The organism is Enterobacteriaceae endosymbiont of Donacia proxima, from assembly GCF_012569285.1.
GTDB lineage: Bacteria > Pseudomonadota > Gammaproteobacteria > Enterobacterales > Enterobacteriaceae.
This window is the reverse complement of sequence record NZ_CP046198.1, coordinates 351,755-398,530: the sequence shown is the minus strand read 5'-3', so window position 1 is coordinate 398,530 and position 46,776 is coordinate 351,755. Positions and strand designations below refer to the sequence as shown.

General features: G+C 20.1%; 39 protein-coding genes, 1 tRNA gene, 1 rRNA gene and 1 other RNA gene. 31 read left to right on the top strand and 11 right to left on the bottom strand.

Annotation, left to right across the window (positions count from 1 at the left end; translation table 11 throughout):
• Window positions 1-225 precede the first annotated feature (225 nt).
• Complete coding sequence (smpB, locus tag GJT97_RS01930; protein WP_169767802.1) at window positions 226-681, top strand: SsrA-binding protein SmpB; 456 nt, start codon at window positions 226-228, stop codon at window positions 679-681.
• 10 nt (window positions 682-691) lie between these two features.
• Window positions 692-1,042: a transfer-messenger RNA gene (gene ssrA / locus GJT97_RS01925) on the top strand.
• A gap of 45 nt (window positions 1,043-1,087) precedes the next feature.
• Here the strand turns inward: ssrA and GJT97_RS01920 are convergent.
• The 5 genes from GJT97_RS01920 to GJT97_RS01900 form a co-directional block, all read right to left on the bottom strand.
• Window positions 1,088-2,890: a GTP-binding protein gene (locus GJT97_RS01920; RefSeq protein ID WP_169767801.1), complete on the bottom strand. Its 1,803-nt coding sequence runs from the start codon at window positions 2,888-2,890 to the stop codon at window positions 1,088-1,090.
• 246 nt (window positions 2,891-3,136) lie between these two features.
• The gene (locus GJT97_RS01915) at window positions 3,137-4,006 is read right to left on the bottom strand and encodes a 5'-3' exonuclease (RefSeq protein WP_169767800.1); all 870 of its coding nucleotides are present in this window, start codon (window positions 4,004-4,006) and stop codon (window positions 3,137-3,139) included.
• Window positions 4,007-4,050: 44 nt separating this feature from the next.
• Window positions 4,051-4,731, bottom strand: a complete 681-nt coding sequence (locus tag GJT97_RS01910; protein ID WP_169767799.1) for a thioredoxin domain-containing protein — start codon at window positions 4,729-4,731, stop codon at window positions 4,051-4,053.
• 140 nt (window positions 4,732-4,871) lie between these two features.
• Window positions 4,872-5,639 carry an RluA family pseudouridine synthase gene (locus tag GJT97_RS01905; protein ID WP_281352046.1) on the bottom strand — a complete coding sequence of 256 codons (768 nt, stop codon included), beginning with the start codon at window positions 5,637-5,639 and terminating at the stop codon, window positions 4,872-4,874.
• 8 nt (window positions 5,640-5,647) lie between these two features.
• Window positions 5,648-5,827, bottom strand: a complete 180-nt coding sequence (locus tag GJT97_RS01900; protein WP_169767798.1) for a S4 domain-containing protein — start codon at window positions 5,825-5,827, stop codon at window positions 5,648-5,650.
• Between the two features lie 73 nt (window positions 5,828-5,900).
• On the opposite strand from GJT97_RS01900, the gene bamD reads away from it, so the two are divergent.
• Complete coding sequence (gene bamD / locus GJT97_RS01895) at window positions 5,901-6,614, top strand: outer membrane protein assembly factor BamD (protein ID WP_169767797.1); 714 nt, start codon at window positions 5,901-5,903, stop codon at window positions 6,612-6,614.
• 68 nt (window positions 6,615-6,682) lie between these two features.
• Here bamD and tyrA read toward each other — a convergent pair whose 3' ends face one another.
• Together tyrA and GJT97_RS01885 are read right to left on the bottom strand one after the other, a co-directional pair.
• Complete coding sequence (gene tyrA, locus GJT97_RS01890) at window positions 6,683-7,756, bottom strand: bifunctional chorismate mutase/prephenate dehydrogenase (protein ID WP_169767796.1); 1,074 nt, start codon at window positions 7,754-7,756, stop codon at window positions 6,683-6,685.
• Window positions 7,757-7,774: 18 nt separating this feature from the next.
• Window positions 7,775-8,851, bottom strand: a complete 1,077-nt coding sequence (locus tag GJT97_RS01885) for a 3-deoxy-7-phosphoheptulonate synthase (RefSeq protein WP_169767795.1) — start codon at window positions 8,849-8,851, stop codon at window positions 7,775-7,777.
• A gap of 197 nt (window positions 8,852-9,048) precedes the next feature.
• On the opposite strand from GJT97_RS01885, the gene parC reads away from it, so the two are divergent.
• The 17 genes from parC (at window position 9,049) to GJT97_RS01800 (ending at window position 31,204) form a co-directional block, all read left to right on the top strand.
• A complete protein-coding gene (parC, locus tag GJT97_RS01880) occupies window positions 9,049-11,301 on the top strand; it encodes a DNA topoisomerase IV subunit A (protein WP_169767794.1) in 2,253 nt (750 codons plus the stop codon).
• Window positions 11,302-11,546: 245 nt separating this feature from the next.
• Window positions 11,547-14,000, top strand: a complete 2,454-nt coding sequence (thrA, locus tag GJT97_RS01875; protein WP_169767793.1) for a bifunctional aspartate kinase/homoserine dehydrogenase I — start codon at window positions 11,547-11,549, stop codon at window positions 13,998-14,000.
• 21 nt (window positions 14,001-14,021) lie between these two features.
• Window positions 14,022-14,963 (top strand): homoserine kinase, encoded by a 942-nt coding sequence (gene thrB, locus GJT97_RS01870; protein WP_169767792.1) that lies wholly within the window; start codon window positions 14,022-14,024, stop codon window positions 14,961-14,963.
• Window positions 14,960-16,267, top strand: coding sequence for a threonine synthase (gene thrC, locus GJT97_RS01865; protein ID WP_169767791.1), 1,308 nt, complete (start codon window positions 14,960-14,962; stop codon window positions 16,265-16,267). The genes thrB and thrC overlap by 4 nt, the downstream gene beginning before the upstream one ends.
• A gap of 34 nt (window positions 16,268-16,301) precedes the next feature.
• Complete coding sequence (gene ndhC / locus GJT97_RS01860) at window positions 16,302-16,685, top strand: NADH-quinone oxidoreductase subunit A (protein ID WP_169767790.1); 384 nt, start codon at window positions 16,302-16,304, stop codon at window positions 16,683-16,685.
• A gap of 32 nt (window positions 16,686-16,717) precedes the next feature.
• Complete coding sequence (locus GJT97_RS01855; protein WP_169767789.1) at window positions 16,718-17,380, top strand: NuoB/complex I 20 kDa subunit family protein; 663 nt, start codon at window positions 16,718-16,720, stop codon at window positions 17,378-17,380.
• 19 nt (window positions 17,381-17,399) lie between these two features.
• The gene (gene nuoC, locus GJT97_RS01850) at window positions 17,400-19,226 is read left to right on the top strand and encodes an NADH-quinone oxidoreductase subunit C/D (RefSeq protein ID WP_169767788.1); all 1,827 of its coding nucleotides are present in this window, start codon (window positions 17,400-17,402) and stop codon (window positions 19,224-19,226) included.
• A gap of 9 nt (window positions 19,227-19,235) precedes the next feature.
• Window positions 19,236-19,754: an NADH-quinone oxidoreductase subunit NuoE gene (gene nuoE, locus GJT97_RS01845; protein WP_246208921.1), complete on the top strand. Its 519-nt coding sequence runs from the start codon at window positions 19,236-19,238 to the stop codon at window positions 19,752-19,754.
• Window positions 19,729-21,009: an NADH-quinone oxidoreductase subunit NuoF gene (gene nuoF / locus GJT97_RS01840; RefSeq protein ID WP_169767787.1), complete on the top strand. Its 1,281-nt coding sequence runs from the start codon at window positions 19,729-19,731 to the stop codon at window positions 21,007-21,009. Before nuoE ends, nuoF begins: the two co-directional genes overlap by 26 nt.
• A gap of 91 nt (window positions 21,010-21,100) precedes the next feature.
• A complete protein-coding gene (gene nuoG, locus GJT97_RS01835) occupies window positions 21,101-23,833 on the top strand; it encodes an NADH-quinone oxidoreductase subunit NuoG (RefSeq protein WP_169767786.1) in 2,733 nt (910 codons plus the stop codon).
• Window positions 23,830-24,804, top strand: coding sequence for an NADH-quinone oxidoreductase subunit NuoH (nuoH, locus tag GJT97_RS01830; RefSeq protein ID WP_246208920.1), 975 nt, complete (start codon window positions 23,830-23,832; stop codon window positions 24,802-24,804). The genes nuoG and nuoH overlap by 4 nt, the downstream gene beginning before the upstream one ends.
• Window positions 24,805-24,823: 19 nt before the next feature.
• Entirely contained in the window at window positions 24,824-25,366 is a 543-nt protein-coding gene (gene nuoI, locus GJT97_RS01825) for an NADH-quinone oxidoreductase subunit NuoI (RefSeq protein ID WP_169767785.1), read from the top strand.
• Between the two features lie 23 nt (window positions 25,367-25,389).
• Window positions 25,390-25,896 (top strand): NADH-quinone oxidoreductase subunit J, encoded by a 507-nt coding sequence (locus GJT97_RS01820; RefSeq protein ID WP_169767784.1) that lies wholly within the window; start codon window positions 25,390-25,392, stop codon window positions 25,894-25,896.
• A gap of 27 nt (window positions 25,897-25,923) precedes the next feature.
• Window positions 25,924-26,226, top strand: coding sequence for an NADH-quinone oxidoreductase subunit NuoK (gene nuoK, locus GJT97_RS01815; RefSeq protein WP_169767783.1), 303 nt, complete (start codon window positions 25,924-25,926; stop codon window positions 26,224-26,226).
• Complete coding sequence (gene nuoL / locus GJT97_RS01810) at window positions 26,223-28,106, top strand: NADH-quinone oxidoreductase subunit L (RefSeq protein ID WP_169767782.1); 1,884 nt, start codon at window positions 26,223-26,225, stop codon at window positions 28,104-28,106. Before nuoK ends, nuoL begins: the two co-directional genes overlap by 4 nt.
• Window positions 28,107-28,156: 50 nt before the next feature.
• Window positions 28,157-29,674 (top strand): NADH-quinone oxidoreductase subunit M, encoded by a 1,518-nt coding sequence (gene nuoM / locus GJT97_RS01805; protein WP_169767781.1) that lies wholly within the window; start codon window positions 28,157-28,159, stop codon window positions 29,672-29,674.
• 51 nt (window positions 29,675-29,725) lie between these two features.
• Window positions 29,726-31,204 carry an NADH-quinone oxidoreductase subunit N gene (locus GJT97_RS01800; RefSeq protein ID WP_169767780.1) on the top strand — a complete coding sequence of 493 codons (1,479 nt, stop codon included), beginning with the start codon at window positions 29,726-29,728 and terminating at the stop codon, window positions 31,202-31,204.
• Between the two features lie 2 nt (window positions 31,205-31,206).
• Here GJT97_RS01800 and GJT97_RS01795 read toward each other — a convergent pair whose 3' ends face one another.
• Window positions 31,207-31,782, bottom strand: coding sequence for a DedA family protein (locus GJT97_RS01795; RefSeq protein WP_169767779.1), 576 nt, complete (start codon window positions 31,780-31,782; stop codon window positions 31,207-31,209).
• A gap of 49 nt (window positions 31,783-31,831) precedes the next feature.
• A tRNA-Ser gene (locus GJT97_RS01790) sits at window positions 31,832-31,916 on the bottom strand.
• A 55-nt stretch (window positions 31,917-31,971) separates the two neighbouring features.
• Here GJT97_RS01790 and sbcB point away from each other — a divergent pair.
• On the top strand, window positions 31,972-33,387 hold the full coding sequence (sbcB, locus tag GJT97_RS01785; RefSeq protein WP_169767778.1) for an exodeoxyribonuclease I: 1,416 nt from the start codon (window positions 31,972-31,974) through the stop codon (window positions 33,385-33,387).
• 4 nt (window positions 33,388-33,391) lie between these two features.
• Here the strand turns inward: sbcB and ribA are convergent, their stop codons facing one another.
• Window positions 33,392-33,988 (bottom strand): GTP cyclohydrolase II, encoded by a 597-nt coding sequence (gene ribA / locus GJT97_RS01780; protein ID WP_169767777.1) that lies wholly within the window; start codon window positions 33,986-33,988, stop codon window positions 33,392-33,394.
• A gap of 152 nt (window positions 33,989-34,140) precedes the next feature.
• Here ribA and murJ point away from each other — a divergent pair, with 152 nt between their 5' ends.
• The 8 genes from murJ to pykF all read left to right on the top strand — a co-directional run bounded on the left by murJ (window position 34,141) and on the right by pykF (window position 42,900).
• A complete protein-coding gene (gene murJ / locus GJT97_RS01775) occupies window positions 34,141-35,688 on the top strand; it encodes a murein biosynthesis integral membrane protein MurJ (protein ID WP_169767776.1) in 1,548 nt (515 codons plus the stop codon).
• A gap of 168 nt (window positions 35,689-35,856) precedes the next feature.
• A complete protein-coding gene (locus GJT97_RS01770) occupies window positions 35,857-36,231 on the top strand; it encodes a HesB/IscA family protein (RefSeq protein WP_169767775.1) in 375 nt (124 codons plus the stop codon).
• A 16-nt stretch (window positions 36,232-36,247) separates the two neighbouring features.
• Window positions 36,248-37,684, top strand: coding sequence for a Fe-S cluster assembly protein SufB (sufB, locus tag GJT97_RS01765; protein ID WP_169767860.1), 1,437 nt, complete (start codon window positions 36,248-36,250; stop codon window positions 37,682-37,684).
• Window positions 37,685-37,717: 33 nt separating this feature from the next.
• A complete protein-coding gene (sufC, locus tag GJT97_RS01760) occupies window positions 37,718-38,461 on the top strand; it encodes a Fe-S cluster assembly ATPase SufC (RefSeq protein WP_169767774.1) in 744 nt (247 codons plus the stop codon).
• The gene (locus tag GJT97_RS01755) at window positions 38,451-39,728 is read left to right on the top strand and encodes a SufD family Fe-S cluster assembly protein (protein ID WP_169767773.1); all 1,278 of its coding nucleotides are present in this window, start codon (window positions 38,451-38,453) and stop codon (window positions 39,726-39,728) included. The genes sufC and GJT97_RS01755 overlap by 11 nt, the downstream gene beginning before the upstream one ends.
• The gene (locus GJT97_RS01750; RefSeq protein ID WP_169767772.1) at window positions 39,718-40,950 is read left to right on the top strand and encodes a SufS family cysteine desulfurase; all 1,233 of its coding nucleotides are present in this window, start codon (window positions 39,718-39,720) and stop codon (window positions 40,948-40,950) included. Before GJT97_RS01755 ends, GJT97_RS01750 begins: the two co-directional genes overlap by 11 nt.
• A 6-nt stretch (window positions 40,951-40,956) precedes the next feature.
• Window positions 40,957-41,382 (top strand): SufE family protein, encoded by a 426-nt coding sequence (locus GJT97_RS01745; RefSeq protein WP_169767771.1) that lies wholly within the window; start codon window positions 40,957-40,959, stop codon window positions 41,380-41,382.
• 108 nt (window positions 41,383-41,490) lie between these two features.
• On the top strand, window positions 41,491-42,900 hold the full coding sequence (pykF, locus tag GJT97_RS01740; protein WP_169767770.1) for a pyruvate kinase PykF: 1,410 nt from the start codon (window positions 41,491-41,493) through the stop codon (window positions 42,898-42,900).
• Window positions 42,901-42,937: 37 nt separating this feature from the next.
• Here the strand turns inward: pykF and GJT97_RS01735 are convergent, their stop codons facing one another.
• On the bottom strand, window positions 42,938-44,098 hold the full coding sequence (locus tag GJT97_RS01735) for a cysteine desulfurase family protein (RefSeq protein ID WP_169767769.1): 1,161 nt from the start codon (window positions 44,096-44,098) through the stop codon (window positions 42,938-42,940).
• 127 nt (window positions 44,099-44,225) lie between these two features.
• Here GJT97_RS01735 and murI point away from each other — a divergent pair, with 127 nt between their 5' ends.
• Both murI and GJT97_RS01725 read left to right on the top strand, forming a co-directional pair.
• The gene (gene murI / locus GJT97_RS01730) at window positions 44,226-45,038 is read left to right on the top strand and encodes a glutamate racemase (protein ID WP_169767768.1); all 813 of its coding nucleotides are present in this window, start codon (window positions 44,226-44,228) and stop codon (window positions 45,036-45,038) included.
• Window positions 45,039-45,231: 193 nt separating this feature from the next.
• Window positions 45,232-46,776 (top strand): 16S ribosomal RNA (locus GJT97_RS01725).

Sequence of the window (46,776 nt, the reverse complement as noted above, 5' to 3'; positions counted from 1 at the left end):
ATTTTTTTTTTCTTTTATATTATTTTTCATATTCTATCCTTATAATTTTTTTTTTTAATTGTTAAAAATTATTTGTTATAAGATAATAAATTTTATTTTGTACAAAAATAAAATTTTTGCAAGATATTTAATCTTATTAAATTAATTATATTTTTTAAATATTGTTTTTTATAAATATATTAGTTATAATAATTAGAATATTTATATAATAAATTTTTTTTTATAATGGAAAAAAAATTTTTTATTTTTAATAAAAAAGTATATTATAATTTCTTTATTAAAGAAAGAATTAATGCAGGACTTATTTTAAAAGGTTGGGAAGTAAAATCTTTAAGATTAAATAAAGCAACTATTGTAAATAGTTATGTAACTATTTTAAATAGAAAAATTTATATATGCAATCTAAATATTAGTCCATTAAAAACAGTATGTAATTATGTTAAATGTAATTCTAAAAGAATGAAACAATTATTATTAAAAAAAAAAGAAATAGAATTTCTACAAAATTATATAAATAATAAGGGTTTTACCATTGTAGTACTTGGTTTATTTTGGAAAAAATCATGGTGTAAAATAAACCTGGCTATCGTAAAAGGTAAAAAAAAACATGATAAAAGAAATATTTTAAAAAAAAAAATATGGAATATTAAAAAAATACGTTTATTAAAAAAAAGTATTTAAATGTTAAAATGGGGCTGATTAGGATTTGACAGAATTATAAAACTCGAAGAGCATGTCAAGGTACGGTAGGCCTTGTAAAAAAACCGTTTAAATATAATTGCAGAAAATCAAAACTACGCTTTAGCAGCATAAAAAACTGTATAGGCTCTGTTACTTATTATTTTCTCTTTAGTAAAAAGTAAACAGTCATATATAAAGAGATCGTATATAATTTGTCTGAAATTATATATTAAAGTATTGAGACTAGATAATATAAACTTTGTTTTATCAGTTTATATTATTAAAATATGAGATAAAACTAAACATGTAGTGCTAAAAGTGTAATAATTTTGGACGGGGGTTCGAATCCCCCCAGCTCCAAGTAAAATTTTTACTATATGTTGTTTATATTTTTTATATGGTAAATTTAGTTAGATTTTTTTTTAATTCGTATTGATTTAGGTGTAATTTCTATCAATTCATCATATTGAATAAAATCTATTGCTTCTTCTAAGGATATTTTTTTTATAGGAATTAAATTTATAGGATTATCACTACCGGATGCTCTCATATTAGTAAGTTTTTTATTAATTAAACAATTTACAAAAAGGTCATTTGATTTATTATGTATTCCTATTATTTGTCCTTTATAAATTTTATCTCCAGGTTTAATTAATAACTTACCTCTTGATTGTAAATTATATAAAGAAAATGCGACAGCATAACCTTCTTTATTTGAGATTAAAACACCATTATTTCTTTTGTGTATTATATCATATTTATTTACATCATAATGACTAAAAAAAGAATTTATTATTCCATTTCCTGATGTTATATTTATAAATTCATTACGTAAACCGATTAAAGCTCTACTTGAAATAATTGCTTCAATTTTAATTCTATTATTAAAATTATTTAAAATAATATTATTTATTATAGCTTTTTTTTTATTTAATAATTGAATTATATTACCTTTTTTATTTTGCATAAGGTCTAAAATTAATACTTCAAATGGTTCTTTCCGTTTACCATTAATGATTTTAGTTAAAATTTGTGGTTTTGATACTAATAATTCAAATCCTTCTTTTCTCATATTTTCTATAACCATAGCAAGATGTAATTCTCCTCTTCCAAAAACCATAAAAGTATTATTATTTTCAGTTTTTTCTATATGTAAAGCCATATCATATAAACAAACTTTATTAATTTTATGAAATATTTTATGAGATGTTAAATGTTTCCCTTCCATACCTGCAAATGGAGAATCATTAACTTGGAATAACATACTAATTTTTGGTTTTTCTATTTTTAATTTGGGAAGAGATTTATAATTATTTATATCACAAATTGTATCAGAAATATTAATGTTTTCGAATCCTGTTCCTGCAATACCTATAATATCACCAGCTTGAGCATTATTTGCATAAACATGTTTTAATCCTATATTAAATATTATATATAAAACTTTCATTTTTTTAATTTGATTATTTTTATCTATAAAAATTAAATTTTGATTTATTGTAATTTTACCTCTTTTTATTAAACCAATACAAATATTACCAATATAATTATTAAATTCTATTTGAGATATTTGCATTTGAAATGGTTTATTAATATCACATTTAGGAGATGGAACATAATCAATAATAGTTTTATATATAATATCCATATTATTATACATTTTATTTATATTATTTCCTGACATTCCTTTAAGAGCAGATGTATATATTATAGGAAAATTAAGTTGATCATCAGAAGCATTTAAATCTATAAATAAATCAAATATTTGATCGATAACCCAATCTGTTCTAATAAATTTTCTATCTACTTTATTTATTATTACAATCGGTTTAAATTTATATAAAAAAGCTTTTGATGTAACAAACCTTGTTTGTGGCATAGGTCCTTCAATAGCATCTACTAATAATAATACAGAATCTACCATTGATAAAATACGTTCTACTTCTGCACTAAAATCTGCATGTCCTGGAGTATCAATAATATTAATTTTATAATTTTTCCAAAAGATAGATGTATTTTTTGAAAAAATAGTTATACCTTTTTCTTTTTCTAATTCATTAGAATCCATTAATCTGTTAGTATTATTTTTATTTTGTAATAAATTTTTAACATTTTTAAAACTATCAGATTCTTGTAATAATTTATCTATTAACGTTGTTTTTCCATGATCTATATGTGCTACAATAGCTATATTACGTATTTTTTTCATAAAATCCTGATAAAATAATAGTACTTAAAATTAATTAAAATTTTTTTAATTTATAAAAATAATTTTTGTTATTTATTAATATTATTATTTTATTTTCAATAATCTTAATTATATTTTTATTAATATAAAGATATCATATATTATTATAAAATAATATTTATCAATATTATGTATTTAAAATATAAAAATAAATGTTAATTTTTTTTTAATTTTTATAGAAAAAAATAATATTATAAACTTAATAATTTAATTAATATAATTACTATTAATTAAATTATTAAATTCATATAATTTAAATAAATATTTTAAATTATTTATTTCTGGTTTAATTTCAAAATTTAAATATTCTTGATTTAAAATAATATTAGTTTCAATTTTTGTTAATTTATGATATAAAAATACTAACTCTTTATATTTTATTAATTTTTTTTTTATATTTATTCCACCTCTAAAATTAATATTATTAATATTATTTATATTTTGATAAATTTTTGTTAAATCACCTAATTTATTAATTAGTTTTTGACTTATTTTTTTTCCTATTCCTGGAACCCCAGGAATATTATCTATAGAATCACCACTTAATGCTAATAAATCGCTAATGAATTTTGGGTATACTCCATATTTATGATATATTTCTTTCGGTCCAGAAATAGAGTAATTAATTGGATTTACTATTTTAATATTTTTTGTAACTAATTGTGTTATATCTTTATCTATACTAAAAATAAAAATAAAATAATTTTTTTTTTCTGCATATATTGCTAAAGTACCAATTATATCATCTGCTTCTACATTTTTTATAGATATAACATTATATCCCATAGCCTGTATAATTTTATACAAAGGTTTAATTTGTATAACTAAATTATTAGGCATATTAATCCTAGTTAATTTATATTTACTAAAAATTTTTCTTCTGAAAGAATTTCCTTTAGTATCAAATATAATTAAAAAATAACTATTAATATTCATTTTTATGATTTTGTTAAACATTTTAATAAAACCATACATTGCTCCAGTAGGATATCCTTTACTATTAGTTAAATAAGGTAAAGCATAATATGCACGGTATAAATAAAATGTTCCGTCTATTAAAATTATTTTTTTTTTCATATATATTTATATATACTAAATTAAATCTTTTTTTTAAAAAAAATTTATTTTTTTAAAAGTTTTAATACTAAATTTATATAATGCGAATAAAGATTATCTCCATAATTATTATATAATGAAGATAAATTAATTACATATTTATTATTAATATAAATATCTGGAACTAAATTTATATCAAGTTTTTCAACTAAATCATATTCTTTTTCAAATAATGTTTTTGCTATATTACTATTCCACGCTGCATCAAATGTATTACTAGTTATACCTGTAATTTTTATAAAAAGTTTTTTTATAGATTTATAATCATGAATTGTTTCAGTATTATGAATACCATCGAAAATAGGACCTATAATTTTATTTTCTACATTTAACATTTTAGCAACCACCCATGTATAACCTAATAAGGTAGCAAATCCATTTTCTTGACCCATTTTACTATAATGAATTCTTATAATTTTAACATTTTTGGGAATTTTATTTTTAAAAATTTTTTTATCAATATTTCTATAAAATTCGTAACAATGAGGACATAAAAATGAAAAAAATTCAATTATAACTGGTTTATTACCAAATGCTTTTTTATATAATAACTGACTTTCTTTTGTTAATTTTTCGTAAAAAAGCTCTCTTGATGGGTTTCTGTATGCAAAACATCTATTAGATGTAAATAATAATAAAAATAGCATACTAAAAAATAGTACACATTTTTTTTTTGTATTTATCATAGTTTTATCACTCTTAATTAAAATATAAGATTAATATAATTTAATATCTATTAAATATAGATATTTAAGTTAAACTATTTTTAAAAAAATTTTTAATTTTATATTAAAACTTTTAATGATAAAATATCAAAAGTTTTAGATTAAATATTAACATTTTTTAAAAAATTAATCAAATTATTTATATCATTTGGTAAAATCGTATTCAGTTTTATTTTTATTTTATAAAATGGATGCATAAATTTAATACAATATGCATGTAAAGCTTGTCTTTGAATTATTTTATTAATTTTTGTTTCATAAAATTTACTAATATTAATATTATTGATATAATTTTTATAAATTTGATCACCAACAATACTATGTTTAATATATGATAGATGAACTCTAATTTGATGAGTTCTACCTGTTTCTAATTTAATTTTTAAATGAGTATAATTTTTAAAAATATTTTTTATAAAAATTTTAGTTATTGCTGATTTACCTAATGGGTGTATTTTCATAAAAATATTATTTTTTTTATATATACGTTTTATTGGAAAATTTATAATATTATTATTTTTAATAATTCCATTAACAATTGTTTCATATTTTCTTACTATATTATGTTTTTTTAATTCTTGTTTTAAAAAAAAATAACAATAAATATTTTTTGCTATTATCATTAAGCCAGTAGTATTCTTATCTAATCTATGTATAATTCCTGCTCTAGGTATATCTCTTGCATGTGGATAATAATATAATATTGCATTAAATATAGTATTATTTATATTTTTATTACCAGGATGTACAACAATATTAGATGTTTTATTAATAACTAAAACATATTGATCTTCATAAATTATATTTAAAGGTATATTTTGTGCTTTCCATATTATTTTTTTATTTAAAATAAAAGTATTAATTTGAATTATATCTCCTAAAAAAATTTTTTTTTAGGTATATTAATAATATTATGATTAACTTGAACTTTATTACAAATTATTAATTTTTTTATTTGTGTTCTAGAAAATTGTAATATTTTTTCTTTAAGAAAAGAATCTAACCTTTTTTTATTATTTAATAAACAAACTTTAAAAGTTAAATTAATATTTTTCATTTTATTTAAGATTTTGAAATTATAGATTATATTAAATATATAATATTTTAATAAATTAAAAAATAAAAATTATATGAATAAAAAAATATTTTTAATTAACATAATTATGTTTATATTACTAATTACAATTAATTGCCAATATAATACATATATACATAAACAAAAACATTTTAATATTTCTTTAAAATATGATTATCTTAATGCTATAAGATTTTTATCTGAAAAAAAATATGATCAAGCTTTATTAGAATTTAATAATTTATATATCAATTATCCTCGTAATATATATACTGAAAAGATTTTAGTTTTTTTAATTTATCTTAATTATGTAGAACATAATTTTTTAATTGTTTTAGAATTAATAGATGAATTTGTACAATTATATGATAATTCTGCATTTATGAGTTATATTCTCTATATTAAAATAATGGCAGAAATATCTTTAGATACTAATAATCAAATACAAAACTTATTTAAAATTAATAGAAGTGATTGTAATCCATTTTATACTCAATTAGCTATTAATGATGCAAAAATATTTTTTAAAAAATATCCAAATAGTATTTATATTCATCTTTTAAAAAAAAGATTAATGTATATGAAAAAACGTATTAAAAATTTTGATTTAAATATTATTAAATTTCTTTATCAAAAAAAAAAATATATATCAGTAATTAATAGATGTTTAATATTTTTAAAAAATAATTCATGTAATGATATTAATACTTATTTAATAAAAAAAATTTTAAATGATTCTTTAGATAAATTAAATATCAGTCATATTTAATGTTATGTAAAAAAACTTAATATTATTATAATATTAAGTTTTTTTACATTTTTACTATAATTTATAATTTAATTGTTTATATTATTTATTAATAAATTTTGTATATTTTTAAATATATTTTTTATTTTATTTATTTTATTGTTTTTAATTAAAAAAAATAAGTTATTTATAGAATTTAAATATTTTTTAATACTTTCTTTATTATTTTTAAATTTTAAAATAAGATTTGTATATAATTGTGGATCATAAATAAAAAAATTTTTAAAAATAAAAAAATTTAAGTCATATATAGGTTTTGATAAAATAAATATTTCATTTAATGAAATTTTATTATTAAATAATAAAGTAGTATATGTTAATACAAAAAAATACTTTAATGATTCTATAAAAAATATATATTGGTCATGTTTTATAATATCAATATTATTAATCTTTATCCCCCAAATTTCTATTTGTTTTAAAAACCATAAATAAAATTCTTTATTACGTCCATGACAATACATTATAAATTCTTTTAAAAAAATTTTTTTTTTTATATTAAATAATGGATATAAACCTAGAACAGGTCCTTTATATATTGGAAGTATTATTTCAAAAGAAATTTGTTTAATAGGAGATAAATCAACTAAAATACAGTTTTTAGGTAAAATTAATAATTTTTTAATAATTTTTCTTAAGAAAGGAATAGATACATTAATAATAATCATGCCTATATTCATAAATATAGAATGAATATTATTCAAATCTAAATTTTTTTCTTTTACATAATGTATATTATATCCTGTTAATATTAACATTTTTTTAAAAAAAGAACCTATTTTATTATTACTAATAATAAGTATTGTAGACAGATAAGGTTGTAAATTTTTAAATATTTTATTTTTTTCATGTAGATATGATTCATTAATTATACGAGATAATATATCTTCTATGAAATCAGGAGATATTCCTATTTGTTCTGCTTCTTTTCTCCTTAATTCAATAATTTTTTTTTCCCTTTCAGGAAAATAAATAGGTAATCCATTTTTATATTTTATTAATCCAATTTGTTTTACTAAATTTAACCTTTTTTTTAAAAGATTTAATAAATCTATATCTAGAATATCAATTTGATTACGTAATAAATCTATTTTATTTAGCATATTGTTTTAAATTTATATTTAAGAAATATTTTTTTTTTTTAAAAAACGTATTTTAAGTATTAAATCTAATTCATTATTTATTTGTAATAAAACTTTTTCTGTAGATTTAAAATCTAAACATCCATCTGTAATTGAAACTCCATATTTTAATTTTTTATTATTTTTAATATCTAAAATTTGATTTCCTTGATTAATATAACTTTCTATCATTATTCCTATAATAGATATATTTCCTTCTTTAATTTGGGAAATTATGGATTTAATAACTAAAATTTGTTTTGTATAATCTTTATTAGAATTACCATGACTGCAATCAATCATTATATTAGATTTTAATCCAATATTTAATAAAATTTTTTCACATTCTAATATATTATGTTTATAATAATTAGGTTTTTTACCTCCTCTTAAAATAAGATGACAATTTTTATTACCTGTAGTACTTACTATATATGATTTTCCATTTTGATCTAAACTTATAAAATGATGTTTTATGGCTGATGCTTGAATCGCATTAATAGCTACATTAATATTACCATTTGTATTGTTTTTAAATCCGGCAGGAATATTAATTAAAGAAACTATTTCTCTATGAATTTGAGATTCTACCGTGCGAGCTCCAATTGCTACCCAACTTAATAAATCATCTATATAATGGAATGTATTAGGATCTAATATTTCAGTTGCTAATGATATATTTTTTATAGCTAATTTTATTAATAATTTACGTGCTAAGTATAATCCTTTATTTATATCAAAAGTATGATTCATGTATGGATCATTAATTAATCCTTTCCATCCTAAAATTGTTCTAGGTTTTTCAAAATATACTCGCATAATAAGAAATATATTTTTTTTTAATTTTAAAGATAAATTTTTTAATAAATTACCATATTCTATAGCTTCATCAAAATTATGTATCGAACATGGTCCACAAACAATTAAAATTCTAGGATCTTTACCATTAATAATATTTGATATAATTTTACGTGATATTAATATATTATTTTTAATATCTTGGGATATTGATAATTTTTTTTTTAATTCTTTTGGAGTAATTAAAGTATTTTTATTATCAAAATTATTTTTTTGCATAATAAAATTATCCATATATAAAAATTTTATTGCATAAAAATAACATATTTATTCTATAAAATTCAATAAAATTGTTATTTAATTTTTAAAATATAAATTAAAAATAAAAATAATTTTTTTATAATTAAAATATTATAAATATTAATTTATAATCAAAAATTTTTTTTTATACAAATATTTTTCTTAGGAAATATTAAATGAATAAATTATTAAAAAAAAATATAATAGAATCTATACAATTAGATAAATTCGCAGAAAATGCATATTTAAATTATTCTATTTATGTAATTTCTGATAGAGCATTACCACATATTGGAGATGGATTAAAACCAGTTCAAAGAAGAATTATATATGCTATGTCTGAATTAGGATTAAAATCTTCATCTAAATATAAAAAATCTGCTAGAACTATTGGTGATGTAATAGGTAAATATCATCCTCATGGAGATATAGCATGTTATGAAGCAATGGTTTTAATGGCACAAACTTTTTCTTATAGATACCCATTAATAGAAGGGCAAGGTAATTGGGGTGCACAAGATGATCCAAAATCATTTGCAGCAATGAGATATACGGAATCTCGTTTGTCTAAATATTCTAATATTTTATTAAATGAAATAGAAAAAGGTACTGTTGATTTTATTCCTAATTTCGATGGTACATTATTAGAACCTAAAATATTACCTGCTTGTTTACCTAATATTATTTTAAATGGATCAACAGGAATAGCCGTCGGTATGGCAACAGATATACCACCACATAATATTCAAGAAATATCTCATGCAATAATTAAACTTATTGATAATCCTCAAATTTCATTAAATGAACTTCTAAAGATAATACAAGGTCCAGATTTTCCAACAAAAAGCGAAATTATAACATCTAAAGATGAAATATATAAAATATATGAAAAAGGAAAAGGTTCAATTAAATTAAGAGCAATATGGAAAATTAAAGATAATTCAATAATTATAACATCTTTACCTTACCAAATTTCAGGAATACGTATTATTGAACAAATTAATACACAAATAAGAAATAAAAAATTACCGATGATTGAAGACATTAGAGATGAATCTGATTATGAAAATCCTACACGAATAGTTATTATTATTCGTAATAATTTTAATCATTTAAAAATTGAACAAATTATGTTACATTTATTTTTTATTACTGATCTAGAAAAAAGTTATCGTATTAATTTAAATATGATCGGTTTAAATAATAAACCAGCTGTAAAAAATTTAATAGAAATATTATCAGAATGGATTCTATTTAGAAAAATAATAATAAAAAAACGTTTACATTTTTATTTAGAAAAAATAATTAAAAAATTACATATTATAAAAGGACTATTAATTGTATATTTAAATTTAGAAAAATTTATTAAAATTATTCGTTTAAATCCAGATCCTAAACCTATTTTTAGAAAAGAATTTAATTTAACTAATTTACAAATAGAAACTTTACTTAATTTTAAATTACGTTCTATTTCATTTATAGAAGAAAAAAATTTAATAGATAAAAAAAAAAAATTAGAAATAGAATATAAAAATATTATACAAATATTATCTTCAGAAAAAAAAATTAATATGTTATTAAAACAAGAAATATTATTCTCATCTAAAAATTATAATAATAATCGTCGTTCAATTCTAAAAAAAAGAGAAGAAGCAAAATTATTAAATGAATCAGAATTAATTTTAAGTGATCCTATTACAATTATTTTATCTAAAATGGGATGGATTAGGTGTGCAAAAGGACATGCTATAGATCCTCTAAACCTTAATTATAAATCTGGAGATTCATTTTTACTTTCTGTAAAAGGAAAAAAAAATCAAACTATAGTAATTTTAGACTCTATTGGACGTAGTTATAGTATCGATACAATTTCATTGCCTGCGGCAAGAAGTCAAGGAGAACCTTTAAATGCTAAATTAAATATTTCTAAAGGATCTGTAATTAAAAGTTTGTTAATGGAATCTAATAATAAAGAAATTATTTTATCTTCTAGTTTTGGTTATGGTTTTATATGTCAATTTCATGATTTAATTGCATGTAATAGAAATGGAAAATTATCTATTATTCTATCTAAAAATGCAGAAATATTATCACCTTTAGTTATTAAAAATAAAAATACTAAAATATTAGCTATATCTTTGTTAAATAGATTTTTATTATTTTCAATAAATGAAATTTCTAAATTATCTAAAGGAAAGGGAAGTAGATTAATCTTTATTAATAAAAAAGATTTTATTCAAAATAAAGATAAATTAAAATGGATATTTTGTATTAATAAAAATTCTATAGTTTATATAAAAACTGATACAAAACAGTTTATATTAAATTATGAAGAAATTAAAAAATTTTATTCATTAAAAGGTAAAAAAGGTTTTTTTTATAAAAATATAAAGAATATTAAAGATATTTTTATTAAAAATAATAATTAAAATTATTTATTAATATATAATTTTATATAAATTTATTTTTTAAAAATTTTATATTTTAAAACAAATAATTAATATAATTAATTTATTTATTTAAATATAAATAAATTATAAATTATGATTTATATAAAATAAATAAATTAAATATTTTAATAATGATTATATTAATATATATTTATTTTATAAAAATTATAAATATCTAATTATTTATGTTTTTATATTTTAAAAATTTATATAGGTTTAACAATATGAAAGTATTAAAATTTGGTGGAACTTCATTAAAAAATGCAAAAAAATTTTTATTAGTAGCAAATATAATTAATAATTATTTAAAAAAAGAAAAAATAGCTGTTGTTTTATCTGCTCCTGCAACTATTACAAATATTCTAGAATTACTAATAAAAAAAAATTTAGAAAAAAAAAATTATAAAGAAGATTTTATATATATTAAAAATTTTTTTGTTAATTTAATTAATAATTTAAAAAAAAAAGTTAATGATATAGATATTTTTCTTTTATCTAATAAAATAAATGAAATATTATCTAAAATAAAAAATTTATTAAAAGGTATTGAATTAATAAATTATTGTCCAGATATAATTAAGGCAAAAATTTTATCACAAGGTGAAAAATTTTCCATATTTTTATTAGAATCTTTATTAAAAATAAAAAAATATAAAATATATATTATTAGTCCTAAAAAATACTTATTAGCTTATGGCAATTATTTAGAATCGACAGTAAATATTACTATAACTTCTAAAAATCTTAAAAAAATAAATTTATCTAATATTGATTTAATATTAATGCCTGGATTTTTTGCTGTTAATAAAAATAAAGAAACTGTTTTATTAGGTAGAAATGGTTCAGATTACTCTGCTGCAGTATTAGCTGTTTGTTTTAAAGCAAGTTGTTGTGAAATTTGGACTGATGTAAATGGTATTTACACTGCGGATCCTAATATTGTATCTAATACACAATTATTAAAATTTATTAGTTATCAAGAAGCAATAAATTTATCATATTTTGGAGCTAAAGTAATCCATTATAAAACATTATTGCCTATGTTTAAAAAAAATATACCTTGTGTTATTAAAAACATAATGAATTCTAAATTTAATGGAACTATAATTAAGAATTTTGATATAACTAAACATTTATTACCAAAAATAAAAAGTATTACTGAATTAAAAAATATATCAATGTTAAATATTTTTGGTAATAAAAATAAATATATAAAAAATATTATATCAAAAATATTATTTTTTATATTTGAATCTAAAATATCTGTTTATTTTATAACTCAATCTTCTGAAGATTGTAATATTAATTTATTTTTACTAGATAAAGATTTAAATAATTTAAAAAATTTATTAGAAGAAAAATTCTATTTAGAATTTAAATATAATCTAATTAAATCTATACAAATTATTCAAAATTTATCATTAATTACTTTGATTATTAATCAAGTTAATTATTCTAAAAATATAATTTCCAATTTTTTAAAAATATTTAAAATAACTAAAACAAGTATTTTCGGTATATCACAAAATATTTTTCAAAATCATATTACTGTCGCTATAAAAAAATACTATGTAAAAGATATCATTAAAATATCACATGAAATTTTATTTCATAAAAAAAAAATATTAGAAATTTTTATTATAGGTACTGGAGGTATTGGAAGTACTTTATTACAACAAATAAATAAAAATATAAATAATTTTAAAAAAAAAAATATTTTTTTAAAAATTTGTAGTATTTTAAATACAAAATATTCATTAATAAATTTTAATGGAATTAATATAAAAAATTGGCGAAAAGAAATAAAAGATAGTCCTTTCTATAATAATCAGATAGAATATTTATTACAAAATATTAAGAAATATAAATTAATTAATCCAGTTATCATTGATTGTACTTCTTCACAAAAAATTGCTGATAAATACATTGATTTTTTTAATTATGGTTTTAATATAATAGCTGTTAATAAAAAAGCAAATTCTTCCAGTATAGAATACTATAATCAAATACGTTTAACAGCAAGTAAATTAAATTTAAAATTTTTTTATGAAACAAATGTTGGTGCAGGTTTGCCAGTTATTAATACATTAAAAAATTTGTTACAAACAGGTAATAAAATCAATAAATTCATTGGAATTTTATCTGGTTCACTATCATTTATTTTTGGTAAATTAGAAGAAGGAATTCTTTTATCTAAATCAATAATAATGGCACAAAAAATGGGTTTTACAGAACCAGATCCTCGTATAGACCTTACAGGTATAGATGTAGCTAGGAAATTACTTATATTAGCTAGAGAAATCGGTTTTAATATAGAACTAAAAGATATTATTATTGAATCTGTTATATCTAATGAATTAAATAAAAATTCTTCTATTAAAGAATTTTTTAATTCTTTATCAGATATAGATAATATCTATGTTAAAAAAATTCAAATTGCGAAACAAAATAATAAAGTCTTACGTTATATAGGAAGTATAGATGAAAAAGGTATATGTAAAGTAAAAGTTATTCAAATTGATAATAATCATCCATTTTTTAATATAAAAAATGGAGAAAATTCTTTTGCTTTTTATACTAATTATTATCAACCTTATCCATTAGTATTAAGAGGATATGGAGCTGGTAATAATGTTACTGCCGCAGGAGTATTAACTGATTTATTACATATTATTTAATAAAATAAGGAATTATTATTTATGATAAAAATTTATTCTCCTGCTTCTATTGGTAATATTAATGTAGGTTTTGATACATTAGGAATAGCATTATCTAGAATTGATGGAGGAATTTTAGGAGATTTCATAACTATTTCGCATTCTAAAAAATTTGAATTAATAAATAAAGGTTTATTTTTTAATGATTTGCCCAAAAACAATTATGAAAATATTATTTTTAATTGTTGGATAAAATTTTGTGATAAAATTGGGAAAAAAGTTCCCTTAAAAATAATTTTAGAAAAAAATGTTCCTATATCATCAGGATTAGGTTCAAGCGCATGTTCTATAGTTGCTTGTTTAAAAGCAATAAATTTATTTTTCAATAATCCATTAAATAATTTAACTTTATTAAAATTAATGGGAGAATTAGAAGGATTTTTATCAGGTAAAATACATTACGATAATATCGTACCATGTTTATTAGGAGGTATGAAATTAATACTAATTATAAATAAAAATAACTTAATTATTCAAAATTTACCAATTTTTCAAAATTGGTTTTGGGTAATTGCATATCCTGGAATAAAACTATCTACATTTTATTCTAAAAAAATTTTACCAAAATTATATAAAAAAGAAATTTTCATTAAGCAAAATCAATATTTAGCAGGATTTATTAATGCTATCTATACAAAACAAGAATTATTAGCTGCAAAATTAATGAAAGATTTTATAGCTGAACCATATCGGAAACCATTTATACCTAATTTTGAAAAAATGGCTTATAAAGCAAAAAAATTAGGAGCTTTAAGCTGTGGTATTTCAGGATCTGGACCTACTATATTTAGTATTTTTAATAATTTAAATATTGCATATAATATGGTTAATTGGTTACAAAAAAATTTTTTAAAAAATAAAACAGGTTTTGTTCATATATGTAAGATAAACAATCTAGGCACTAAAATTATGGAGACCAAATGAAATTTTATAATCTTAATGATCATAAAGAAAATAAAAATTTTAGTCAAGCTTTACAACAAGGATTAGGTATAAAACAAGGTTTATTTTTTCCTAAGTATTTGCCTAAATTAAATAATAACACTATTGAAAATATATTAAATTTTAATTTTATAGATAGAAGTAGTTATATACTTTCACTTTTTTTAGAAGAAGAAATAAAATTAAATATTTTAAAAAAAAAAATAAAAGAAGGATTCAATTTTCCCTTAATATTAAATTTTTTGAATAAAAATCTTGCTTGTTTAGAATTATTTCATGGCCCTACTTTAGCTTTTAAAGATTTTGGTGTTCGTTTTATGGCACAAATGTTAAAATTTTTTAATAAAAAAAAACAAAATAAAATTATTATTTTAACTGCTACTTCTGGAGATACAGGTGCTGCTGTTGCTCATGCATTTTATAAAATTAAAAATATTGAAATAGTAATATTATATCCCTATAAAAAAATTTCTATTTTACAAGAAAAATTATTTTGTACATTAGGAAATAATATAAAAACTATTGCTATTAAAGGTAATTTTGATGATTGTCAAAAACTTATTAAAAAATCTTTTGATGATCAAGAATTAAAACAAAATTTAAATTTAAATTCCGCTAACTCAATTAATATCAGTAGATTACTTGCACAAATATGTTATTATTTTGAAGCATTTAGTCAAATACCTTTAGATCAAAGAAAAAAAAAAATAATTATATCTGTTCCAAGTGGAAACTTTGGAAATTTAACTGCTGGTTTAATGTCTAAAGTAATGGGTTTACCAATATACAAATTTATAGCTGCGACTAATATAAATGATACAATTCCAAAATATTTAAATACAGGATATTGGAATCCCCAAAAAACTGTATCTACATTATCTAATGCTATGGATGTTAGTATCCCTAATAATTGGCCTAGAATTAAAGAAATTTTTAAAAATAAAAACTTTAATTTAAATTTATTAGAATCTAAATCTATAACAGATCTAGAAACAACACAAATAATAATAGATGTATTTAATAAATATAAATACATTTTAGAACCACATACAGCTGTAAGTTTTTGTGCATTAAAAAAATTTATTCCAGAAAAAAATACTTTTAATATATTTTTTGGTACTGCTCATCCAGCAAAATTTAAAGATTATATTTATAATACTTTACATAAAAAAATAACATTACCTAAAATTTTAGCTAATTGTATAAAAAAAAAAAATTTATCTTATAAATTACCTAATAATTTTTTAGTTTTAAAAAAATTTTTAATGAAAAATTATATGATTTAAATCACATATCTTTTTTATATAAAGAATATTAATTATGTTAATAAATAAATTAACTTATGATTATGAGTACTTTATCTTATTTCAAATATTTGCCATTTTTATTAGTTGTATAATGATATTAATATCATTTTTTTTAGGAGAACGTTCATTTAATTTAAATAAACAAATACCATTCGAATCAGGAGTAATTTCTTATGGAAATTCACAAATAAAAATACATATTAAATTTTATTTAATAGCAATATTTTTTATTATTTTTGAGATTGAGTCTTTATATTTATATTTATGGTCTCTTTCTATAAAGAAAATAGAATTAGAAGGTTTTATCGAAGGAATTTTATTTATTTTTACTATTTTAATTACTTTGTTTTATTTATTTAAAACCAATATATTAAATTGGAAATATAAAAATATTTAATAATATTAAAATATATAAATGTATAATACAATATGAAATATATCCTTAACAAACATAAAAATAAGAAAAAAAAATATCCTTTAGAAGAAAAAAAATATATTAGTACAGATCCATTAAATGAACAAGTTCATAAAAATATTTTTTTAGGTAGTTTAAAAAAAATTACTCATCAAATTATTAACTGGGGACGAAAAAATTCTTTATGGCCCTATAATTTTGGATTATCATGTTGTTATGTTGAAATGACAACATCATTTACATCAATTAACGATATTTCACGTTTTGGTTCAGAAGTTTTAAGATCTTCTCCCAGACAAGCTGATTTTATAGTGATAGCAGGGACATGTTTTTTAAAAATGGCTCCTATAATACAACAATTATATGATCAAATGCTAGAACCTAAATGGGTTATTTCTATGGGATCATGTGCTAATTCTGGAGGAATGTATGATATATATTCTGTAGTACAGGGTGTAGATAAATTTTTACCTGTAGATATTTATATTCCAGGATGTCCACCTAGACCAGAAGCATATATACAAGCATTATTATTATTGCAAAAATCTATTAATTATGAAAGACGTCCTTTATCCTGGATAATAGGAGATCAAGGTATTTATAAAGCTAAAATAAAATCACTTAATAAAAATTTTTATAATAAAAATATCAAATTTAAATCACCAAAAAATATATGATATCTATAGGCATCTATTTATGAATAATTTTTTTAATAAAATAGTTACTAAGATAGGAGATAAACATAACAAATCTTTTTCTAAAAAGAAAATAGAACCTATAATAGATGAATTAAATAAGAAATTTTCTTTTAAAGATTTTATTATACAAAATAGTTATAATAAAAGAATGCCATTAGTTATTTGGATTAAATCTAATGATATAATAAAATTTATGAAATTTTTTTCACAAATTATTCATAATCCATATAATATGCTATATGATATGCATGGTATAGATGAAAGATTACATTTAAATAAATTTCATTTAATGAAAAAAATAGATTTTTCTTTATTTTATCATTTAATTTCTATTAATAGAAATTCAGATATTATTATAAAAATTCCTCTAAAAAAAAAATCATTATATATTAATAGTATTACAGGAATTTTTAAAAATTCTAATTGGTATGAAAGAGAAATTTGGGAAATGTTTGGAATTAATTTTATTAATCATCCTTGTTTATCACATATTTTATTACCCAAAAATTGGGATAATGGTTATCCTTTACGTAAAGATTTTCCTTCTAGAGCTACTGATTTAACTCCTTACATTTTAACAAAAAAAAAATATAAAATAGATATTAAAGCAACAAAAATCTTTCCAAAAGATTTTAATATATCAGAAAAAAATAAATATGATGATTATATGTATCTTAATTTAGGACCTAATCATCCTTCTGTTCATGGAGTATTCAGGATTATTTTACAATTATCAGGAGAAGAAATTATACAATGTATACCAGAAATTGGTTATCATCATAGAGGTGCAGAAAAAATAGCTGAACGACAAACATGGCATACTTATATACCATATACAGATAGAATTGAATATTTAGGTGGATGTATAAATGAAATGCCTTATATTCTAGCAATAGAAAAATTAGCTAATATTATTGTTAGTGATAGAATTAAGGTAATTAGAATAATGTTATCTGAACTATTTCGTATTAATAGTCATTTATTATATTTATCAACTTTTATACAAGATGTAGGAGCAATGACTCCTGTTTTTTTAGCTTTTACTGATAGACAAAAAATATATGATATAATTGAAGCAATTACTGGTGCTAGAATGCATCCTGCTTGGTTTAGAATAGGAGGATTAGCTCAAGATCTACCTCAAGGATGGGATATTCTAGTAAAAAAATTATTAATATGGTTACCTAAAAGATTAATTTTATATAAAAAAATAGCTTTAGAAAACAGTATTTTAATATCTAGAACTAAAAATATAGCAGTTTATAATCGAAAAGAAGCAATATCTTGGGGAGTTACTGGGGCTGGTTTACGGGCTACGGGTTTAAATTTTGATGTAAGAAAATGGCGTCCTTATTCAGGATACGAAAATTTTGATTTTGATATTCCTATCGGTAATAATGTTAGTGATTGTTACTCTAGGTTATTATTAAAATTAGAAGAGATTTGGCAAAGTTTACATATTATAAAACAATGTTTAAATTATATGCCTGAAGGAGAATATAAAGTTGATCATCCTTTAACTACACCTCCACTTAGAAAAAAAACATTAAATAACATAGAAAATCTAATTCATCATTTTATACAAGTTTCATGGGGACCATTAATACCTGCTAATGAATCATTTCAAATGATTGAGGCTACTAAAGGTATTAATAGTTATTACTTAATAAGTGATGGTAATACAACTAGTTATCGTACTAGAATAAGGACACCTAGTTTCCCTCATCTACAACAAATACCATCTGTTATCTGTGGTAGTTTAATATCTGATTTAATCGCTTATTTAGGAAGTATTGATTTTGTTATGTCTGATGTAGATCGTTAGAATAATATTATGAAAAAACAAAATAATAATATAAATTTGTATTTAGATAAAAAAGATTATGAAATTATTAATAAAATTATAAATAACTACGAATGTAATAATGCAGCTATTATTGAAATATTAATATTTTTTCAAAAAAAATATGGATGGATATCTGATAAAATTATTATTAATATTTCTAATATTTTAAATATACATCCTTCTGAAATCGATAGTATAGCAACATTTTATAGTCAAATTTTTCGATCTCCAGTAGGTAAATATGTTATTAAATATTGTGATAGCATTGTTTGTTATATAACAAAATATAAAAACATTTTAAAACATATTGAAAAAAAATTAAAAATTAAATCAGGAGACACAACTTCTGATAAATTATTTACTTTAATACCTATATGTTGTTTAGGACACTGTGAAAATAGTCCCGTTATAATGATTAATGAAAAAATCTATACTTCATTATCTATTAATTATATAGATCAAATATTGGATAATTATATTAATGAAAATCATAAAGCCAAACCCTGAAACACATCCTCTAACATGGCGTGTTAATAAAAATGAAACATTATTTTTAAAAAAATATATCAAAAAAGATGGTTATAAAATTTTAAAAAAGAGTTTAATAAAAAAAACACCACAAGACATTATTAATATTGTAAAAAAATCAAAATTGAAGGGTAGAGGTGGTGGTGGATTTTATACTGGATTAAAATGGAGCTTAATACCTCCGAAAAAAAATGATAATGAAATTAGATATTTTTTATGTAATGCTGATGAAATGGAACCAGGAACATATAAAGATCGTTTTTTAATAGAACATATTCCACATCAATTAATAGAAGGAATAATTATAAGTGCTTTCGCTATACAAGCTAATAAAGGATATATTTTTTTAAGAGGAGAATATATAAAATGTATAAAAATTTTAAATATAGCTATAAAAGAAGCATATAGTGCCAAATTTTTAGGAAAAAATATATTAAATAGTAATTTTAATTTTGATCTGTATCTCCATACAGGAGCTGGGAGATATATATGTGGAGAAGAAACAGCTTTAATTAATTCTTTAGAAGGTAAGCGTCCTAATCCACGTTTTAAACCTCCATATCCAGCTATAATTGGTTTATGGGGTAAACCTACATGTGTTAATAATGTTGAAACTATCTTTAATATACCTAGTATAATAAAATATGGATCTAAATGGTATCATAATATATCTAACAGTAGATATGATAGTGGCACAAAAATGTTAGGTTTTTCAGGAAATGTTAATATTCCTGGAGTCTGGGAATTACCATTCGGTACACCTGCTCGTTTAATTTTAGAAAAATATGCAGGGGGAATGAAAAAAGGATTTTTTTTAAAAGCTTGGCAACCAGGTGGGGCAGGAACCGGTTTTTTGACAAAAGATCATTTAGATTTACCAATGGATTTTATAAGCATTAATAATGCTGGTAGTAGATTAGGAACAGGTATATCTCTTGCTATAGATACAAGTATAAGTATTATATCTATATTAAAAAATTTAGAAATATTTTTTGCTAGAGAATCTTGTGGTTTTTGTACTTCTTGTAGAGAAGGATTACCTTGGATTGTTAAAATATTAAATAATCTAGAAAAAAAAAAAGGATTTAAAAAAGACATTTATCTTCTTAAAGATATAAGTAATCAATTAATTAATGGAGGTTCTTTTTGTGCGCATGCACCAAGTGCGATGGAACCTTTAAATAGTGCATTAAAATACTTTTTAAATGAATTTAAAAATGGAGTAATTAATTAAAAATTTTTATATAACAATTTTAACTTGTATATTATCAATAATAAATTAAGATATTTTTTATATTACTAAATAGTGATAAGGAATATATATTGTGATTAATATTAATATAGAAAATCAATTATATAAAGTTAATAAAAAAGATAATTTATTAAAAATATGTTTATCTTTAGGTTTTAATATACCATATTTTTGTTGGCATCCTATTTTAGGAAGTATAGGATCATGTCGCCAATGTGCAATAAAACAATCTGATGATTTTAAAAAAAAAAATGAATATATAATTATGTCTTGTATGTCTTCACCTATTAATAATTCATATATTACTATTAATGATGATGATTTAATTAATTTTCGTAAAAAAAATATTGAATTATTAATGTTAAATCATCCACACGATTGTCCCATTTGTGATAAAGGTGGTAATTGTCATTTACAAGATATGACTGTTATGACAGGACATAATAATCGTAGATATAATTTTCCTAAAAGAGAATATAAAAATCAATATTTAGGTCCTTTTATTTCTCATACAATGAATCGTTGTATTACATGTTATCGTTGTGTAAGATTTTATAAAAATTATGCAGATGGAAAAGATTTTAATGTTTTTGGATCTAAAAATAATATTTATTTTGGTAGATATTCAGATGGTAGATTGCAAAATACATTTTCTGGAAATTTAATCGAATTATGTCCTACTGGAGTTTTCAGTGATAAAATTTATAATATAAATTATGCAAGAAAATGGGATTTACAATATTCTCCAAGTATTTGTCAAAATTGTTCATTAGGATGTAATATTTTTATTGGAGAACGTTATGGAAAATTATCTAGTATACAAAATAGATTTCATGAAAAAATAAATCATTATTTTTTATGTGATAAAGGTTATTTTGGTTATGATTATACTTATTTAAAAAATAATCCTATTAAAATTATATCTTATAAAGATAATAAAAAATTTATTTTTAATAATAATCAAATTATAAAAAAAATTATTTATTTAATGTTAAATTCTAAAAATATAATTGGTATTGGCTCACCAAGAGCAAGTATAGAAAGTAATGTTTTTTTAAAAAAATTAGTTGGAAAAAAAAAATTCTATTTAGGTATTTTAAAAAATGAAAAAAAACAAATTGATTATATTATTAATATAATACAAAATACAAATATATATTTACCTACATTATCTGAAATTGAAAATTATGATACTATTTTAGTAATAGGTGAAGATTTAAGTAATACTAATCCTAGAGCTGCTTTAGCAGTAAGACAAGCTATAAAAAATAATTTTGATATTACAAATAATAATTTAGATCTTCCTTACTGGAATTCTAATGCAATTTTAAATATGAGAAATAAAAGATTAAATCCATTATTGATAACCAGTAATGATGAAACATTATTAGATGATATTTCTTTATTTAATTATTATGCGTCTACTTTAAATCAAACTAAATTTATTTCTATATTAGCAGAGTATATTAAAGATAATAATTTTGTTATAAATGATGAAGTTTTTAAAAAGAAAATTGTAAAAATAAAAAAAATATTATTAAATGCTACAAAACCTTTAATTATTTCTGGGACAGGTTCTAGTTCTCTATCATTAATTTCAGCATCTTATTTAATAGCGACAGAATTATATAAAAAAAATAAAAATGTAGGATTATTTTATGTATTAAATGAAGTAAATAGTATGGGAATCGGTTTAATTCAAGGAAAATCTTTAAATAGTTTATTTATAAAAAATAAATCTGTTATTCATAATAATTCAAACATAGATACTGTTTTTATAATGGAAAACGATTTATATATTTATGAAAATAAAGACATACTTAATAAATTTTTTAAAAATATTCCAAATATAATTGTATTAGATCATGTTATTACTAGAACTATGAAAAAAGCTAATATAATATTACCAGTAACAAATTTTATGGAAAATAGTGGTACTGTTATTAACAATGAATGTAGAGCACAAAGATTTTTTCAAGTTTACGATCCTTCTTTTTATAATAAAAATAATGATAGAAAACCTAGTTGGAAATGGATATATGAAATATATGCAAAATTAAATAATTTAAATAAAAATATTACTTTAGACGAAATTATAAAAGAATGTGAAAAATATATTCCAATACTTAATGGTATTAATTTAGCAGCACCACCAGCTACTTATAAAGTACATAATAGAAAATTTGCCAGATCTCCACTAAGATATAGCGGTAGAACATCAATGTTTTCTAACATAAATATACATGAACCTGAACAACCAAAAGATAAAGATACTATTTTTAGTTTTTCTATGGAAGGAAATTATGGTGCAAATATTAATTACACACATATCCCATTTTTATGGAATCCTGGATGGAATTCTCCAGAATCATTATATAAATTTCAAAAAGAAATTGGTATTTCATCTAAATATGGTGAAACAGGATTTAAAATACGTTCAAAAAATAAATGTGAAATACACATTAAAAAAATATATTATAAACATAATAATATTAATTATAATAATCAATTAATAATTATTGCACATCAAAAACTTTTTCAAAATAATAGTTTAATACAAAAATCTAATTTAATAAAAAGATATTTTAATGATTATTATGTAATTTTAAATAAAAAAGATGCTAAAAAATTAGGAATCTTAAATAATTATTTAATTAAATTATACTGTTTAAATAATATTTTTATATTAAAAGTATATATTTCAAAATTTTTAAATCAAGGATTAGTAAGTCTCCCTTTAGGGACTAAAAATATTCCGTTATCTTTTTTAGGTAAAATTATTAAAAAAATAAAGGTATTAAAATGATGTTTTTCCCATTGTTTTATTCTATAAAATTATTTTATATATTACAAATATTATTAATATTATTAATATTATTAATTAGTAGTGCTTTTTTAAGTTTTGTAGAAAGACGTATACTTGCTTTATTCCAAAATCGTTATGGTCCTAATAGAGTAGGATTATTTGGTTGTTTACAAGTATTAGCTGATATGATAAAAATTCTTTTTAAAGAAGATTGGAATCCTAATTTTTCAAACAAATTATTGTTTAATCTAGCTCCTATTTTAGCATTTAATACATTATTATCAGTATTTGCTATACTACCTATTACTCCATATATTATAATATCTAATTTAAATATTGGCATACTTTTTTTTTTTATGATGGCTAGTATTTCAGTATATTCTATATTATTTGCAGGATTAGCAAGTAATAATAAATATGCTTTATTAGGAGTAATAAGAGGAGTAGCTCAAATTATTAGTTATGAAATTTTTTTAGGATTATCATTAATGGGCATTATTTGTAGAACTGGATCCTTTAATTTGTTAGATATAATCTATTATCAATTTAAATATCATTGGAATATTATTCCTCAATTTTTTGGTTTTATACCATTTTTAATTGCTTCTATAGCCTTATGTCATAGACATCCTTTTGATCAACCAGAAACAGAACAAGAACTTATTGATGGTTACCATATTGAATACTCTGGAATGAAATTTGGACTTTTTTTTATAGGAGAATATATTAATATAATAATATTATCTTCTTTAATTGTTATTTTATTTTTTGGAGGATGGTTAGGTCCATTTTTCAAACCCATAATATGGTTTTTAATTAAAACTATTATATTTATAATACTTTTTTTTTTAATAAGAGCATCATTACCTAGACCTCGTTATGATAACGTAATATATTTTGGATGGTTTATATGTTTACCATTAACATTAATTAATCTTATAATTACTTCATGTTTAGTAAAATTCAACTAACTTTTAGAAAAATTAAATAATGAATATTAAAAAATTTTTTATTAATATAATGAGCCAAATAAGAAGTATTTTCTTAGTTTTATTAAATATTTTTAGTAAAAGAGAAACAATAATGTATCCAGAAGAAAAAATTTATTTACCACCAAGATACAGAGGAAGAATAATATTAACATCTGATTTAGATAATAATGAACGTTGTGTTGCTTGTAATCTTTGTGCAGTTGTTTGTCCAGTTGGTTGTATAACTTTAAAAAAATCTATAAATAAAAATGGACGATCATATGCTAAATTCTTTAGAATAAATTTTTCTAGATGTATTTTTTGTGGATTTTGTGAAGAATCTTGTCCTACATCGGCTATACAATTAATCCCAGATTTTGAATTATGTGAATTTAATAGAAAAGATTTAATATATGAAAAAGAAAACTTATTAATTAATAATCCAGGAAAAGACTTAAAATATAATTTTTATAATATTTCAGGAGTTAAAATTAAAAATAATGAAAAAAATAACATAAAAAATTCAAGTATAGAGGTAGATATAAAAAATATTTTACCATAATTTTAATTATAGAGGTATTTTATATGGAAATAATATTGTATTTATTAGAGTTAATATCAATAATTTTTTCATTTTTAATAATTATTAGTGTTAATCCTATTTATACATTGTTATATTTTTTACTTTCATTGATTTCAATATCATGTATATTTTTTTTATTAGGTGATTATTTTGCTGGAGCATTAGAAATTATTATATATGCTGGATCAATTATTATATTATTTATATTTGTTTTAATGTTTTTAAATTATAAAAATATTAAGTTAGAAGAAAAATTTTTTTTTATAAAAAAAAAATTATTTATAATTAATATTTTAATTATCAATTTCTTTTTTTTTATATTAATATTTTATGTTTTAAAACATTTATATACAAAAAAATTAATTATTCATCATTTTATTAATATCCAAAATATTGGTATAAATTTATTTACACAATATAAAATTATTGTAGAATTAATATCAATACTTTTATTATCAGGTATAATTATTATTTTACATATAGGGAAAAAAAAAAATATTAAAGTTTAATTTTTATACAATAAAGAAGAATATAAAATGATACCTCTATATCATATTTTAATATTTATTATTATAATATTTACTATCGGATTAACAGGCATATTAATTAGAAATAATATGTTATATATTTTAATTTGTTCTGAGTTAATGATTAATGCTGCTGCTTTATCATGTATAGTTTCTGGGAATTACTGGAAACAAACAGAAGGAGAAATTATGTATATCATATCTATTAGTATATCAGCTATAGAAACTTGTATAGGTTTAATTTTATTAATAAAATTATATTATTATAAAAATAATATTAATATTGATTCAATTAGTGAGATGAATGGATGAAATTTCTTTTTTTAATTATTTTAATGCCATTAATTAGTTTCTTAATATTATCATTATTTTCTAATTATTTAAATAAAACTCAAATTTCAATAATTGGAATTATTTTCATTGGTATAAGTGCAATATTAACATTAATAATAGGATATATTTTTTTACAAAATAAATTATTGTTTTACAAACAATCTTTATGGGAAATATTAAATATTGATTCTTTTAATATTAATTTTAATCTATATTTAGATATGTTGTCATTAGTTATGTTATTTATTACTACATGGGTAGGATTTTTTATCCATATATTTTCTATTTGGTATATGCAAAATAAAGAAGGATATTCTAGATTTTTTGCATATACTAATTTATTTATTGCTAATATGACATTACTTATTTTAGCTGATAATTTTATTTTAATGTTCTTTGGTTGGGAAGGAGTAGGAGTATGTTCCTATTTATTAATAGGTTTTTTTTATAAAAAACCATTAAATGGATTATCTGCTATAAAAGTATTTTTAATAACTCGTTTCAGTGATATTTTTTTAATTATTGGAATGTTTTTTATATTTAGAATATTTAATACTTTTAATTTTTCGGAAATATTAAATATTTCTACATCATCTTTAATTTATTATAAAGCATTTTATTTAAAAATAATAGCTATAATGATTATTATAGGATCTTTAAGTAAGTCAGCTCAGTTTCCATTAAATACTTGGTTGATAGATGCGATGGTTGGACCTACTCCTGTTTCTGCACTTATTCATGCTGCTACTATGGTTACCGCTGGTATTTATTTAATTTTACGTAATAACATTTTATTTTTAATGAATAATCATATCCTTTTTTTATGTAGTATTATCGGTTCAATAACAATATTACTATCTGGTTATTCTGCATTAATACAAAATAATATTAAACGTATTTTAGCATATTCTACAATGAGTCAAATTGGTTATATGTTTTTAGCATTAGGTGTTAATTTATGGAAAGCTTCTTTATTTCACGTAATATCACATGCTTTTTTTAAAGCATTACTTTTTTTATGTGTTGCTTCTATTATATTTTTATGTAATAATGAACAAGATATACTTAGAATGGGAGGAATGAAAAAGTATTTTCCATTTATATACTATATTTTTTTATTTGGATCAATATCTTTAATTTCATTACCTTTTATTACTATGAGTAGTTTTACGAAAGAAAAGATATTATATGAAATATTTATAAATAAATATAAGTTTCTTTTTTTTATTAGTTTTATAGGTAGTGTTTTAACTTCATTATATACTATTCGTATGGTTTATAAAATTTTTTATGGTGAAAGTAATATTTACTTTAATAAAATTAAAAATAATACATTTATACATAATATTCCGTTAATAATATTAACAATATTATCTAGTTATATAGGGGTAGTATTTTTACCAATAAAACAAAAATTTTTATTTCCTAGTAAATTATTAATTTTAAATCATAAAAATTATTTTATTTTAGAAATAACATCTATATTAATTTTAATTAATAGTTGTTTATTATATATTTTTTATATTAAAAATAATTTTTTAATCAAAAAAATTTTTAAAAATTATTGTTATTATTTTTATTTTATAAATAATTTTTTTTTTAATAGTTACTATATAGATTATATTTATAAAAATATATTTACAAATGTTTTTAAAAAATTTTTATTAATAATAAAAAATGATCCTATATCCAAAATAATAGATTATTTATTTATAAATATTTTAAATAAAATAGGATGTTTATTATTAATAAGTGAAAATGGACGTATTAGTTGGTATATATTATCTATATATATAGGAACAATAATAATTTTAGTATATTTAACAATATTTATCAATAATCAATATTATTTTATATAATAAATTTAATTTTTATATATTAAATAATAAGAATATAATTAGGAAATTTTATGTTATTACCCTGGTTTATATTAATTCCTTTTTTTAGTGGTTTAATTTGTTGGCAAAGTGAAAAAATAAATTATAAATTTCCTCGTTGGATATCTTTAATTTCTATTAGTTTTATTTTTATAATATCAATTATTAAATTAATTTTATATACATATAATTTTAAAAATCATATATTTTTTTTATATCCTACATGGATGTCAGAATTTATATTAAATTGGATTCCAATATTTGGAATACATTTTCATCTAGCTATAGATGGATTATCATTAATAATGATAAATTTAACTGGATTATTAGGTATAATGGCTGTAATATGCTCTTGGAATGAAATTAAAAAACTCCATGGTTTTTTTCATTTAAATTTATTATGGGTTTTAAGTAGTGTTATTGGTGTATTTTTATCTGTAGATATGTTTTTATTTTTTTTATTTTGGGAAATAATGTTATTACCTATGTATTTTTTAATATCTTTATGGGGACATAAAGATATTAAAGGAAATAGTCGTATTAAAGCAGCAACTAAATTTTTTATTTATACACAATCTAGTGGTTTATTAATGTTATGTGGAATTCTAACTTTAGTTTTTGCTCATTATAAATCTACTGGTGTATTAACTTTTGAATATAATGCTTTATTAAATAATCATTTAGATTTAAAGACAGAATTTTTATTAATGTTATCTTTTTTTATCGCATTTGCAGTTAAAATGCCTATTATTCCATTTCATGGATGGTTGCCTAATACACATAGTCAGGCTCCAACAGCAGGATCTGTCGATTTAGCAGGTATTTTACTCAAAACAGCTGCTTATGGTTTATTAAGATTTACATTACCATTATTTCCTATATCATCTTTAAAATTTTCATTTATTGCAATATTATTAGGAATATTTAGTATTTTTTATGGATCATGGATGGCTTATATTCAAAATGATATAAAAAAAATTATAGCATATACATCCATATCCCATATGGGATATATTTTAATCGGGATCTATAGTTTTAATAAACTAGCTTATCAAGGTGTAATTATACAAATAATATCACATGGTATTTCTGCTTCTGCACAATTTATTCTTTGTGGGCAGCTATATGAAAAATTAAAAACACGTAATATAAAATTAATGGGTGGAATATGGAATAATATAAATACATTACCAGGTTTTTTTATTTTTTTTGCTCTAGCTAGTATCGGTATTCCTGGTACAGGAAATTTTATAGGAGAATTTTTAATTTTATTAGGAATATTTTATAAATATCCTATTTATGCATGTATTACTACTTTTAGTTTATTATTTTCTAGTATTTATTCATTAAATATGATACAAAAAATTTTTTATGGTTCTAAAACTAAAATAAATATTTTAAAAAAAAATATGTTTTTAAGAGAAAAAATTATTTTATTCATATTATTAATATTGTTAATAATTTTAGGTTTTTATCCACAATTTATTTTAAATATATCAAATAATACTATTAATAATATATATAATAGAATTATAATGATGAATTATTAATCAAGTGTATATATTATTTTTAATAAATTTTTAAATAAAATAGAATATTTTATGACCAAATTACTAATACCATTAATACCTTTAATTATTATTATTATATCATTAATATTTTTATTAATTAAAGTAACAATAAAACGTGATAATATAACAAGTTTAATTATTACAATTATTGGATTTGTATTTACAATAATATCTTTTTTTTATATAAAAAATAATAATTTTTTTATAAATAATTTATTTTTACAAGATAAATATTCAATTTTTTATAAAATTATATTATTATTGAATAATATAATAGTATGTTTACTAGCTTATAAATGGTTGTCTATTATTCGATATAATAAAGATGAATTCTATTTATTAATTATGATCTCATCTATAGGAAATTTAGTATTATTAGATGCTAATAATTTAATATCAATGTTAATTGGTATTGAATTAATATCTATACCTATTTTTGGTTTAATATTTTATAATTTAAAATTAAAATATGCATTAGAAGCTAGTATTAAGTATACAATACTTTCTATGTTAGTATCATCATTTTTAATATTAGGAATATCTTTTATATATTTAGATAATGGTAGCTTACATTTTGTTAATTTATTAAATAATGATATAATTCATAATTTTTTTTCCATAAATTATTTAACAATAATTGGTTTATTATTAATAATAATCAGTTTAGGATTTAAATTATCAATATTTCCATTTCATTTATGGACTCCAGATGTTTATCAAGGATCACCAATAATTATTACATTATTTTTATCTACATTTAGCAAAATATCAATTTTTGTATTTTTGTTTAAATTTTTAATTAATTTTGCATATATGCATTATATGCAATCTTTTGTACTACAAATACTAATTTTATTATCAATATTATCAATATTATTTGGTAATATTATGGGTATTACAGCTAAAAATAATATTAAACGTTTACTAGCATATTCATCTATAGCACATATAGGGTATATGTTTATAATGTTAATTTATAATCAAAAATATGAAACACATATTTTTTCACTAGAAATGATGTCAATATATATTTTTGGATATCTGATAAATAATTTAGGTATTTTAGGTGTAATGAGTATATTTTCTAGTTTAAATGTTAATGAAATAAATATAGATAAATTATATTATTATCGTGGTTTATTTTGGTATGATCCAATTTTAACTTTTATTTTAACTATAATGTTGTTATCTTTAGCTGGAATTCCTTTTACTATAGGATTTATTTCAAAATTTTATTTAATAGCTTTAAGTATAAAAATGAAAATGTGGTATTTAACTTATATAGTTATATTCGGAAGTTCTATGGGAATATATTATTATTTAAATATAATTATAAGTTTATATTTAAAACCATCTAAAATAAATAAAGATTTTTATCTTACTAAAACAAAAAAAAATAACTATTATTTTTTTATAAAAAATTTATTATTATTATTTGCAATTATAACAATTATATTAGGATTATATCCCGAACTTTTAATAAAGTTAATTACAAATTATATTGTATAATACTATTTTAAATAGTTAATTTTTTTTTTTATAATTTTGAATAAAAAAAAAATTATTATTAATAATAAAAAAACAAATAAGAAATATTTAATAATTTTAGTAGTATCTTTTATCCATTTAGATATAATTTCACCAAAAAAATATCCAGAAACAGTAAAAAAAATAGTCCAAATAAAAGCTCCAATAATATTTAAGAAAAAAAATTTAATATTAGAAATATTAGCGATACCCATTGTTATTGGTATTATTAATCTGAATCCATAAATAAATCTTGTTATAATAATAAAAAAATAAGGATATTTTTTAAAAAAAATACGATATTTTTTAATTTTTAAATTATAATTTTTAAAAAAAGATAAAAAATTTTTACTGTATTTTTTACCTATAAAAAATAATATTTGATTACTTAAAACAGAACAAATAATAGTAATAATTATAATATTATTTAAATTTAAAATTTTTTTATGAGCTAACATACCAGCAATAATAATAAATGTTTCCCATTCAATTAAAGAACTTAATAATACTATAAAATAACCGTATTTATACATTATTTTAGTTAAATTTATATCAAACATAATATTTTGATATCATATTTTAAAATAGTTAATATATATAATTTATTTTCGGTGAGAAGGGGATTCGAACCCCTGATATGCTTCCATATACATGCTTTCCAGGCATGCGCCTTCAACCACTCGGCCATCTCACCATAATTAATTAATAATTATTGTAAAAATATTAATAATATAATAGTATTATATACTATGTTAAAGAAAAAAAAATTAAAATTTAATTTTTTATTTTATGATTATGAAACTTTTGGTTTAAATCCTAAAAAAGATAGAATTGCCCAGTTTGCTTGTATACGAACTGATATTAATTTGAATATTATTCATAAACCTGTAGTTCTTTACTGTAAATTACCTAGTGATTATTTACCTGACCCAAAATCAATTATAATACATCATATAAATCCATATATGGTAAATTTAAAAGGATTCCAAGAAAATACATTTGCAAATTACATTCATGATATATTTTTACATCCTAATACTTGTATTGTTGGATATAACAATCTTTCTTTTGATGATGAATTTAGTAAATTTCTATTTTATCGAAATTTTTATGATCCATATAGTTGGTTTTGGAAAAATAATAATAGTAGATGGGATATACTTAATTTAGTTAGAGCATGTTACGTATTAAGACCTAATGGAATTTTTTGGCCTAAAATGAATAAAATTCCTATTTTTAATCTTGAAAAGATAGCGAAATTAAATCATATATTATCAAATAAAGTTCATGATGCATTATCTGATGTATATACTACAATATCTATTACAAAATTAATTAAAAATAAACAACCATTATTATTTAAATATTTTTTTAAATATAGATGTAAAAAAGAATTAATAAAAATTATAAATTTATCAAAAATTCAAATTTTAATTCATATTAGTAATCTTTATAAAAATAAAGATAATAATATAAATTGTATAACTCCATTATTTTGGCATCCACAAAATAAAAATATATTAGTTACTTTTAATTTAATAAAAAATGTAAATTATTTTTTACATATTTTTAAAAAAAAAAACCAATTATATCAAAAATATATTTTTTCATATATACAGTTTATTAACTTAAATAAAGTTCCTTTATTATTACCATTTAATTTTCTGAAACAAACAGATTTTAATCGTTTAAAATTTAATAATTTATTTTATATAAATAATTTTATTTTATTACAAAAAAATTTTTTAAAAATAAAAAAAATTATAGAAAATTTTATATTTTATTTTACTACAAAATATATTGAAACCAATATTTATAATGTTGATAAACAATTATATCATAATTTTTTTTCTAATGAAGATCTTTTAAAATTTAAAAAAATACATAATAAAAAATTTAATTTTTTAAATAAAATATCTTTTAAAGATAAAAGAGCTAATATTTTATTATTTAAATATAAAGCAAGAAACTTTCCTATGGAATTAAATATAATAGAACAAAAAACATGGAATATATATCAAAAAAATATATTTAATCAAAAATTTCTTCAAAATTATATATATAAAATTCAAAAACTTTTAGAAAAAAATTCTTGTAATAAAAAAAATTTAACTTTAAAAAAATTACTTAAATATGTTAAAAGTCATTTTAATATAAAAACATAAAATATTATAAAAATAATAAATGTTTTAATTTTAAATATTTGGTATTTAAATATTTAAAATTATAAATATTATAATTTATAATTAATGGTATTCTATCTATAATATTTATTCCATATTTTTTTAAAATTTTAATTTTATAAGGATTATTTGTTAATAATTTAATATTTTTAATACCTAAAATTTTTAATATATTTATACAAGAAAGAAAATTTCTTTCATCTGCACTAAATCCTAATTTATAATTTGCTTCTACAGTATCTAATCCTTCATCTTGTAAATTATAAGCTTTAATTTTATTTAAAATTCCAATATTTCTTCCTTCTTGTCTATGATATATTAATATTCCACAAGATTCCTGAGAAATTTTATTTAAAGATAATTGTAATTGTAAACCACAATCACAACGTAAACTATAAAATGCATCTCCAGTTAAACATTCTGAATGTATTCTTGTTAATATAATTGAATTTTTGTCTATATTTTTTAAACCTTTTACTAAAGCAATATGATTATTGCCTGTATTTATTTCTTTAAAACCTATAATAATAAATTTACCCCATTTTGTAGGTAATGTTGCTCTAGATATTTCTTTTATATTCATAAATATTTTTCTTTTTTTTTAAATTCAAATTTAAATATTTTAATAAAAAATAACAGTTAAAAACTATTCTTATAAAAGAAAATAATTTATTATATTGAATTTTTTATTAAAATAATTTATTTATATAATAAACTATTATTTTTAGGAATTATATGAATTTATTAAAGTCATTAACGACAGTTAGTATAATTACATTGTTTTCTAGATTATTAGGTTTTATTAGAGATAGTCTTATTGCAAAAGTTTTCGGTGCTGGTATGTATAGTGATTCATTTTTTATAGCATTTAAATTACCTAATTTATTAAGACGTATATTTGCAGAGGGAGCTTTTTCTCAAGCTTTTACACCTATATTAGCAGAATATAAAAATAAAAAAAGTGATAAAAAAACAAAAAATTTTATTGCTTCTACATTAGGAATATTAATAATCATACTATCTATAATAGTAATATTAGGTATATTATTTTCTTCTTTTATTATTTCTATTATTGCACCTGGTTTCGTAAATACAGATTTTAAATTAAAACTTACATCAAAAATTTTAAAAATGACTTTTCCATATATTTTATTAATTTCATTATCATCATTAGCTAGTTCTATTTTAAATATTTGGAAAAATTTTTTTGTACCAGCAATAACTCCTATTCTGTTAAATGTAAGTATGATATTATTGATTGTCATTTTTCCTAATCTTTTAGAACCATCAATATTAATTTTAGCTTGGGCTGTATTAATTGGGGGAATATCACAAATTTTTTATCAATTAATTTATCTTAAAAAGATAAATATGTTAATATTTCCAAGTTTTAAAAATTTTGATAAAGGAGTATTAAGAGTTTTAAAAAAAATGTGTACCGCAATTATTGGAGTAGCAGCAACACAAATATCTTTATTAATTAATTCTGCTTTTTCTTCTTTTTTAATTACAGGATCAATTACTTGGATTTATTATTCTGATCGTCTTATGGAATTACCTATTGGTATGTTTGGTATAGCACTAACAATAGTATTATTACCTGCTTTAACTGATGCTTTTAATCAAAATAAAGAAAATGAATATAATCAATTAATAGATATAGGTTTACGTTTATGTTTTTTATTAATAGTACCTAGTTCATTAATTTTAGGGTTTTTATCAAAATTATTATTAATTTCACTATTTCAATATGGAGCATTTAATTATTTTGATGTATTAATGACTCAAGAAAATATTATTATATATTCTATCGGATTATTATTTTTAATAATTGCAAAAGTTTTAGCAATAGCATTTTATGCAAGACAAGATGTAAGAACGCCAGTCCAAATTAATATATTTGTATTAATTATTACTCAATGTATAAGTCCTATATTTATTTTTTTTCTACATCATATAGGATTTTCAATATCTGTATGTGTTGCTGCTTTTTTAAATGTAATTTTTTTATATAAAACACTAGTTAAAAAAAAATTATATAAACCCGAAAAGGGTTGGTTATATTTTTTATTTCGTATTTTAGTAGTTACAATAATTTTAAGTATTATTTTATTATTTATTTCTAATAATTTACCTGAAAAATGGTTAATTTTATCTCCTTTCAAAACACGTATTCTTTATTTATTAAGTATTTGTTTTTTAATTTTTATGTTATATATTTTAATATTATTTTTATTAGGTTTTGGGGCAAAAGATTTTTCTTTAAAAAATATAATAAAATAATTATAATTTATAATGTTAAATTATAAATAATTATTTAAATATTATGTTAAACATATTTTTATATTAATTTTATGTGTATTATCTTCTTTATTAAAAAAGATAATTTTTTATGTTTTAACTTATTAAATTTTTTTTAAATTAAGATAAATAGTATTTATAGGTTTTATTATGAGAAAAAACAAAAATTTAATTCATTTAACATGTACAAAAAATAATTATAAAGGTTTGTATATAACACAAAAAGCATTATTACAAATTAATAAAATAATTAAAAAAAATAACAGTAAAGGAATAAAATTATTTTTAAAAAAATCTGGTTGTTTTGGATTAAAATATAATATTCTATTATTAGATAAATTATTAAATAATGACATTATCTTTCAAAAAGATACAATATCGATCTTTATTAATAATAAAGATCTTATTTTTATAGATGGTACTATTATTGATTTTATAAAAGATAATTTTTATCAATCTTTTCAATTTTATAATAGTAAAATTAAACAATTTTGTGGATGTAAAAAAAGTTTTACCTTTAAGTAAAAAAAGAATAAATAAAATGAATATTAATTCTAAATATTTTAAAAAAAAAAATATATATAAAGAAGGATTTTTTACTAAATTAAAAAATAACAAATTTATTCCAGGTATTAATATGGATATTATATATGAAATTTCTAAAATTCGTAATGAACCGCAATGGATGTTAGAATTTAGATTAAAAGGATATAATTCTTGGATAAATAAAACAGAACCTCATTGGTTAAATGGATATTATAAAAAACTAAATTATCAAAAATATATTTATTATTCAGCTCCTAAATATCCTATATTGAATAATAATATAAAAAATAAATATTTTACATCTGAAGTTAAAAAAACTTTTCATAAATTAAAACTTCCTATTAAAGATAATTCAAATATAGCAATTGATGCTATTTTTGATTCTGTTTCAGTTATTACAACTAATCAAAAAAAACTTTTAGAAAAAGGAATAATTTTTTGTTCATTAAATTATGCTATTAAACATTATCCTAAATTAGTTCAAAAATATTTAGGTTTTGTAGTTCCTGCTGATGATAATTTTTTTGCATCATTAAATGCAGCTGTAATTTCTGATGGTACATTTATTTATATTCCAAAAAATACAAAATGTCCTATAGATTTATCTACTTATTTTAGAATTAATCAAAAAAATATTGGTCAATTTGAACGTACTATTTTAGTTGCTGATGAAAATAGTTATGTAAATTATATAGAAGGTTGTTCTGCTCCAATTAGAAATAATTCTCAATTACATGCTGCTGTAGTTGAGGTAATTTTACATAAAAATGCACAAGTGAATTATTCAACTGTACAAAATTGGTTTTCAGGTACTAAAAATAGTAAAGGAGGTATTTTAAATTTTGTAACTAAAAGAGCAATATGTTATGGAGAAAATAGTATAATGTCTTGGACACAATCTGAAACAGGTGCAGCTATTACTTGGAAATATCCTAGTGTTATTTTAAAAGGAGATAATTCAGTCGGAGAATTTTTTTCTGTTTCATTAACTAATGGTAATCAACAAGCAGATACTGGAACTAAAATGATACATATAGGTAAAAATACAAAATCAACAATTATTTCTAAAAGTATTTCTACAGAAAAAAGTAAAAATACTTATCGTGGATTAGTTCATATTAATAAATATGCCAAATATTCTCGTAATTTTACTCAATGTGATTCAATTTTAATTGGTTCTCAATGTAGTACACATACATATCCTAATTTAAAAATATTAAATAATACTTCACAAGTTGAACATGAAGCTTCTACTTCTAAGATAGAAGAAGATCAAATTTTCTTTTGTTTGCAAAGAGGATTAAATATGGAAGATGCTATATCTCTTATTATTAATGGATTTTGTCGAGAAATTTTTGTAAAATTTCCTTTAGAATTTGCGGTTGAAGCACAAAAATTATTATCTATTCATTTAGATGATAGTATAGGATAAAATAATATACTTAGTAATAATAATTTAAAAACTATGTTAAAAATTAAAAATTTATGTGTTAATATAAATAATAAAATTATTTTAAATGAATTTAATTTGTCTATAAATCCAGGAGAAATTCATGCTATTATGGGCCCTAATGGTTCTGGAAAAAGTACATTATCATATGTAATATCTGGTAAAAAAGAATATATTATTACTAAAGGAGAAATTTTTTTTAAAAAAAAAAAATTATTACATTTAAAACCAGAAATTAGAGCAAGGGAAGGTATTTTTGTTTCTTTCCAGTATCCTATTGAAATACCTGGAGTTACTAATAATATATTTTTATTTAATGCTTTAAAAGCAATAAAAAAATATAGGGAAAATAATATATTAGATAGATTTACTTACAATAAAATTATAGATGAAAAAATAAAAATTTTAGGGAAAAAAAAAGATTTTTTACAACGGTTTGTAAATGTTGGTTTTTCTGGAGGAGAAAAAAAAATTAATGATATACTACAAATGTTCGTATTAGAACCTGACTTTTGTATTTTAGATGAAATTGATTCTGGATTAGATATCGATGCTTTAAAATTAGTATCTAAAGTAATTAATTTTATGAAAAATCCAGATAGATCATTCTTAATTATTACACATTATCGTCGTATTCTTGATTATATCAATCCTGATTATATTCATGTTTTATATAATAAAAATATTATAAGATCAGGAAATATGAATATTCTTTCTGATTTAGATCAATATGGATATGGGTATCTTAATGAAAGATAATATATATAATAAATTGAAAAATCTTTACAAATTAAATAAAAAATATTTTTATTCTAATAAATCAAAAATAGATTTATATAAATTAAAAAATTGTTTAAAAAAAGAATTATTATATGATAATCAAAAATTATTATTTAAATATTTAAATAATAATTTATTAATTAATTCTGAATCATTACCTATTAATAATAATAGATTATTAAAATTATTATTTCCGATAGATGCAATTACTTTATTTTTTATTAATGGTAAAATAGATAAAAATTTTAGTAATATAAATAATAAATATTATAAAATTGATATTGATCATACTATTAGTAATAGTAGTTTTTTTAAAAAAAATATTTATCATTATTTATCTGAAGCTTTTACTAAAAAAAATATATTAATTAATATTAATCATGTAAAAAATATTAAGGTTAAAAAACCATTATATATAGTATATTTTAATGATAAAAATAAAAAAAATGAAATTGCCATATTTAATTATAGAAATTTTATTTATATAAAAAATACTTTTTCTACTATAATAGAACATCATATAAATACAGATAAATCATATATCAATAATATTTATAATACTTTTATTATAAAAAATAATTCTAAATTAGAACATTATACTTTTATTACTAATCATAATAATAATAATAATAATAATTTTTGTTCTATTAATAATGAATTTATTTTATATAGTAATGTTTTTTATAAAAAATATGATGTATTGATGTCAAATAAATATATTAATCAAAATAATAATTTTCGTTTTTTAGGAGAAAAAACAAAATTAGTATATAATAGTTTATTATTTTCTAAAAATTCTAATATTATAAATATAAATAATTATTTAGAACATGATAAAAAAAATTCTTGTAGTGTACAATTACATAAAGCAATTACTTTAAATCAATCAATAATAAATTTAATAGGATTATTAAAAATTAATAAATATGCCATTAAAACTAATGGAAAACTAAATTATAGTTGTTTATTATTAAATAAATTATCTAGAATAAACATTCAACCTGGTTTGGATATTTTAAATGATAATGTAAAATGTACTCATAGTGTATTTACAGGTAAAATAGATCATAATCAAATTTTTTTTTTAAGAACTAGAGGTATAAGTTTTAAAAAATCATATAGTATTTTACTTATATCTTTTATATTAGATTCTGTAAATGAAATTAATAATAGTATCATAAAAAATAAAATCTTACAAAAAATATCTTGTTATTTATCAGTAGAGAATTTTTTAAATGAGTTTTAATATAAAAAATATTAGAAAACAATTCCCTATTTTTTCAAAAAAAATTAATGGAAATAAACTTATTTATTTGGATAATGCGGCTACTGTACATAAACCAAAAAAAGTAATTTCTTCATTAAGTAATTTTTATGAGAATGAATATTCTTCAGTTAATAGAGGTATTTATAGTTTAAGTACAAACGCAACTAAAAAAATGGAACAAGTACGTATCCAAATAGCTTATTTTATTAATGCAAAATATAAAGAAGAAATAATTTTTACCAAAAGTACTACAGAAAGTATTAATTTAATTGCTAATACTTGGGGTATAAAAAATATTTTATCACATAATAATATTATTATATCTGAAATGGAACATCATTCGAATATTATTCCATGGAAAATATTATCTCAAAAAATAGGATTTAATATTCGTATTATACCGTTAGATAATAATGGAAATTTAAAATTATATAAAATTAATGAGTTAATTGATAAAAATACTTGTTTAATATCGATTACATATATTTCTAATGTTTTAGGAACTATTAATCCGATTAAAACTATAATTAAAATAGCTAAAAAAAAAAATATTACTACCTTAGTTGATGGTGCTCAAGCAGTTTCAATACAAAAAATTGATGTTCGAAAATTAGGTTGTGATTTTTTTGTATTTTCAGGCCATAAAATTTTTGGTCCTACTGGAATTGGTGTTTTATATGGTATAAAAAAAATACTGAAATCCATTCCACCATGGCAAGGTGGAGGAGGAATGATTATAGATATATATAAAAATAATCCTATTTGGGAAAGAATACCTTGGAAATTTGAAGCAGGTTCTCCTAATATATCTGGGATTATAGGTTTAGGTGCTGCTTTATCATGGTTTATGTCATTTAATATAAATGATATTATTAAACATAATCAATATTTAACAAAATATGTTTTAAAAAAATTTAATTCTATTTTAGATATCAAAATTTTTGGAAAAAAATATCCTGATACCAATAGAATTGGTATAGTCGCATTTAATTTAGCTAATTATCATTCTTATGATATAGGTAGTTTTTTAGATCAATATGGTATTGCTATACGTACTGGTCATCATTGTTCTATTCCTGTTATGAAATTTTATAAAGTAAAATCTATGTGTAGAATTTCTTTTTCTATTTATAATGATAAAAATGATATTGATTATTTTATAGATAGATTAATATATATAAAAAATTTATTAAATAAATAATAACATATGTCATATACTTTACCAAGTCGAAATGAAATTGAAAGTAATTTTTTAAATTGTAATAATTGGGAAGAAAAATATCTCTATCTAATAGAATTGGGTAATCAGATTCCTATTTTATCAAAAAAAAAACATTCTTTAGAAAATTTTATACCAGGATGCCAAAGTAGAGTTTGGGTATTCCTCGAAATTGATTCTAATAATAATATAAAATTTAAAGGTGATAGTGATTCTTCTATTATTAAAGGATTATTAACAATGATTTTTATTTTTTATAATAAAAAAAATTATGATGAAATAATTAATTTTAATATTAAAACTTGTTTTAAAAATTTATCTTTTGATAAATATTTAACCACTTCTAGATCAGAAAGTATAAATATTATTATAGAAAATATTAAAAATAAATTAAAAAAATTAATACATAAATAAATGTAAATAAAATTATTTTATAGAATAAATTTTTTATTATATAAATTAAATTTAATTTTTTTAAAATTTATAATATTTAATTAAATATATCCAGGAAATATAAATTTTATGAAAAAAACAAAAATAGTATGTACTATAGGGCCTAGTTCAGAATCTACATATATTTTATCTCAATTTTTAAAATTAGGTATGAATGTTGCTAGATTAAATTTTTCACATGGTACTCATAATGATCATAAAAAAAGAATAAATAAATTAAAAAATATAATTAAAGAAACAGGTATACATGCAGCAATTTTATTAGATACAAAAGGGCCTGAAATACGTACTATGAAGTTATATAAGGGAAAAGATGTATATTTAGAATCTGGGAAAATTTTTACATTAACAACAAACCAAACAATTATTGGTAATAATAAGTGTGTTGCAATTACATATCCTTATTTAATCCAAGATTTAAGAGTTGGTAATAAAATATTAATAGATGATGGTTTAATTGCGATGAAAGTAATGAAAATAATTAATAATAATATTATATGTAAAATATTAAATAATGGAAAATTATCAGAAAATAAAAGTATTAATTTACCTGGAATATCTATTAATTTACCTTCTTTATCTGAAAAAGATAAATATGATTTGATTTTTGCGTGTCAAAACGAAATAGATTATATTGCAGCTTCTTTTATTCGTAAAAAACAAGATATATTAGAAATAAGAAAATTTTTAAAAAAACATAATGGTACTAATATTCAAATTATAGCTAAAATTGAAAATCAAGAGGGATTAAATAATTTTGATGAAATATTAAATGTTTCTGATGGAATAATGGTTGCAAGAGGAGATTTAGGAGTAGAAATTCCTGTAGAAAATGTAATTTTTGCTCAAAAAATGATTATAAAAAAATGTAATTTTTTAGGTAAAATAGTTATAACAGCAACACAAATGTTAGATTCTATGATGAAAAATCCTAGACCGACTAGAGCAGAAGCAGGTGACGTAGCAAATGCTATTTTAGATGGAACTGATGCTGTAATGTTATCTGGAGAGAGTGCTAAAGGACAATATCCATTAGAATCTGTATCTATTATGTCTACAATTTGTGAAAGAACAGATATTACTATGACTAATAGAATTGATTATTATCATAATAATGATATGAGTATTACAGATGCTGTATGTCGTAGTGCAGTCGAAATAGCAGAAAAATTAAAAGCTCCTTTAATAATTGTAGCTACTCAATTAGGTAAATCCGCTAAAGCTATTAGAAAATATTTTCCTAAATCAATAATTTTAGCTTTAACTACAAATAAAAGAACAGTAAAACATTTAATTTTAAGTAAAGGAATAATACCTAAATTAGTTGATAAGATATCATCTACAGATGATTTTTATATAATAGGTAAAAAAGTAGCATTATCTAGTAAATATGCAGTAAAAGGAGATGTTATTGTAATGGTTTCTGGAGCTTTAGTACCTAGTGGGACTACAAATACAACTTCTGTACATATTATTTAAAATTTATAAAAAATATAATAATTATAACTTATATTTATTAATATTTTTTTCTAATTTTATTAATAATAAGGTTAAATTTTTCAACTGTATAATCTATTTCCTTTTCAGTAGTAAATTTACCAAAAGAAATACGAATAGAACTTTGGATTAATTTATCATTTAATCCTAAAGATTTTAATACATAAGATAAATGGTATTTATTTGAATTACATGCAGAAGAAGTAGATATTGCAATATTTTTCATTTCTAATATAAGAATTTTGTTAAAAATATTTTTAAAACCTATATTTATTATATAGGGAGAACTATTTTTAAAATTACCATTTAAATATATACCTGGAATATTTTTTATTCCATTCCATAATTTTTTTTTTAAAAATGTTATTCTTTTTTTTTCCTGTTTTATTATAGAATTAGAAATTTTTAATGCAGTAGACATACCAATAATTTGGTGTATAGCTAAAGTTCCTGATCTTAAACCGTTTTCTTGTCCCCCACCATGTATTAATGGTAATAAATTTATTTTTTTTTTATTATTTTTTATATATAAAACACCTATACCTTTAGGACCATAAAATTTATGAGCTGAAAATGATAATAAATCAATATTCATATTTTTTAAATTAAATAAATATTTACCTACACTTTGTGTAGCATCCACATGAAAAAATATATTTTTTTTTTTACAAATATAACCAATTTGGTTTATATCATTAATAATACCTATTTCATTATTAATATGCATTATTGACACTAATATTGTTCCATTTGTAATTTTTTTTTCTAATGTATTTACATTAATTTTTCCTATATGAGAATTTTTAATATATATAATTTTTATACCTAATCTTTTTATAAAATTACAAGTTTCTAATACAGCTTGATGTTCCATTAAACTTGTAATAATATTTTTATTTTTAAAATTTAAATAATTAAATGCTATCCCTTTAATTGCTAAATTAATAGATTCTGTTGCACTAGAAGTAAAAATTATTTCTTCTTTTTTACTACCAATAATATTAGATATATTTATTCTAGCATTTTCAATAGCATTTTTTGCATTTATACCAAATGGATGTAAAGAAGAAGAAGGATTCCCAAATGTTCCTTTTATAGTAAAATAATTTTTCATTTCTTTTAATACTTGTTGATCAACAGGTGTCGTAGACGCATAGTCTAAATAGATTAATTTTTTCATAATTTTATTCTATAAATTTAATTTAGATATTTTTTAAAAAAATTATTTGTTAAAATAAATATTTTATATTATTTAATATTTAAAATTAAATATTTTAATATATAAAATATAATAAATTAGGATTTTTATGACAAAAAATTTTTTAACATCACAAACTACTATTTTTATTTTTGACTCGGGATTAGGTGGTATTACAATATATAATTATATTAAAAATATTTTTTTAAATATAAATTTTATTTATTTATTAGATAATAAATATTTTCCATATGGAAATAAATCAAAGAATTTTATTTTGCAACGTTTAATTAAAATTTTACAAAAAATTTCATTATATCATGATATTTCACTAGTTATTATAGCTTGTAATACAGCTAGTATTACAAGTTTACCTGAATTAAAAAAATATTTTAGTTTTCCTATTATTGGGGTAACTCCTGTAATTGATTTAGCTATTAGAAAAACAAATAATAAAGTGATTGGTTTTTTAGCTACAAATACTACACTACAAAATTATAAAATACAAAATAAAATAAATTTATTAAAAAAAAAATATATAATAAAAATTATATCATCTCCTAAATTAGTTTTTTTAGCAGAACAAAAATTATTAGGATATGAAATTATATTAAGTGAAATAAAAAAAATTTTTTTTTCTTGGTATAAATTAAAAATATTCCCTGATACAATAATATTAGGTTGTACTCATTTTTCATTAATTATAAATGAATTAAAAATTGTTTTTCCTAAAAATATAATTTTTTTAGATGCTAAACAATATATTATTTATAAATTTAAACAAATAATTCAATATAATAAAAATTTATCAGATACAAAAAAAAATATTGTGTATTATACGAAAATAAATAGAAATATAAGTAAAATTAAAAATATTTTTTTAAAAATGAATTTTCACATTTTTAAAAAATTGGAAACATAAGATTTTTTTCTATAAAAAGTTAAAATAAAATACTTGACTATTTATTTAATAGATGTAATATAATTATTATTAATTTTGTAGTTCTTTAAAAATTTATAAAAAACTTTTAAGGGCTCTCTTTTTAAGAGAGCGTTAATTTATAGATTTGTTTATAAAAAAATTTATAAATTTATTTTGTTGAATTATTTATATAAAATTGAAGAGTTTGATCATGGCTCAGATTGAACGCTGGCGGCAAGCCTAACACATGCAAGTCGAGCGGCAACGAAATAAGAGAAGGTTTTATTTTTTTTATTGTCGGCAAGCGGCGGACGGGTGAGTAATATCTGGGGATCTGCCTTATGGAGAGGGATAACTATTGGAAACGATAGCTAATACCTCATAATGTCTTGTAAAAGACCAAAGTAGGGGATTTTATATATTTTATATGGAACCTTATACCATTAGATGAACCCAGATGGGATTAGCTAGTAGGTAGAGTAAAAGCCTACCTAGGCAACGATCCCTAGCTGGTCTGAGAGGACAATCAGCCACACTGGAACTGAGACACGGTCCAGACTCCTACGGGAGGCAGCAGTGGGGAATATTGCACAATGGGCGAAAGCCTGATGCAGCTATGCCGCGTGTATGAAGAAGGCCTTCGGGTTGTAAAGTACTTTCAACAAGAAAGAAATAATAAGATTTAATACATTTTATTACTGACGTTACTTGTAAAAGAAGCACCGGCTAACTCCGTGCCAGCAGCCGCGGTAATACGGAGGGTGCTAGCGTTAATCGGAATTACTGGGCGTAAAGAGCACGTAGGCGGTTAATTAAGTCAGGTGTGAAATCCCTAAGCTTAACTTAGGAACTGCATTTGAAACTAATTAACTTGAGTTTCGTAGAGGGGGGTAGAATTCTAGGTGTAGCGGTGAAATGCGTAGATATCTGGAGGAATACCAGTGGCGAAGGCGACCCCCTGGACGAATACTGACGCTCAGGTGCGAAAGCATGGGGAGCAAACAGGATTAGATACCCTGGTAGTCCATGCCGTAAACGATGTCGACTTGAAGGTTGTAAGCTTGACTTATAGCTTTCGTAGCTAACGCGTTAAGTCGACCGCCTGGGGAGTACGACCGCAAGGTTAAAACTCAAATGAATTGACGGGGGCCCGCACAAGCGGTGGAGCATGTGGTTTAATTCGATGCAACGCGAAAAACCTTACCTGGTCTTGACATCCATGGAATTTAATAGAGATATTTTAGTGCCTTCGGGAACCATGAGACAGGTGCTGCATGGCTGTCGTCAGCTCGTGTTGTGAAATGTTGGGTTAAGTCCCGCAACGAGCGCAACCCTTATTCTTTGTTGCCATCAGCTAGGCTGGGAACTCAAAGAAGACTGCCGGTGATAAACCGGAGGAAGGTGAGGACGACGTCAAGTCATCATGGCCCTTACGACCAGGGCTACACACGTGCTACAATGGTATATACAAAGAGAAGCATCCTTGTAAAAGTAAGCGGATCTCACAAAATATATCTTAGTTCGGATTAGAGTCTGCAACTCGACTCTATGAAGTCGGAATCGCTAGTAATCGTAGATCAGAATGCTACGGTGAATACGTTCCCGGGCCTTGTACACACCGCCCGTCACACCATGGGAGTGGGTTGTAAAAGAAGTAAGCCATTTAACCTTTGTAAAAAGGAGGATGCTTACCACTTTATGATTCATAACTGGGGTGAAGTCGTAACAAGGTAACCGT

Excerpts from the sequence above, each read along its gene's own strand:
- bamD (WP_169767797.1), top strand. The coding sequence starts at position 5,901 with ATGAATAAAAAAATATTTTTAATTAACATAATTATGTTTATATTACTA.
- nuoF (WP_169767787.1), top strand. The coding sequence starts at position 19,729 with ATGAAAATCATAAAGCCAAACCCTGAAACACATCCTCTAACATGGCGT.
- GJT97_RS01885 (WP_169767795.1), bottom strand. The coding sequence starts at position 8,851 with ATGCAAAAAAATAATTTTGATAATAAAAATACTTTAATTACTCCAAAA.
- sbcB (WP_169767778.1), top strand. The coding sequence starts at position 31,972 with ATGTTAAAGAAAAAAAAATTAAAATTTAATTTTTTATTTTATGATTAT.
- GJT97_RS01800 (WP_169767780.1), top strand. The coding sequence starts at position 29,726 with ATGACCAAATTACTAATACCATTAATACCTTTAATTATTATTATTATA.
- nuoL (WP_169767782.1), top strand. The coding sequence starts at position 26,223 with ATGAAATTTCTTTTTTTAATTATTTTAATGCCATTAATTAGTTTCTTA.
- GJT97_RS01750 (WP_169767772.1), top strand. The coding sequence starts at position 39,718 with ATGAGTTTTAATATAAAAAATATTAGAAAACAATTCCCTATTTTTTCA.
- pykF (WP_169767770.1), top strand. The coding sequence starts at position 41,491 with ATGAAAAAAACAAAAATAGTATGTACTATAGGGCCTAGTTCAGAATCT.
- thrA (WP_169767793.1), top strand. The coding sequence starts at position 11,547 with ATGAAAGTATTAAAATTTGGTGGAACTTCATTAAAAAATGCAAAAAAA.
- nuoC (WP_169767788.1), top strand. The coding sequence starts at position 17,400 with ATGAATAATTTTTTTAATAAAATAGTTACTAAGATAGGAGATAAACAT.
- GJT97_RS01900 (WP_169767798.1), bottom strand. The coding sequence starts at position 5,827 with ATGAAAAATATTAATTTAACTTTTAAAGTTTGTTTATTAAATAATAAA.
- GJT97_RS01920 (WP_169767801.1), bottom strand. The coding sequence starts at position 2,890 with ATGAAAAAAATACGTAATATAGCTATTGTAGCACATATAGATCATGGA.
- sufC (WP_169767774.1), top strand. The coding sequence starts at position 37,718 with ATGTTAAAAATTAAAAATTTATGTGTTAATATAAATAATAAAATTATT.
- GJT97_RS01820 (WP_169767784.1), top strand. The coding sequence starts at position 25,390 with ATGGAAATAATATTGTATTTATTAGAGTTAATATCAATAATTTTTTCA.
- murJ (WP_169767776.1), top strand. The coding sequence starts at position 34,141 with ATGAATTTATTAAAGTCATTAACGACAGTTAGTATAATTACATTGTTT.
- GJT97_RS01855 (WP_169767789.1), top strand. The coding sequence starts at position 16,718 with ATGAAATATATCCTTAACAAACATAAAAATAAGAAAAAAAAATATCCT.
- thrB (WP_169767792.1), top strand. The coding sequence starts at position 14,022 with ATGATAAAAATTTATTCTCCTGCTTCTATTGGTAATATTAATGTAGGT.
- ribA (WP_169767777.1), bottom strand. The coding sequence starts at position 33,988 with ATGAATATAAAAGAAATATCTAGAGCAACATTACCTACAAAATGGGGT.
- GJT97_RS01755 (WP_169767773.1), top strand. The coding sequence starts at position 38,451 with ATGAAAGATAATATATATAATAAATTGAAAAATCTTTACAAATTAAAT.
- GJT97_RS01735 (WP_169767769.1), bottom strand. The coding sequence starts at position 44,098 with ATGAAAAAATTAATCTATTTAGACTATGCGTCTACGACACCTGTTGAT.
- nuoK (WP_169767783.1), top strand. The coding sequence starts at position 25,924 with ATGATACCTCTATATCATATTTTAATATTTATTATTATAATATTTACT.
- GJT97_RS01770 (WP_169767775.1), top strand. The coding sequence starts at position 35,857 with ATGAGAAAAAACAAAAATTTAATTCATTTAACATGTACAAAAAATAAT.
- nuoM (WP_169767781.1), top strand. The coding sequence starts at position 28,157 with ATGTTATTACCCTGGTTTATATTAATTCCTTTTTTTAGTGGTTTAATT.
- nuoI (WP_169767785.1), top strand. The coding sequence starts at position 24,824 with ATGAATATTAAAAAATTTTTTATTAATATAATGAGCCAAATAAGAAGT.
- nuoE (WP_246208921.1), top strand. The coding sequence starts at position 19,236 with ATGAAAAAACAAAATAATAATATAAATTTGTATTTAGATAAAAAAGAT.
- GJT97_RS01795 (WP_169767779.1), bottom strand. The coding sequence starts at position 31,782 with ATGTTTGATATAAATTTAACTAAAATAATGTATAAATACGGTTATTTT.
- nuoH (WP_246208920.1), top strand. The coding sequence starts at position 23,830 with ATGATGTTTTTCCCATTGTTTTATTCTATAAAATTATTTTATATATTA.
- parC (WP_169767794.1), top strand. The coding sequence starts at position 9,049 with ATGAATAAATTATTAAAAAAAAATATAATAGAATCTATACAATTAGAT.
- murI (WP_169767768.1), top strand. The coding sequence starts at position 44,226 with ATGACAAAAAATTTTTTAACATCACAAACTACTATTTTTATTTTTGAC.
- ndhC (WP_169767790.1), top strand. The coding sequence starts at position 16,302 with ATGTTAATAAATAAATTAACTTATGATTATGAGTACTTTATCTTATTT.
- GJT97_RS01745 (WP_169767771.1), top strand. The coding sequence starts at position 40,957 with ATGTCATATACTTTACCAAGTCGAAATGAAATTGAAAGTAATTTTTTA.
- tyrA (WP_169767796.1), bottom strand. The coding sequence starts at position 7,756 with ATGCTAAATAAAATAGATTTATTACGTAATCAAATTGATATTCTAGAT.
- smpB (WP_169767802.1), top strand. The coding sequence starts at position 226 with ATGGAAAAAAAATTTTTTATTTTTAATAAAAAAGTATATTATAATTTC.
- thrC (WP_169767791.1), top strand. The coding sequence starts at position 14,960 with ATGAAATTTTATAATCTTAATGATCATAAAGAAAATAAAAATTTTAGT.
- GJT97_RS01915 (WP_169767800.1), bottom strand. The coding sequence starts at position 4,006 with ATGAAAAAAAAAATAATTTTAATAGACGGAACATTTTATTTATACCGT.
- sufB (WP_169767860.1), top strand. The coding sequence starts at position 36,248 with ATGAATATTAATTCTAAATATTTTAAAAAAAAAAATATATATAAAGAA.
- GJT97_RS01910 (WP_169767799.1), bottom strand. The coding sequence starts at position 4,731 with ATGATAAATACAAAAAAAAAATGTGTACTATTTTTTAGTATGCTATTT.